The 57671-nt window shown below is 70.5% G+C and carries 50 protein-coding genes and 2 pseudogenes (1 of these 52 running past the window's edge); 25 read left to right on the top strand and 27 right to left on the bottom strand.

What is annotated here, in order from left to right; translation table 11 throughout:
• Both AWX74_RS19475 and AWX74_RS19470 read right to left on the bottom strand, forming a co-directional pair.
• A protein-coding gene (locus AWX74_RS19475) for a P-loop NTPase fold protein (protein ID WP_131799498.1) crosses the window boundary here: on the bottom strand, positions 1-937 show its 5' end (the start). Its footprint begins 1754 nt before the window's first position; the window shows 937 of its 2691 coding nt (coding positions 1-937); its start codon is at positions 935-937; its stop codon lies off the left edge, out of view.
• 190 nt (positions 938-1127) lie between these two features.
• Positions 1128-2732, bottom strand: coding sequence for an MFS transporter (locus tag AWX74_RS19470; protein ID WP_091278753.1), 1605 nt, complete (start codon positions 2730-2732; stop codon positions 1128-1130).
• A 129-nt stretch (positions 2733-2861) separates the two neighbouring features.
• On the opposite strand from AWX74_RS19470, the gene AWX74_RS19465 reads away from it, so the two are divergent.
• Positions 2862-3884 carry a helix-turn-helix domain-containing protein gene (locus AWX74_RS19465; RefSeq protein ID WP_226930934.1) on the top strand — a complete coding sequence of 341 codons (1023 nt, stop codon included), beginning with the start codon at positions 2862-2864 and terminating at the stop codon, positions 3882-3884.
• On the opposite strand, the gene AWX74_RS19460 is transcribed toward AWX74_RS19465, so the two are convergent.
• From AWX74_RS19460 to AWX74_RS19450, 3 genes are all read right to left on the bottom strand, one after another.
• Positions 3869-4519: a hypothetical protein gene (locus AWX74_RS19460; protein ID WP_091278750.1), complete on the bottom strand. Its 651-nt coding sequence runs from the start codon at positions 4517-4519 to the stop codon at positions 3869-3871. The genes AWX74_RS19465 and AWX74_RS19460 overlap by 16 nt on opposite strands.
• A gap of 149 nt (positions 4520-4668) precedes the next feature.
• On the bottom strand, positions 4669-5733 hold the full coding sequence (locus AWX74_RS19455) for a winged helix DNA-binding domain-containing protein (RefSeq protein WP_091278746.1): 1065 nt from the start codon (positions 5731-5733) through the stop codon (positions 4669-4671).
• Positions 5733-6752, bottom strand: a complete 1020-nt coding sequence (locus tag AWX74_RS19450; RefSeq protein ID WP_091278744.1) for an aldo/keto reductase — start codon at positions 6750-6752, stop codon at positions 5733-5735. Before AWX74_RS19450 ends, AWX74_RS19455 begins: the two co-directional genes overlap by 1 nt.
• 152 nt (positions 6753-6904) lie before the next feature.
• Between AWX74_RS19450 and AWX74_RS19445 the strand changes: the two genes are divergently transcribed.
• A complete protein-coding gene (locus tag AWX74_RS19445) occupies positions 6905-7537 on the top strand; it encodes a TetR/AcrR family transcriptional regulator (protein WP_091278742.1) in 633 nt (210 codons plus the stop codon).
• 94 nt (positions 7538-7631) lie between these two features.
• On the opposite strand, the gene AWX74_RS19440 is transcribed toward AWX74_RS19445, so the two are convergent.
• From AWX74_RS19440 to AWX74_RS19420, 5 genes are all read right to left on the bottom strand, one after another.
• Complete coding sequence (locus AWX74_RS19440; RefSeq protein WP_207550373.1) at positions 7632-8951, bottom strand: lipase; 1320 nt, start codon at positions 8949-8951, stop codon at positions 7632-7634.
• A 121-nt stretch (positions 8952-9072) separates the two neighbouring features.
• Positions 9073-9837 (bottom strand): hypothetical protein, encoded by a 765-nt coding sequence (locus AWX74_RS19435; RefSeq protein ID WP_091278739.1) that lies wholly within the window; start codon positions 9835-9837, stop codon positions 9073-9075.
• Positions 9838-10049: 212 nt separating this feature from the next.
• A complete protein-coding gene (locus tag AWX74_RS19430) occupies positions 10050-11582 on the bottom strand; it encodes a TIR domain-containing protein (protein ID WP_091278737.1) in 1533 nt (510 codons plus the stop codon).
• Positions 11583-11800: 218 nt separating this feature from the next.
• Positions 11801-12970, bottom strand: a complete 1170-nt coding sequence (locus tag AWX74_RS19425; RefSeq protein WP_091278735.1) for a thiolase family protein — start codon at positions 12968-12970, stop codon at positions 11801-11803.
• Between the two features lie 55 nt (positions 12971-13025).
• Entirely contained in the window at positions 13026-13793 is a 768-nt protein-coding gene (locus AWX74_RS19420; RefSeq protein WP_091278734.1) for an SDR family NAD(P)-dependent oxidoreductase, read from the bottom strand.
• Positions 13794-13928: 135 nt separating this feature from the next.
• On the opposite strand from AWX74_RS19420, the gene AWX74_RS19415 reads away from it, so the two are divergent.
• From AWX74_RS19415 to AWX74_RS19405, 3 genes are read left to right on the top strand one after another with little or no spacing between them, the layout of a single operon-like run.
• Positions 13929-14939 (top strand): LLM class F420-dependent oxidoreductase, encoded by a 1011-nt coding sequence (locus AWX74_RS19415; protein ID WP_193209693.1) that lies wholly within the window; start codon positions 13929-13931, stop codon positions 14937-14939.
• A gap of 52 nt (positions 14940-14991) precedes the next feature.
• Entirely contained in the window at positions 14992-16695 is a 1704-nt protein-coding gene (locus AWX74_RS19410) for an AMP-binding protein (RefSeq protein ID WP_091278732.1), read from the top strand.
• A gap of 16 nt (positions 16696-16711) precedes the next feature.
• Positions 16712-17581 (top strand): SMP-30/gluconolactonase/LRE family protein, encoded by an 870-nt coding sequence (locus AWX74_RS19405; protein ID WP_091278730.1) that lies wholly within the window; start codon positions 16712-16714, stop codon positions 17579-17581.
• Between the two features lie 208 nt (positions 17582-17789).
• Here AWX74_RS19405 and AWX74_RS19400 read toward each other — a convergent pair.
• Positions 17790-18162 (bottom strand): annotated as a pseudogene (locus AWX74_RS19400) (DDE-type integrase/transposase/recombinase); the annotation flags it as partial.
• Positions 18163-18491: 329 nt separating this feature from the next.
• Between AWX74_RS19400 and AWX74_RS39540 the strand changes: the two are divergent.
• Positions 18492-19052, top strand: coding sequence for a hypothetical protein (locus AWX74_RS39540; RefSeq protein WP_131799497.1), 561 nt, complete (start codon positions 18492-18494; stop codon positions 19050-19052).
• Between the two features lie 79 nt (positions 19053-19131).
• On the opposite strand, the pseudogene AWX74_RS42570 reads toward AWX74_RS39540, so the two are convergent.
• A pseudogene (locus tag AWX74_RS42570) lies at positions 19132-19278 on the bottom strand (IS6 family transposase); the annotation flags it as partial.
• Positions 19279-19309: 31 nt separating this feature from the next.
• Complete coding sequence (locus AWX74_RS19395; RefSeq protein ID WP_091278728.1) at positions 19310-19495, bottom strand: hypothetical protein; 186 nt, start codon at positions 19493-19495, stop codon at positions 19310-19312.
• 504 nt (positions 19496-19999) lie between these two features.
• Between AWX74_RS19395 and AWX74_RS39535 the strand changes: the two genes are divergently transcribed.
• From AWX74_RS39535 to AWX74_RS19360, 7 genes are all read left to right on the top strand, one after another.
• Entirely contained in the window at positions 20000-20356 is a 357-nt protein-coding gene (locus AWX74_RS39535) for a hypothetical protein (protein ID WP_131799496.1), read from the top strand.
• 25 nt (positions 20357-20381) lie between these two features.
• Positions 20382-23489 carry an ATP-binding protein gene (locus tag AWX74_RS19385; protein ID WP_091278724.1) on the top strand — a complete coding sequence of 1036 codons (3108 nt, stop codon included), beginning with the start codon at positions 20382-20384 and terminating at the stop codon, positions 23487-23489.
• Between the two features lie 29 nt (positions 23490-23518).
• A complete protein-coding gene (locus tag AWX74_RS19380) occupies positions 23519-24211 on the top strand; it encodes a hypothetical protein (RefSeq protein WP_131799495.1) in 693 nt (230 codons plus the stop codon).
• Positions 24211-25395 (top strand): hypothetical protein, encoded by a 1185-nt coding sequence (locus AWX74_RS19375; protein ID WP_131799494.1) that lies wholly within the window; start codon positions 24211-24213, stop codon positions 25393-25395. Before AWX74_RS19380 ends, AWX74_RS19375 begins: the two co-directional genes overlap by 1 nt.
• A 377-nt stretch (positions 25396-25772) precedes the next feature.
• On the top strand, positions 25773-26516 hold the full coding sequence (locus AWX74_RS19370) for an ABC transporter ATP-binding protein (RefSeq protein WP_242666319.1): 744 nt from the start codon (positions 25773-25775) through the stop codon (positions 26514-26516).
• Between the two features lie 31 nt (positions 26517-26547).
• Positions 26548-28953, top strand: coding sequence for an ABC transporter permease (locus AWX74_RS19365; protein WP_226930933.1), 2406 nt, complete (start codon positions 26548-26550; stop codon positions 28951-28953).
• Entirely contained in the window at positions 28943-31045 is a 2103-nt protein-coding gene (locus tag AWX74_RS19360; protein WP_091278711.1) for a sensor histidine kinase, read from the top strand. Before AWX74_RS19365 ends, AWX74_RS19360 begins: the two co-directional genes overlap by 11 nt.
• On the opposite strand, the gene AWX74_RS19355 is transcribed toward AWX74_RS19360, so the two are convergent.
• The 6 genes from AWX74_RS19355 to AWX74_RS19330 all read right to left on the bottom strand — a co-directional run bounded on the left by AWX74_RS19355 (position 31008) and on the right by AWX74_RS19330 (position 36258).
• Entirely contained in the window at positions 31008-31388 is a 381-nt protein-coding gene (locus AWX74_RS19355) for a response regulator (RefSeq protein ID WP_091278709.1), read from the bottom strand. The genes AWX74_RS19360 and AWX74_RS19355 overlap by 38 nt on opposite strands.
• 105 nt (positions 31389-31493) lie before the next feature.
• On the bottom strand, positions 31494-32159 hold the full coding sequence (locus AWX74_RS19350; RefSeq protein ID WP_278184641.1) for a response regulator transcription factor: 666 nt from the start codon (positions 32157-32159) through the stop codon (positions 31494-31496).
• Positions 32160-32394: 235 nt separating this feature from the next.
• The gene (locus AWX74_RS19345; protein ID WP_091279017.1) at positions 32395-32598 is read right to left on the bottom strand and encodes a hypothetical protein; all 204 of its coding nucleotides are present in this window, start codon (positions 32596-32598) and stop codon (positions 32395-32397) included.
• A gap of 460 nt (positions 32599-33058) precedes the next feature.
• The gene (locus AWX74_RS19340; protein WP_091278705.1) at positions 33059-33523 is read right to left on the bottom strand and encodes a nuclear transport factor 2 family protein; all 465 of its coding nucleotides are present in this window, start codon (positions 33521-33523) and stop codon (positions 33059-33061) included.
• Positions 33524-33582: 59 nt separating this feature from the next.
• The gene (locus AWX74_RS19335; RefSeq protein WP_091278703.1) at positions 33583-34044 is read right to left on the bottom strand and encodes a nuclear transport factor 2 family protein; all 462 of its coding nucleotides are present in this window, start codon (positions 34042-34044) and stop codon (positions 33583-33585) included.
• Between the two features lie 42 nt (positions 34045-34086).
• Positions 34087-36258 carry a molybdopterin-containing oxidoreductase family protein gene (locus tag AWX74_RS19330; RefSeq protein ID WP_091278701.1) on the bottom strand — a complete coding sequence of 724 codons (2172 nt, stop codon included), beginning with the start codon at positions 36256-36258 and terminating at the stop codon, positions 34087-34089.
• Positions 36259-36384: 126 nt separating this feature from the next.
• On the opposite strand from AWX74_RS19330, the gene AWX74_RS19325 reads away from it, so the two are divergent.
• A complete protein-coding gene (locus AWX74_RS19325) occupies positions 36385-37218 on the top strand; it encodes an IclR family transcriptional regulator (protein ID WP_207550371.1) in 834 nt (277 codons plus the stop codon).
• A gap of 190 nt (positions 37219-37408) precedes the next feature.
• Here AWX74_RS19325 and AWX74_RS19320 read toward each other — a convergent pair whose 3' ends face one another.
• Positions 37409-38041: an LUD domain-containing protein gene (locus tag AWX74_RS19320; RefSeq protein ID WP_091278699.1), complete on the bottom strand. Its 633-nt coding sequence runs from the start codon at positions 38039-38041 to the stop codon at positions 37409-37411.
• Between the two features lie 117 nt (positions 38042-38158).
• Here AWX74_RS19320 and AWX74_RS19315 point away from each other — a divergent pair, with 117 nt between their 5' ends.
• Positions 38159-38560, top strand: a complete 402-nt coding sequence (locus tag AWX74_RS19315) for a winged helix-turn-helix transcriptional regulator (RefSeq protein WP_091278697.1) — start codon at positions 38159-38161, stop codon at positions 38558-38560.
• Between the two features lie 527 nt (positions 38561-39087).
• Here the strand turns inward: AWX74_RS19315 and AWX74_RS19310 are convergent.
• Positions 39088-39738 carry a TetR/AcrR family transcriptional regulator gene (locus tag AWX74_RS19310; RefSeq protein WP_091278694.1) on the bottom strand — a complete coding sequence of 217 codons (651 nt, stop codon included), beginning with the start codon at positions 39736-39738 and terminating at the stop codon, positions 39088-39090.
• A gap of 101 nt (positions 39739-39839) precedes the next feature.
• Here AWX74_RS19310 and AWX74_RS19305 point away from each other — a divergent pair, with 101 nt between their 5' ends.
• A complete protein-coding gene (locus tag AWX74_RS19305; RefSeq protein WP_226930932.1) occupies positions 39840-40862 on the top strand; it encodes a hypothetical protein in 1023 nt (340 codons plus the stop codon).
• 171 nt (positions 40863-41033) lie between these two features.
• Here the strand turns inward: AWX74_RS19305 and AWX74_RS19300 are convergent, their stop codons facing one another.
• Together AWX74_RS19300 and AWX74_RS19295 are read right to left on the bottom strand one after the other, a co-directional pair.
• Entirely contained in the window at positions 41034-42245 is a 1212-nt protein-coding gene (locus AWX74_RS19300; protein WP_165615690.1) for a hypothetical protein, read from the bottom strand.
• Between the two features lie 122 nt (positions 42246-42367).
• On the bottom strand, positions 42368-42787 hold the full coding sequence (locus tag AWX74_RS19295; protein ID WP_091278684.1) for a VOC family protein: 420 nt from the start codon (positions 42785-42787) through the stop codon (positions 42368-42370).
• Positions 42788-42863: 76 nt separating this feature from the next.
• On the opposite strand from AWX74_RS19295, the gene AWX74_RS19290 reads away from it, so the two are divergent.
• From AWX74_RS19290 to AWX74_RS42860, 3 genes are all read left to right on the top strand, one after another.
• The gene (locus AWX74_RS19290) at positions 42864-43505 is read left to right on the top strand and encodes a TetR/AcrR family transcriptional regulator (RefSeq protein ID WP_242666318.1); all 642 of its coding nucleotides are present in this window, start codon (positions 42864-42866) and stop codon (positions 43503-43505) included.
• A 293-nt stretch (positions 43506-43798) separates the two neighbouring features.
• Positions 43799-44266: a hypothetical protein gene (locus tag AWX74_RS42865; RefSeq protein ID WP_193209692.1), complete on the top strand. Its 468-nt coding sequence runs from the start codon at positions 43799-43801 to the stop codon at positions 44264-44266.
• Positions 44263-44760 (top strand): hypothetical protein, encoded by a 498-nt coding sequence (locus AWX74_RS42860; protein ID WP_193209691.1) that lies wholly within the window; start codon positions 44263-44265, stop codon positions 44758-44760. Before AWX74_RS42865 ends, AWX74_RS42860 begins: the two co-directional genes overlap by 4 nt.
• A gap of 87 nt (positions 44761-44847) precedes the next feature.
• Here the strand turns inward: AWX74_RS42860 and AWX74_RS19280 are convergent, their stop codons facing one another.
• From AWX74_RS19280 to AWX74_RS19270, 3 genes are all read right to left on the bottom strand, one after another.
• Positions 44848-46050 carry an acyl-CoA dehydrogenase family protein gene (locus AWX74_RS19280; protein ID WP_091278680.1) on the bottom strand — a complete coding sequence of 401 codons (1203 nt, stop codon included), beginning with the start codon at positions 46048-46050 and terminating at the stop codon, positions 44848-44850.
• 61 nt (positions 46051-46111) lie between these two features.
• Entirely contained in the window at positions 46112-47266 is a 1155-nt protein-coding gene (locus tag AWX74_RS19275; RefSeq protein WP_091278678.1) for an acyl-CoA dehydrogenase family protein, read from the bottom strand.
• Positions 47263-48201 carry an amidohydrolase family protein gene (locus tag AWX74_RS19270; protein WP_091279009.1) on the bottom strand — a complete coding sequence of 313 codons (939 nt, stop codon included), beginning with the start codon at positions 48199-48201 and terminating at the stop codon, positions 47263-47265. The genes AWX74_RS19275 and AWX74_RS19270 overlap by 4 nt, the downstream gene beginning before the upstream one ends.
• 412 nt (positions 48202-48613) lie before the next feature.
• Here AWX74_RS19270 and AWX74_RS19265 point away from each other — a divergent pair, with 412 nt between their 5' ends.
• The 6 genes from AWX74_RS19265 (at position 48614) to AWX74_RS19240 (ending at position 56213) form a co-directional block, all read left to right on the top strand.
• Complete coding sequence (locus AWX74_RS19265; protein ID WP_091278675.1) at positions 48614-50344, top strand: acyl-CoA synthetase; 1731 nt, start codon at positions 48614-48616, stop codon at positions 50342-50344.
• Positions 50331-51791, top strand: a complete 1461-nt coding sequence (locus AWX74_RS19260) for an aldehyde dehydrogenase (protein ID WP_091278672.1) — start codon at positions 50331-50333, stop codon at positions 51789-51791. The genes AWX74_RS19265 and AWX74_RS19260 overlap by 14 nt, the downstream gene beginning before the upstream one ends.
• A complete protein-coding gene (locus AWX74_RS19255; RefSeq protein WP_091278669.1) occupies positions 51788-52891 on the top strand; it encodes a TIGR03857 family LLM class F420-dependent oxidoreductase in 1104 nt (367 codons plus the stop codon). Before AWX74_RS19260 ends, AWX74_RS19255 begins: the two co-directional genes overlap by 4 nt.
• The gene (locus AWX74_RS19250) at positions 52888-54069 is read left to right on the top strand and encodes a phosphotransferase (RefSeq protein WP_091278667.1); all 1182 of its coding nucleotides are present in this window, start codon (positions 52888-52890) and stop codon (positions 54067-54069) included. Before AWX74_RS19255 ends, AWX74_RS19250 begins: the two co-directional genes overlap by 4 nt.
• Positions 54070-54092: 23 nt before the next feature.
• Positions 54093-54890, top strand: coding sequence for a coniferyl-alcohol dehydrogenase (locus AWX74_RS19245; protein WP_091278664.1), 798 nt, complete (start codon positions 54093-54095; stop codon positions 54888-54890).
• Between the two features lie 132 nt (positions 54891-55022).
• Positions 55023-56213 carry an amidohydrolase family protein gene (locus AWX74_RS19240; protein ID WP_091278661.1) on the top strand — a complete coding sequence of 397 codons (1191 nt, stop codon included), beginning with the start codon at positions 55023-55025 and terminating at the stop codon, positions 56211-56213.
• 83 nt (positions 56214-56296) lie between these two features.
• Here AWX74_RS19240 and AWX74_RS19235 read toward each other — a convergent pair whose 3' ends face one another.
• Positions 56297-57241 (bottom strand): alpha/beta fold hydrolase, encoded by a 945-nt coding sequence (locus AWX74_RS19235; protein WP_242666317.1) that lies wholly within the window; start codon positions 57239-57241, stop codon positions 56297-56299.
• Between the last annotated feature and the right edge of the window lie 430 nt (positions 57242-57671).

Genomic DNA, 57671 nt, shown 5'->3' with positions numbered 1-57671 from the left:
GCGCGCTTTCCTGATCGCTGACGTGGCCCGGCAGCGGGCCGGGGGCGGTGCCCGGCGTGATCCGCGCACCCGTCGCCAGGTCCCACAGCCGGATCGTGCCGTCATCGGCGCCGCTGACCAGGCGCTTGTTGTCCGGTGTGACGGCGAAGGCCCGCACCGCCTTGTCGTGGCCCCGCAGCCTCACCGGTGCCTGGCCGGGCTGCTCCGCGTTCCACACCCAGATCCCGCCACGGACGTCGCCCGCGACGATCTGCCTGCCGTCCGGGGTCACCGCCAGGGCGACGGCGTCCTCGCAGCCGGCCAGGTCGAACGCCGTAGCGGAGTTTGCAACGTCCCAGTACTTCACAGCCTCCTCGAACGCGACGGCGATGTGGCTGCCGTCGTGGGAGGCCGCCACGGCGACACTGCTGTGCGCGGCACCGTCCAGTCGGCGCAGCTCGGCCCCGTGCAGATCCGTCACGCGGACGATCGGCTCCGATCCGCCGGTGACGACCTGCCCTCCGTCGCTCACCGCGATGCTGTCGACGCGCCGGTGGCCGCTGGGCCAGCTGCCGGTCCCGGGAGGCTGGATGACGACGTCCTGGCCGGTGTCGATGCTGACCACGGTGTCCCCGCGGGGCGAGACGGCTGTCTCGGCGACGCGCCTCGGATACGGCACCGAGGATGGCGCCGCGGACGAGGCCGCGGCAGGCTCGCTCGCCCAGACGACCGTCTTCCGCTGGTCGCTGGAGATCACCTGGCACTGCTCGTCCACCGCCACCGCGAGGACGGGGCCGGTGTGCGCGGTGTGTTCGGTGAGCAGCCGGCCCGACGGCAGGTCCCAGACCCGGATTCTGCTGTCGGCTCCGCCGGTGACGATTCGGCGGCCGTCCGGGAAGACCGCGATCGCGCGCACGGCGCCCTCATGTCCGGCAAAGAAATCCGCGGGTGTGGTCATGGTGGTCGCCGAGAATAGCCGGCACCGGCCCACCGGCCCGCCGGGCCCGGGCGATCGGCCTATCCGATGGCTGACATCCAGCCAGGTGGGGCCGGAAAAGGCCCCCACCCAGCCGGTGCGGCCGTCGGCGGATCTCGTTGTCGCTTTGCTGCGAACAGGGTGGAGAAACCCTCTGGAAAACGCACCCGCCTCACCCGGTCGTACGCCCGGCGGCGGCGTCGGTCGCGGTGTGTGCTGTTCGTGTCCGCAGGCGGGGGAGGATGGCGGCGACGGCGAACCCGGCCGCGATCGTGACGGCGCCGTCGATGGACAGGGCCATCCTGATGCCGTCCAGGGTCGCCTCGTCGGCGGCGAGGGTGCCGGGGGCTCCGGCGGCGTTCGCGGCGACGACCGCGCTCAGGATCGGGATCCCGACGGTGAGCCCGATCTGCTGGGTCATGGTCGCGAGCCCGGTGGCGAGACCCTGTTCGTCGTCGGGCAGGTCCGCGGTCGCCGTCACCAGGAACCCGACGATGCCGAGGGCATGGCCGAAGAACCCGAGCACCGACGCGACCATCACCAGGGTGAGCGAGGTGCGGTCCAGGTCGACGAACGCCAGCGCCACGGCGGACGCCCCCTGGACGAACAGCGCCGTGACGAGGGTCGTCCGCGGGCTGATCCGGCGCAGGACCCGCGGCGCGACGATGCCGGCGGTGAAGGCCGCCGCGCCCGGGACACCGAAGATCAGCCCGGTGACCATGGCCGAGTAGCCGAGCAGCTCCTGCAGGTAGACGGTGAGCAGGAAGACGATCGCGCTGCCCATCGCGAAGATCACGAATCCGCCGGCGTTGCCGCCACCCACCGCGCGCCGGCGCAGCACGGCCAGTGACGCGAGCGGATGCGAGCTGGTCGACTCGATGCGCCAGAAGGCGACCAGCAACGCCAGGCCCACCCCGGCAGTGATCCACACGACGGGCCGGCCCCAGCCGTCCTCGCCACCGGTGGAGATCCCGTAGATCAGCGCCACCAGCCCGCCGGTGACGGTCAGCGCACCCGGGACGTCCAGTCGCCCGCCCGTCTCACCGCGCCCGTCCGTGACCACCCGCGGTGCGGCGGCCAGGATGGCGAGCGCGATCGGCACGTTCAGCAGGAAGGCCCAGCGCCAGCTCAGGTACTGCGTGAGCAGGCCGCCGATGAGGGCGCCGATGGTGAACCCGGCCGGCAGGAGCGCACCGTTGAGCCCGAGTGCCCGCTGGCGGGCCGGCCCCTCCGGGAACGTGGTCACCAGCAGCGAGAGCGCGGCCGGCGTGGCGATGGCCGCGGCCATCCCCTGGCCCACGCGGGCGGCGAGCAGCACCGCCGGAGTGCTCGCCACCCCGCCGACCAGCGAGGCGACGACGAGCAGCCCCAGCCCGGTCATGAACAGCCGGAGCCGCCCGGTGAGATCGGCGACCCGCGCGAACAGCAGCGTGAAGCCGGCGGACGGGAGCGCGAAGGCCGTCGCGATCCACTGCAGGTGGCCTTCGGAGAACCCCACGCCGGCGCCGATGGAGGGCAGGGCGACGTTCAGGATGGAGAAGTCGACCGCGAGCATGAACTGCGTTCCGAGCAGCAGCAGGAGCGCGACGCGCTGCCGAGCGGTGAGACTGTCGGAGCCCGCCGCCGTCGCCGGCGGGGGCTGCGGAGGCTGCGTTGTGGCAGGCAGGCCGTCCGGTGCCTGCCGGCCGGGTTCCGCGGAACCGCGTCCGGTCTGCGCCTGCGCCTGCGCCTGCGCCGGGACGGCGACGGACGTCGGTGTGGCGGTCGTGTCGGTCATGGGCCTGACGATCCCGGCGGGTGCGCAGAGTAGCCATCGCCTTGCACGGGCTATCCACCGGGTGGGTAGCCCTGGCAGGGTCACCTTCCGGGTACCTGAAACGCCTGCCCGCCGAGTGACAATGCGAAGATGACCGAGCTCGGCGAGTTTCTTCGTTCGCGTCGCAACCGGCTCGCGCCCGCGGAGGCCGGCATCGCCCGCCCGGGTGATCGGCGCCGGGTGCCCGGCCTGCGCCGCGAGGAGCTCGCCCAGCTCGCCGGGGTGAGCGTCACCTACTACACGCGGCTGGAGCAGGGGCAGAGCCGCAACGCCTCGGACGCCGTGCTCGGCTCGCTCGCCCGGGTGCTGAGGCTCACCGACGACGAGCAGGCTCACCTGCTCACCCTCGCCCGCCCGGAGCGATCGGCCCGGCGCAGCCGCCAGCTGGAGCGGGTACGTCCCGGGGTCCGGATCCTGCTCGAGTCGGTCCGTGACAGCCCGGCCCTCGTGATCGGCCGCCGCACCGACGTGCTCGCCTGGAACCGGCTCGGGCACGCACTGGTGGCGCCGCACCTGGACTTCAACGCCCCGGACCGCTGCGCCTCCCGCCCCAACATGGCCCGGCTGATCATGCTGGACGCCCATGTCCGCGACCTCTACGTCAACTGGCGGCGCAAGGTCGAGGACCTCGTCGGCTATCTTCGCCTTGCCTCGGGCCAGTATCCCGACGACGAACAGCTCACCACCCTCATCGGTGAGCTGTGTGTGAAGAGCGAGGAGTTCGCGTCGGGGTGGGCGCGCCATCCGGTCAAGGACTGCGCCAGCCACGTGCGGGTCTACCGCCATCCGCTGGTCGGCGAGCTGACCCTGCACGAGGAGACGCTGCGCCTGCCGGAGGACCACGGCCAGCGCATCGCGATCATGTCGGCCGAGCCGCACTCGCCGACCGCCGAGCGGCTCGCGCTGCTCGCCTGCCTGGGCGCGACCGCGCTCCAGGGACCCTGCGGACCTCCCGGCCATCCCAGGGCTGGCCGCGATGCGGTTGCCGAAACCGTCTTGCCGGACTCCGGCATCGGGCACCTGACGTCCGCGGGTTCCTCGCCACGGACGTCAGGCGTTGCCTGTGGCGAGGAACCCGGTGCCTCCGGTGTTGCGGGTCAGGGCGTGGGGTAGGCGGTGGCCACGGTGCCGGCCTGCCCATGGAACGTGAACGTGACGCCGAGCGGCACGCTGACCACCTCTGGACGGGAGAACCCGAGCGGGTAGGCGCCGGTGGCGTCGGGCAGCCCGACGGAGAACAGGATCTGCTCGGCGAGCGGAACGTCCGCGTTGATGAAGATCCAGTTCCCGATGGCCGTATGGCTGAAGGTGCGCAGGCTCAGCGACACCGTCGCACCGGTGACGACCTTGCGGAAGACGAGCTGACCGTCGATCTGCGCGGTGATCGTCCCGGCACCGTACTGCGGGGGCTCGAGCGGGAAGGTGAGCCGTTCTGAGAGCGGATTCAGGCACACACTGGTCTGGCCGGGTGCGGTGGAGTAGGCGATCACACCCGCCCTGGCGAGCGCCAGCAGGAACTCGCGGTTGAAGGTGAACTGTGCGGTTCCGACCCCTGGCGCCGGTGTCGCCGGCCGAGTCGGGGAGCACAACGGCCCGGTTGAGGCGGCGGCCTGAGCCGCCAGCGTCGCGGCGAGGCCTGGTGCGGCGGCCGGGCTGGCCGCGTTCGCGGTTCCCGCCGTCGCGGTGAGTGCCGCCAGCGCTGATAACAGGCCCGCGACAAGGATTGTGATCTTGTTTCGGATGGTCATGGGCGTCCCCCTCGACAGCTCACGCACACCTTTGGGTGATCAAGCTAACCGGCACCACTCGTTCGCGCTGTGAATGCAGTCGAGTACCTGCCGTAAGGTGCCATTGAGGGTTCTGGTTCGACGCCGGTAGCGGCGCCGGCCGTGGCCGGTCAGGGCAGGAGCGTGGCGACCCGGTCGATCTCCGCGCGCACGGATGCGCTCAGGCTCGTGAACGGCGACGTCTCGATCGTGTCCCCGCGGCCGCGTGGCCGGCGCCGTTGCCAGGTGGCGACGATGCGGCCGTCGTGGACGACGGTCGGCCGGAACACGCCGTTGCCGCCCGGGACGACCCGCTGGAAGTCCTTTCGGCCGAGCATCGCGGACCGGTCGGTGTAGCCGAGCACCAGCTCGTCGAACCCGGGCAGCAGATGGACGGCGCGGGCCTCGTCCCGGCAGGTCGCCAGGCGCTCCGGGGTGAGCGGGTCCATCAGGTGCTCGACGCCGTCCACGTCCAGGCCGGCGAGACTGGGCCGGGCCACCGCGACGGCAGTACGGACGTCCGCTGCCAGCAGCTTCGTCCACTTCGCGAAGTCGTCCCGGCTGGCCGGCCCGTGCCCCCGGAAGTAGGCGAGCGCCAGCGCGCCGAGAGCCTCCTCCCCGTCCAGCTGCCGCGGCTGGCGTACCCACTCGGCGACCAGGACGAAGGCCTGCTGCCCGTCCCGGGCCGGGCCGAGGCAGAGCGTTCCGGTCTCGGCCAGGTGGACGATCAGGTGGTAGCCGCGCTGGCCGCCGGTGGCGATGCCTGCGGCCTCCCAGGCCGCGTAGAGCTCGTCCCGGAGCAGGCGGCGGCCTCCGGACAGCGCCTCGACGGCCCGCGCGCGGGCCCGCTCGAAGACGGCGGTGTCCAGTCCCAGCTCGGCTCGGCGCCGGGCGGCGAGGGTTGCCAGCCGGGGAGCGGTGAGCGCGGTGAGCCAGCCGAGGTCCTCCGCGGGGACGGTGTGCAGCGTGCCCCTGATGGGCCAGCTCGTGACCAGCTCGCCGGCGTCGAAGGCGGCTACCACACCCGCCTGGCTGCGGCCGGTGGTGCGCAGCGCGACGGACATCAGCAGGCTTCCCCGTTCCTGCGCCTGCAGGCCGCCGAGGGTGCGCACCGCCTCGGCCGGTGTCGCCGCGGGCTCACCGGCGAGCCGCTGTGCCACCAGCCTGAGCAGGCCGATCTCTGATGCACCGGGCATTACCGCTCCTCCTGCAGAGTGACGGGCAGGCCGGTGACCGGCCGGTTGGGCGGCGCCGAGAGGTCGTCGAGCCGTGCGGCGAGATCGGTCGGCAGGTCGAGGTCGAGGCTGGCGAGGTTGTCGGTGAGCTGGTCGATGGTGCGTGGGCCGAGGATCACCGAGGTGATGCCGGGACGCCGCAGAGCCCACGTTATGGCGACGGCTGACGGGGTGGTGGCGAGATGGTCGGCGACCTCCGTGACGCCGTCGGCGATGTCGAAGCTTCGGTCGCGCAGAAGTGTGGCCGCCCATCGGGCGGCGGTGGGGTTGAAGGCGAGCCACTGGTGCAGGCGGCTGCCCGGTGCGGGCTGGGTGCCGCGTCGGTACCGGCCGGCGAGCACGCCACCGGCGAGGGGTCCGTAGGCGATGGCGCCCAGGCTGTGGCGCGCGCAGGCCGGCAGGATCTCGGCCTCGATCTCGCGGGCGAGGAGCGAGTAGTGGGGCTGGAGGCTGATGAAGGGCGTCGTTCCCAGCCGCTGACTCGCCCACTGGGATTCGATGATCTGGCTGGCGGTGTAGTTGGAGCAGCCTATGTAGCGGACCTTGCCCTGGCGGACGAACCCGTCCAGGGTTGTCATCGTCTCCTCGACGGGCACGTCCGGATCCCAGTTGTGGCACTGGTAGAGATCGACGTGATCGGTGCCCAGGCGGCGGAGGCTGGCGTCCAGCGCGCGGCTGAGATGGCGTCGGGACAGGCCGCGGTCGTTCGGGCCCGGGCCCAGCGGGCCGGCGCCCTTGGTGGCCAGTACGACCGAGTCCCGGCGAGCGGCGATGGCACGTCCGACGACCTCCTCCGAACGTCCCCCGGTGTAGATGTCGGCAGTGTCGATGATGTTGCCGCCCAGGTCGAGGAAGGCGTCGATGATCCGGCGTGCCTCCGGTTCGTCGCAGGGCGCGCCGGGACCGGCGCCGAAGTTCATGGTCCCAAGTGCCAGCCGCGACACCTTGAGGCCGGATCGCCCCAGCGGTGCGTACTCCACAGGATCTCCTCCATCTATCCGGGGCGTCGCCCCGCTTAGTGGTGACCACACTGTACGGGGCGGCGCCCCGCTTCGTGCTGGGAGCTCATGGCGCAGACTGTGGAACGCGCAGGAACGTAGCCGGCCGCGAATGTGGAAGGGAGTGCGGTGCCATGACGGACCGGACGGGCATCGCAGGCACGGCGGCGGCAGAAACAGACCCGAGCACGTCGGTCTCCGGGCGTCCACTGCGTGCCGACGCGCGGCGAAACCGGGCGCGAGTGCTCCGCGCCGCCCGTGACCTGTTCGCGGCCGACGGCCTGTCCGTTCCGCTGGACGAGATCGCCCGACATGCGGGCGTCGGCGCCGGCACGGTACACCGTCATTTCCCGACCAAGGAGGCGCTGTTCGCGGCGGTCGTCGTCGACCAGGTGGAACAGCTCGTCGCGGATGCCACCACATACGCCACGAATGCCGATTCCCGTGAGGCGCTGCTTGCCATGCTGGCCCGAATGCTGGCGGAGGGAATCGAGAGCAGGCCGCTCAAGGCCGCGCTCGCCGGAACGGACTTCGACATACGAACCGCCGCGCCCGACGTCGCGGCTCGTCTGCGCGAGACTCTGCACGCCCTTCTCCAGCGCGCGCAGCGGGACCGCGCAGTCCGCGGCGACATCGACGTCGACGATCTGTTCGCCCTGCTGGCGGGTGCCTTCGCCACTCTGCGCCACGCGGACGCAGAGGGGGCCCCCGACCGGTTCGCACGTCTCAACGCCGTTCTCTTCGACGGCCTGCGCGCACCGAGGTAGGCAGGCGGTCAGCGCGACATCTCCGTTCCTTTTCAGACACCGGGGTGCCTGAAAAGGAACGGACGAAGCGTGGCCGCGGTGGGGGCTCGTCTGTTCAGAGGGTCAGGAACCAGCGGACGATCGCGGCTGTGCCGAGCAGCTCGGATCCCTCGTGCACGAAACCGCTGTAGTCGCGGTTGACCCCCAGGTCGACAAGTCGAACCCGCCTGCCGCCGGCGGCGAACCGCTCCTGGCAGTGAATGGAGTTGAGGTTCGCCGCCTGTTCGTCACCAGGGCTGTAATACAGCCGGAACGGGGCCGCCGGAGCCCAGCCCGAACAGACGCTGTCGAGTACCGTCAGTGCCTGCGCGAACGCGCCGGTGGGGTGGGCCAGCAGCGCGAAACCCTGGGGTGTCAGCAGGTCCGCCAGTGTGTCGGGAAGTCCGTTGAGAACCTCCAGGCCCTGGTGCGTTCCGTCGAACAGCTCGGCGACGTCCACGTAAGGCGGCTGGAACATCGCGGCGGGCGTGTCGTAGATGTGATGAAGCCGGTTGTACGCCACCAGCAGATACGCCGTGTAGGCCACGGAGAACTTCGGGTGCAACTCGCCGTCGAGCATGGCCGGGATCTGGGCGTTCTGGAAGTCGTAGCCACCGCTGATCGGCGCGAGGGCACCGAGCCGGAACCACGGGTCCGCGCCGTCGTGCAGGGCTCGGCCCAGCCCCAGCGCGGCCGACGCGCCCTGGGAGAACCCGGTGGCCAGCACGTCCCGCCCAAGCTGGGTCCCACGGCCGGCCAGGAACGAGCGGGCGGCCCGCAGCAGGTCGAGCGACGCGGTCGTCTCCGACGGGACGTCCATCCACGGGTGCGGCCCCGGTCCCTCACCGAGGCCGAGATAGTCGGGTGCCACCGCCGCGAAACCGGCGGCGGCGAAGGTGATCGGCGGTCCGGTGAGAAACCCGTCGGAGGACGTCGAGGGAGCGTCGCCCTTGAAGATCTGCGTACCGTGCGCGAAGAGGACCGGCCGCAGGCGCCCGTTGTCGTTCTCCGGTATGGCCAGCAGTCCGCTGGCCGTGGTCGGTGCGCCGTGGGCGTCGACCGTCCGGTACACCAGCCGAAACGTGCTGACGCCATACCGGACGGTGCCGGCGTCGAAGCTCTGTGCACGCAAAAACGCCTCGACGTCGGCCCGATCCGCCAAAGTCGTGAGTGGGGTCGAGGAGACGAGATCTCCGCGCCACGGGGCGCGGTGGCCGGCCGTGCCATCGTGGTCCTGGACAGCCCAGCGCCCGCGGTGGTCGGTGGCGAACGCGGGAACAGCGCCGATCGGTGGTGCGATGAGAGCGGCAGCCGTTGCTCCGGACACGGCCAGGAAGCTGGCACGATGCAGGCGCGACCACCGGAAACGTACCTGGCGGTCGGAGTGGGAAGTCATGATGCGGAACGCTAGGCGCTGCCCGCTTTCCGTGACCGCCGGCCGCCTGGTGTTTTCCTGGTGGGGTTTCCCCCACCTTTCTTCGGGGCGGGTGGCCGGCGGCCACGGGGATACTGGGGTGCTACTGCTTGTTCAGCTTCGCGACCATCTGGGCGGCGATGGCGGTGACGAGGTCGTCGGGCGGGTTAAGTACGCTGCTCACGGAGGCCATGCTCTCCACCTGGCCTTTCCCGAAGAGCAGAATATCCATGAAGAGGGGGACGGTCACGCCGTCGGTCGTCATGTTCACCGTCAAGGCGAAGCGGGCCGCCGCGCCGTCCGGGAGCGGGACGTCCCGCTCCTCGAGCTCACCCATCGTTTCCGTGCTCTGGGTGGGATCATCCGCGCCACCGATGGACTCGCCGAGCACCTTGACGGCGCAGTCGTGGAACTTCTGGGTGCGCACCGCCGTGACGTCTTCCGCAACTTTTTTCGCGGGCTGGATGTAAGCCGTGGAGCCCACGAAGACGAGCCCGCCGTTCTTGGTCAGCGTCGGCCCGTCCGCCCAGCCGGTCGAGTCCGGAGAGGAGTCGAAGACACCTTCGCACCCCAGCTCGTCAGCTTCGTCGGAGCCCAGGCCATCTGCTCCGGGCTCCTGCTCGAAGCCGCTGGTCTCCGGCCCCCCGGTGTAGACGTAGTCGGCGGCCTTCAGGTCGGATGCGGCTCTTGCCGTTGGCGTTGCCGTTGCCGCTGTGCTCGCCGCGCCACCGGGGCTGCTGGCTTCGGCGGCGGCGCCGTCATCCTCCGTCGCGCATCCGCCGAGCGCAAAGGCGAAAACAAGAGCGGCCGCGGTGGTTGCGGCGCCAAGGCGACCGCCGAACCCTGCCCGGCCAGAACGAAAAGCCACTGCTCTCCTCGATGATCTCCCGAAAATGCTCCGCGCACACTACCAGGTGATCTTTCGGTCGCGTCTCCGTGATTGAACACCGCTGCCCGGCGGCGAGCGCGTCAGATCCTTTGCCCAACAGACATGCGGGCGCGAGGGGCTGCCAGCCGGGAAAGCTGACCACCTGCGGGATGGCATGTTCCGGGCCCGGTCCGTTGGAGTGCGTGCCCTGGTCAGCAGCCTGGGAACGGTGGTGCCACGGTGGGACGGTAGCTACCTTTGACCGCTCGATCGATCTCCTGGGCCAGGTAGCTTCGGGCCCTCTCGGCGTCCCTCCTGAACGGAACCAGGTCGATGTAGCGGATTCCGCCGAGCAGGCCCCCGGGTTCGCATTCTTCGATCCTGACGGGGATCAGTCTGCGGTCCAGGCCGCCGCGGTCGCGGTTGAACGCGGTTCCCCAGGAGGCCTGGACCTTGTCCGAAGCCAGATAGGCCTCGGACAGCACGACGATCATGCGTTCCGAGAAGTTCAGGCCTTTGTCGAGTGCCCAGTACTCGTTGGTGCCCACGGGATTCCAGGCGTCGTAGCGGACCAGGTAACCGTTCTCCTGCAGGAACCCCGCGATCCAGGCGCCCCACGCCTCGTCGGCCTCGAGCGCGGAGACGAAGAAGTCCCACTTGGTGCCGTCCGCCCGGACCGGGGCATCCAGGCCATCCGGTTCGTCCAGCCCGGACGAGTGATCCGGGCCCTCCGGACCTTTCTGGCTCACGGGAACGGCCGGGGTCTGGGTACCTGACGGGCGACCGGCCGGTACCGCCGGTACCGCGGGCAGCGGGCGGCCGGGAAGGGTCAGCCACGCGGTGGCCGAGAACGTCTTCACCGACACGTCGACCTCGCGGAAGCTGCTCGGCGAGAGCCCGCGCAGCCGCGGGCGGACGACGGAAACGAAGACCTCGGACGAAAGGATCAGCGCCAGGTCCGCGTCCTTGTCGTGCGCCAGCGCATCCCGGATGGGCGTCGAGTCGACCAGCCGCGCGCCGATCACCACGGTGTCACCGGCCCAGCCGGTGCCGTGCTCGAGGATGTCACCGTCGTGGATCGAGACCCGCAGCCGGATCCGGCCGCGCTCGTTATGGGTCGCGTTGTAGTCGTTCAGCGCGATGCCGAGCTCGCGGACGAAGTCGGCGACGATCCGTGCTTTCGGGATGTCGGCCGAGAACACCATGAGGTAGCCGTCGCCCCGGTCCTGCTGCAGAAGCGCGGAGGGTATCCGCGCCTCGGCCAGAGCGCCCTCGATGATTCCCCGCAGCCCGTCGCGCAGCTGCCTCTGCTCCAGCATGTTGAGCCCGCTGTAGCCGACGGCGTCGAAGGCGATGACGGTGCCGTTCGTGGGCAGCTCACGATCTGCACGCCGCGCCTGGGCGGTGTTCCGGGGCTGGCCGGCGACCCTGGGCTGCCCACCCGCGAGTTCGGCGTCCTGCGCGGCGGCCAGCCCCGTCTGGAACGCCGGGTTGGCGGGGAAGTCGCGAGCAGCGATGGTGAGAATCCGGCAGCGGGCGTCGGGGAGCACGCCCTGGACGAGCGTGGCGTTGACCGCATGCCAGTACTCGATCGCGGTCGACGTCCCCTGCGGCTGCCGTGCGGACTCCAGGCCGGCCTGCCTGAGTAGCTGACCTGCGGAAATCCGCTCGGAATAGACGGCCGCGAGGGCCAGCACCTCCGCCTCGGCCAACGAATGGACCAGCGCCCCGCCGTCGCTCGTCATCGCGACCTCGACCCATCAACCTCGGACACAGCCCGTCCTCCCCGTACGTGCCGGCGCCGCTACGCTGCCTTTCCCTTTCGGAACGTTGGCAGACTATCCGGCACTGGGAGAATCGTTGCCGTCGGTGGCCGGTTTCTGACCAGGTACGGCGGTGTCGATCCGAGCGGGACGCCGGCGGGGAACGCCTATGGGGAATGCCGGCGGTTGCGGCGCGGCGGTCAGACGATCTCGATGATCATGGCGGCGCCCATCCCTCCGCCGGCGCACATGGAGACGCAGCCGAGGGAGGCACCGCGGCGGCGAAGCTCGCCGACCATGGTGACGACCATCCGGGCGCCGGTGGCGGCGATGGGGTGACCGAGGCTCGCCCCGCTGCCGTTCACGTTGACGATCTCCGGGCGGATGCCGAGCTTGCGCACGGCCGCCACCGGCACCGAGCAGAACGCCTCGTTGATCTCGAACAGGTCGATGTCGGCGAGGGTGAGCCCGGCGCGGTCGAGCGCGCGGGGGATCGCGAGGGTGGGTGCGAGGCCGGTCAGCGCGGGCTCGATCCCGGCGGTGGCCCAGGAGCGGACCCGTGCCAGCGGGGTGAGGCCGTGGGTGGCCGCGTAGTCGTCGCTGGTCAGGGTCACCGCGGCCGCGGCGTCGTTGAGGCCGGCGGCGTTCGCGGCGGTGACGGTGGCGTTCGGCAGTTCGGGGTGCAGCAGAGGCAGCGTGGCGAGGCGTTCCAGGGTGGTGCCGCGGCGGGGGTGTTCGTCGGTGTCGAACCGCCTGGTCGTGCCGTCGGGCAGGGTGACGTCCAGCGGGATGATCTCGTCGACGAAGGCGCCGGAGTCGATGGACGCCAGCGCGCGCTCGTGGGTGTAGACCGTCCACTCGTCGACGTCGCGGCGGGTCAGGCCCATCTCCCGGGCGGTGTTCTCCCCGACGGTGATGGACATGTCGAACGCGGGGGCCTCCGGCGTCTCCGGGTGCGACGGGGCCATCCAGGGCTGGTACTCGCCGGTGGCGTCCCGCTTCGAGCTGCGGGCCGCGTTGGTGAGGCTCTCGGTGCCGCCGGCGATGACGACGCGGTCCATGCCGGCGCGGATGCTGCCGGCGGCGAACGTGACGGCGGTCAGGCCGCCGGCGCAGTGCCGGTTCGTCGCGGCACCGGAGGCATTGAACAGGCCGAGCCGGACGGCGATGTTGCGGGCGATCACCCCGCCGCCCTGGTACGACTCGGCGAGGACGACGTCGTCGACGTCCGCCGCGGGCACGCCGCCGCGCTCCAGGGCGGCCGGGACGACGGCCTCGGCCAGCTCGAACGCGTCGAGGCCGACGAGGCTGCCCTTGCGGGTCCGGCCGATCGCGGTGCGGGCGGTGGAGACGATGACTGCTTCGGTCACGGGGGATCTCCTCGATTTCGACCGGACGACTACCTGGGTCTGCCTGGGGCCTGGGTTACTTGGGCGGGAAGCGCAGGGCGCCGTCGAGGCGGATGTTCTCGCCGTTGAGGTAGGGGTTGCGCACGATCGACTCCACCAGCAGGGCGAACTCCTCGGGCTTGCCCATCCGCTTGGGGAACTGGATGGTCTCCACCAGGCGTGCCTTCAGGGCGTCCGGTGCGCCGAGCATGATCGGCGTGCCCATGGTGCCCGGCGCGATCGCGCAGACCCGGATGCCGGCCGGGGCGAGGTCGCGGGCCATCGGCAGCGTCATGCCGAGGATGGCCGCCTTGGCCGCACCGTAGGCGAGCTGGCCGGCCTGCCCTTCGAGGCCCGCGATGGAGGCGGTGTTGACCACCACGCCGCGCTCCCCGTCCTCGGTGGGCTCGTTGCGGCTCATCGCCGACGCCGCGAGCCGGGTCACGTTGAACGTGCCGATCGCGTTCATGTTCATGACCTTCACGAACGCGTCCTTGTCGTGCGGGGTCCCGTCGCGGGCTACGGTGCGCCCGGCGATGCCGCCGCCGGCGACGTTCACGACGACCGACAGGACGCCGAGCTGCTGCGCGGCGGCGATGGCGGCGAGGACCGCGTCGTCGTCGGTGACGTCACCGCTCACCGCGGTGGCGGCCGGGCCGATGCCGTCGGCGAGCTCCTTGGTACGGCCCTCGTGCAGGTCGAAGACCACGGTCTTCAGGCCGAGTCCGGTGAGGTGGCGGACGCAGGCGGCGCCCAGCCCGCCCGCTCCGCCGGTGACGATCGCCGAACGCCCTGCCAGATCCACTGGTTCCTCCCGCGACGAACAACATCAAGATGGGACAATATTGACATCAAGATCGAAAAGCTGTTCAAGATCGAAAATGCTCGAACTTCGAAATTGACATCGAAGTTGCAAAAAAGTTATTGTGCGCGAGTGTCGGTGTCAAAGGTTGCGCTAGGGCTCAGTCTCGCCGGAATCCGCGGTGACGCGGCCACCCTCGCCGCGGTCGCGCGGCGGGCGGAGGAGTCGGGGTACGACTCGGTCTGGACCAACGAGGCGTGGGGCAACGACGCGTTCACGCCACTCGGCGTCATCGCGGCTGTCACCTCCCGGCTCGGGCTCGGCACCGCCATCGCCCAGATCCCGGCCAGGACGCCGGCGACCACGGCGATGACCGCCCTGACGCTGCAGCAGCTGTCCGGCGGCCGCCTCACCCTCGGGCTCGGCGCCTCCGGGCCGCAGGTCGTCGAGGGCTGGCACGGCGTCCCGTTCCGCCAGCCGGTGCGCATGACCAGCGAGTACCTGGCCGTGCTGCGCAAGGCGCTCGCGGCGAAGGAGCGGCTGGAGTTCGCCGGCTCGATCTACACGATTCCCTACGCGGGCGCGGATGCCACCGGCCAGGGCCGGCCGCTGCGTTCCACGATGCCGCCCGCCCCGGGCACGCCGATCCTCGTCGCCGCGATGGGCCCGAAGAACGTGGCGATGACCGTCGCCGAGGCCGACGGCCTGCTCCCATACCTGTGGAGCCCGACCCGGTGGAGCGCGGCCTGGGGTGAGACCCTCGCCAAGGCGCCGGCCGGGTTCCAGGTCGCCCCGACCGTTCTCGCCTGCGTCGGTGACGACCTCGACAAGTGCCGTGACCAGGTCCGTCCGCGCATCGCGCTGCACATCGGCGGAATGGGCTCGAAGAAGACGAACTTCTACGCGGCGCTGGTCTCCCGCTACGGGTACGAGGCCGAGGCCAGCCACATCCAGGATCTCTTCCTCAGCGGCGACCGCGCCGGCGCGTGCGCGGCCGTCCCCGACGAGCTCGTCGACGACCTGGCGCTGGTCGGGCCGCTCGAGCGGATCGCCGACCAGCTCGCCGCCTGGCGCGACGGTCCGGTCACCACCATGATCATCGAACCGGCCGACCTGAGCATGCTGGAGCCCATCGCCAGCCTGTGGTGACGTAACCACGCCCGGGCCAGTGCCAGAGAGCCAGACTTCGAAGGAGACAGCCATGCCAGCAGCGGCGACCGGGGGCGCGGGGGACGCGACAAGCGCGGGCACGGCGATCACGGCAGCTGCGGCTGCGGCCGCCGTTGCGGCCGCGGCCACGGTGGCGGATGTCCTGCTGGCGCGGGCCGGGCAGGACGAGTCCGCGTTACTGGTCGCCGACCGGCAGTGGACCTACCGCGAGCTGGTCGAGGAGGCGTCGCGCCGCGCGGTGCTGTTCGAGAAGTTGCGTGACGCCGACCGCCCCCCGCACATCGGCGTCCTGCTGGAGAACGAGCCCGACTACCTGTTCTGGCTGGCCGCGGCCGCGCTGTCCGGGGCGGTGGTCGTCGGCATCAACTCGACCTACCGCGGGGACGCACTCGGCCAGCTGATCCGGCACAGCGACTGCCAGCTGCTGGTCACCTCGACCGGGCAGCAGCCGCTGCTGGCCGGCGTGGGCACCGGCGTCTCCGCCGACCGGGTGCTGCTGATCGACGACCCCGACCACCTCGCGCTCGTCGCCCGCCAGCCGGCGCAGCCGCCGCGGCGGCAGGCCGCGCCCGAGGACCTGCTCCTGCTGATCTTCACCTCGGGTTCGACAGGCCTGCCGAAGGCGGTGCGCTGCACCCAGGGCCGGTACGCCCGCACCGGCGCGCACGTGGCGAAGATCGCGCAGTTGGGCGCGGGTGACGTCGTCTACTCCCCGCTTCCGTTCTTCCACTCGAGCTCGCTGTTCACCGGGTGGTCGTCCGCGCTGAACGCCGGCATCCCGCTCGCGACCCGGTCGAAGTTCTCCGCCTCCAACACTTTGCCGGACGTCCGCCGCTTCGGCGCGACCATGATCACCTACACCGGCAAGGTGCTCAACTACATCCTTGCCACCCCCGAGCGCCCCGACGACGCCGACAACCCGCTGCGCCTCGCGGTCGGCAACGAGGCCTCGGCGCGGGACATCCGCGACTTCGCCCGCCGCTTCGGCTGCACCGTCCGGGACAGCTACGGCTCGACCGAGGGCATCATCATCATCCGCCGCGACCCGGCGATGCCCGAGGGCGCACTGGGCGTCGCCGACCCGACGGTGAAGGTGCTCGATCCCGACACCGGGCTCGAATGCCCGCCGGTCACGTTCGGCGCGGACGGACGTCCCACCAACCTGGACGTCGCCGTCGGCGAGATCGTGGAGACCGCCCCGACCGGCGGGTTCGAGGGCTACTACCGCAACGAGGCTGCCACCCACGCCCGCTTCCGCGACGGCTGGTACTGGTCCGGGGACCTCGCCTACCGCGACGCCGACGGCTGGCTGTACTTCGCCGGCCGCTCCAACGAATGGCTGCGCGTCGACGGCGAGAACTTCGCCGCCGCCCCCGTCGAAGCCATCGTGGGCCGCTACCCGGACGCGCGCTCGGTCGCCGTCTACGCCGTCCCCGACGACCCGGTGGGCGACCGGGTCATGGTTGCCCTCGAGCTGCGCGGCGGCGCCGAGTTCGACCCGGCGGCCTTCGACGCCTTCCTCGCCGACCAGCCCGACCTCGGCCCCAAGTGGGTCCCGGCGTTCGTCCGCGTGACGCAGGAGCTGCCGAAGCTCGCCAGCATGAAGATCGACAAGATGCGGCTGCGGCGCGAGGCCTGGCAGGCCGACCAGGTGGTCTGGCGCCCGGGCAAGGGCGAGCCACTGCGCCGGCTCGACGCGGCCGACCGCTCCCGGCTCGCCACCCTCCTCGGCTGAGCGGGGGAGCACACCCATGACGACGCTCGAGCCGGCGGGCACCCGCCCGTCGCCGCTCACCGACGGCCTCGTCTTCGCGGAGGGCCCCCGCTGGCACGCCGGCAGGCTCTGGTTCTCCGACATGCACGGCGAGGCCGTCCACACCGCAACCCTGGACGGAAAGACCACCCAGGTTCTCGCCCTTCCCGGCGAGAAACCGTCGGGCCTCGGCTTCCTGCCGGACGGATCCGTGCTGGTCGTGGCCATGAAGCGCCGGGCGCTGCTGCGCTTCACCACCGACGGCTCGTCCGCGGGCGCTGCGTACCAGGTGCACGCGGATCTCGCGCACTTGGTGCCGGACGAACTGAACGACATGGTGGTCGACGCGGCGGGCACCGCCTACGTCGGCAGCTACAACACCGAGCCGGGCACCGGTGTGATCGTGCGGGTCGCCCTCAACGGCTCGGCCACGATCGCCGCCACCGGCCTGGAGTTCCCCAACGGCTCGGTCATCACCCCCGACGGCCGGACGCTGATCGTCGCCGAGTCCAAAGGCCGCCGCCTCACCGCGTTCGACCTCGACGACCAGGGCAACCTCACGCACCCCCGGACGGTCGCGACCACCCCGGACGCCGCCCCGGACGGCATCGCCCTCGACGCGGCCGGCGCGATCTGGGCCGCGTTCCCCCTCGCCCACGAGTTCCGCCGCATCCTGCCCGGCGGCGAGGTGACGGACCGGATCAGCACCGGCGAACGCATGGCCATCGCCTGCACCCTCGGCGGCGACGACCGCCGGACCCTGTTCCTGCTCAGCGCGAAGAACTGGAGCGCCGACGCCCTGGCCGGCGCCAGAACCTCCGTGGTGGAAACCCTCCGCGTCCCGGTACCCGGCGCCGGCCTGCCCTGACAGTGAGGATGGGGTGGGCCCCCGCGATCAGGCATGTCCGGCGGCCGATTGGTCTCACGTTCGACGAGATAGTTGCGGCCCGCGAGTCAGTTGGGAGGACAGCTGGCAATGCGAACATCGTGGAACAGAGACAACCCGAGCAGACGGCCGACGTGCTCGTCGGCGGCGGAGTAGTGAACGACCGCGACCTTACGGCGATCCTTCAGCATGGGCATTGCCGTGCTTTCAATCGGCCATGGTCGGATTCAATAGGGTTGTTGTCCCGGGTGGTGTCGACGTGCCAAGCCTCGGGCAGCAGTTCGTCGAGGACCCGCGGGTAGACCGCGGCCTTGTTGGTCGTGACCTCGACCGGGCGGCGTCCATGCGTCAACGCTCGGACGAAGAATCGCCGGGCGGCGGCCTGGCCGCGCCGTGTGCTGGCGAGAACGTCGATGACCTGCGCGTACTGGTCGTGGTCGACCGCCCGGTACAGGTATGTCCACCGGCCGGAGACCTTGACGTTAGGTCTCGTCGACGAACCACCTCCTGCCAGGCCGGTGCCGACACGGTCGGGCCGCCTTTACCAGCAGGCGTGTGAAGCGCCAGTAGCCCGGACTCCTCACCCACTGTGTACGGGCCGCAGCGTCCCGGCGGACGGAATGGCAGGAGTCCGGTAACGAGAGATCGTCACGCCGGGATCTGTAGGAGCCCGGGGGTAAGATCCCCCAGGCCACCCGGCCGATCCTGAAGCAGGCCCCTGGCCGGGTGGTAGAAACCGGAATTCGCGTGCTACCACCCCCGGCAGATTGACCGGCGAGCACCCTGGGCGGGGTGTCCCGAGATACGTAGTGTCGACGACACGACAGGCGCCGGAGCCCGGCGCCGAGGAAGATGCGACGGCTCCGGCGCGGTACAGAAAAGGATTTAGGTCATGACGGAAATCTCGCCGTATCGGCTCACGGGATCCCCTGCAGGCGTGGTCGAGATCGACTTCGAGGAGAGTCGGTTTCAGATACACCGGGATGGGGATTCAATTTCGCTTCATGCCCGTCAGGGCGGGACCGTTGTCGAAGTCCTGAACTCCGTTGTTGCTGGTGATGGTTTGACGGTGACACTCGAGGACGAATGCGGTACTCGAGCCACATACTCGGGGGGCTCCGATGGGGAGGCTGTGACCGTACGTGTTGAGGCTGGGAGTTGTGTGCGCGAGGCTCGGGGCACCGCGGAAACGGTGGCGTACGAGCTGGAGCGGATACTTGCGGATGTTGATCTGCCGAACGCCACCCGAATATTTTCCTTCGCCCGCTCCTTGAAAGCCGAGCCGGCGTTTCGCGAGAAGCTCTTCGAGGGGGCAGTTCCGTCTGCGGCAGCAGAATGCCCCCCGCTGTGCGGGATCGCGTGCGGGATTTCCGCTGACACTCTTGGGACTGGCATCGGCCTGTTCTCGGCTGGCTACTGTGCCGCGTGCGTTGTGCATGTGCCGGGATGCTGACCGGCGACTTGCTTCGCTGGTCTGGCACCGTTGCGTTCAGCGAAGGCCGGGCAAGCGTGCAGCGGCGGCCGGCTGCCGGTCAGACGGCTACTGCGAGTTCGGTGAACGCGGCTGCCAGCCGAAGCTGAGGGTCGGTGTCGACGGTGAGCTCGTAGTGGCCGCGGCGGATGTTCTGCACCAAGGCGGGTCCGGCGCCGACGGTCTGGACGGAACGCAGGCGTTTCAGACATGACCGATCAGGAGCCTCGCGGACTCGCTCAGGGGATGTAGCAGTGTCGGCCGGTGCGGGCCCTGAGGTTTTTCAGCGGGTTCTGGACGGTGTTGACATCGATGGCTTCGTGCCGGAGACCGAATTTGCGTTGAAGCAGGTGCGGTAGCAGCGGTCCGGTGACTCGCTCGGCGCCGTCGTAGCGGGCGACGCGGGCGGTGGTGCGACGCGCCATCCGGGATCCCGTGTTGCAGCCTGCCGTCGCGCATCGCGACTGCACGGGGTGCTGGCATCCCCTTGATTCACCGGCCTGCACGGTCGTCGCGACACCGGATTCCGTGGAGGATGACGATCCGGGAAAGAACATTTCGCTTGCTGGCTGCTATCTAATTTTTCCTCCGTTCTTGTTTGGTTCCTTCTGGGCGATTTGGAGTGAACCTGCTGCCGGGAATACAGTCGGATGAGGGAGGGCTATATGAGCGTCGACGACGAGTCGACCATGGGGACGGGTTGGGGCAGTTCGAACCTGGACTGGATGCGGCGAGGCTCGGACACCGCGGGGCCGTTCCCGCCGCCCGCAGGGCATGGACAGGTGTTTTCTCCGGGCCATCGTGCCCCGGAGGGGCCGGCGCCTGCCGGTGGCCGCCGCGGTCCGGTTCCGCGGAGCGGGGCGGCGTGCGTCGAAGGGCAGGCACGCGGGATTCAGACCCGTTCGGAGGCCTCGGACAACGGCGACGCGGTGACGGTGTGGGCGTTTCGGATCGAGCGCTACGACAGTGCCGGAAACCGGTTGCCTCCCGTCGCCGTGGAGATGCGCGCGCGGGGTTTTGAGGGATCGCTGAGCGAGGGCGACGAGGTCCGGGTGGCCGGCTCGTGGAAGGACGGCACTATCCGGGCCGAGCGCATCGAGAACCTGACAACCAACTCCCTGGTGCGGAAGAGGAGGTTCCCCTGGAAGGGGCTGGTCATCTTTCTGGTTCTGGCGTTTGTCCTGGTGGCCGCGTTCATGGTCCTGGGAACCGTCATGAGTGCGAGCGACCATCAGAACTGGTGTGATTCGGCACGCGACGCGGGCATCAGGCCAGCGAGCTGCTGACAGCGCGGAACGGGACGGTGGAGCGATGTCCACGGCATCTGTCACGACCGCCAAAGTCGACTATCTGCAGCGCTGCGGTCCCGGGCCGAGAATCTTGGCCGAGGCCTGGACGGAGGGCGTGCTCGCCTCCCGCCGGCTGCTGCAGGTGCGTGGCGTCGGTCGTCCGGAAAAGGCGCAACACCACAAGCCCGCGGTGCAGGCCGAACGATGGCGGTCGCCGACAACTGAGCTGGTCACAGGGCTCTACGGATATCTGATCCCGCTGGCGTTGCAGATCATCGGCTCACCCGACGGCGTGCGCGTCCAGCTCGGGACATGGTCGGCCAGGCCCGGTTCGGAGGCGGCTCAGGTACGCCGGATCGGGGTGATCGAATCCGTGCTTCGCGGGCTCCACCCTGTTGTCGACGTGGAGGCCGTCACCGCCCAGTCGCCGCGATGGCCGCTCGGCGGCATGGCTCTCGGGGTGCCCGCACCAGCGGGAATCGACCACCGTGACGGTGCCGCCCCGATGGATCGGATCATCCGGTCGATGACCGGCACGGCGTGGAGTGTTCTGGTGCTGGCCTATCCGCTCAGGGAGGACACCATCAGTCACGTCCGGGACTCGGTCCTCAACGAGATGCGGGCCGTCACCTCGGCCGCCAGGAACGAACTCGCGCCGAGCCCGCTCACGGACCAGTACGTGGAGTTCCTGAAGGCGTCGCTGCTGTCGACCGGTGAGGGCCTGGCCATCGGGGCATGGCGTACCGCGGTGTATCTCGGGGGGGACCGCGACAGCTATCCCCGGCTCGCAAGCGCGTGGCGCAGCGTCATGTCCGGCGAGCGTTCGTTGCCGGAGCCGGTCCGGGTCTTCGAGCGGGCCGAGGTCGCCGGCCTGGCCGCGGCCTGGGCCATGCCCAACCAGCCCGGGGATTCGCCGCCAGGCCTCTACCGGCGTCCTTTCGAATGCCAGACGTTCCTGTCGACGGCACAGCTGGCTGCCTGTGCGCACCTGCCCGAGATCGAGACTCCGGGCTTCGCGGTCGACGTGGCGCCGCGGTTCGACGTCGTCGCGCGGCCCGCCGACCACGACAGCCAGGGCTTCGTCATCGGTCGCGTGCTGCAGCACCGCCGGCCGACGGCCGGGACGTACGAGATCACGAGGCGCTCGCTGACGCGCCACGTCTTCGTCGCCGGCCTGACCGGGTCCGGCAAGACCAACACCATCATGTCGATGCTGGTGGAGGCCGCCGCCCACAACGTCCCCTTCATGGTCATCGAGCCGGCGAAGACCGAGTACCGGGCGCTGATCGACCATCCGGCTCTCGGTTCGCGGATGCGGGTGTTCACCGCCGGCAAGGCGACGATCGGGCCGTTCGTCCTCAACCCGTTCGAGGTGCCGGAAGGCACCACGGTCGGCGAACACCTGAACCTGCTGCGGGCGGTCTTCACAGCGGCGTTCGGGATGTGGACGCCGCTGCCGCAGATCCTGGAGCGCTGCCTCCACGACATCTACGTCGACCGGGGATGGGACCTGCGGACGAACACCAACGCGCGGCTTACGGCACCTGACGGCGGTCACGGGACTGGTCTCGACGTGGCCGCCGCCTTCCCCACGCTGTCCGACCTGATCGCGAAAACCGAGCATGTGATCAAGGCGCTGGGGTACGACGAGAAGGTCACGGGCGACCTGACGGCCGCCCTCGTCACCCGGCTCGACTCGCTTCGCCAGGGCGCCAAGGGCGCGATGCTCGACGTGGTCCGGTCGCTGCCAGCGCGGGAACTGTTCGGCATGCCCACCGTGGTCGAGCTCGAGGCGCTCGGCGACGAGGGAGACCGCGCCTTCTTCAGCGGCCTGCTGCTCATCAGGCTCGCCGAGTACCGGCGGGCGCAGGGGCAGTCGCCCGACCTCGTGCACCTGCTCGTCGTGGAAGAAGCACACCGGCTGCTGGCCAACGTGGCCACCTCGGTCTCCGAGGAGACGGCGAATCCACGGGGCGAGGCCGTCCAGACCTTCTCGAACCTCCTGTCGGAAATCCGCGCCTACGGCCAGGGGGTCGTCATCGCCGACCAGGTGCCGGTCCGGCTCGCGCCCGACGTCATGAAGAACACCAACCTCAAGATTGCCCACCGGATCGTCGCGGCGGACGACCGGCAGGCGCTGGCCGGCACGATGGCCATGGACGAACGGCAGTCGACGGCCCTGACGGCACTCGGCGTCGGCGAGGCTGCCGTCTTCAGCGGCGGCGACGACGCACCGCTTCTGGTCCAGGTTCCCCTCGTCAAGGACGCGATCTCACCGGTTCCGCCACCCGATGCCCGGGTGGCCGAACACATGCGGCGCTGGCGCGTGGCGGGCAGGTTCGACGAGCTGTTCCTCTCCCAGCCGTTCTGCGCGCGGACCTGCGCGACTCCGGCGGCATGCGAGGCCGCCCGCCGGCTGGCGGACGACGAGTACGTCCAGCGGACGCTCGGCCGGGTCACACTGTCGGTCGTCAATCAACCCGATGCGCTCGAACGGCTCTGGGACGACCTCGTCCTCGTGCTGCGTGCCCGGCGGCCGGTGACGGTACGCGACGATGACCTGCTGCGGGCGTACCTCGGGCACGGCTCGGATCTGCTGGCCACCCGCCGCGGCGTCCAGGGGGGCTGGTCCTACGCCGACACGGCCGGGTTCCGCGACCGCCTCCGCGAGCTGCTCCTCGCCAAGCTGGCCGGCAGCCCGCAGGTCGCCGCGTTGACGGCGTCGCTTCGCGCGACGGTGCACCGGCTGCACCCTCGAGAATTTCGCCCCTATCCAGCCTGCGAACTCGTCTGCGCCCAGGACCCGCCGCTGTGCCTCTACCGCTCGGCCGTCGCGGACCTGGTGGCCAGCGGCCGATACCAGTCGGCGTGGCGCACAGCTGACGAGGGCGACCTGGCCACGGGTGGCAACCGGGCGCAGCAGACGTGGGAGGTCTGCCAGGACGCGGCGTACGAACTGGTGGAGTTCCCCGATCCCGAGATGCCCGCCGAGGTGAGCCGCGAGGTGGAGGTCGCGGCCAGGCGGGTGTGTGTCTGCTTCGAGCAGCAGATGCTCGCCGACGACCGCCGGAAGCTGCCGAGAACCACCCGCCGGATTCTCGCCCGCGTGGTGGCGGAAGCCGGTCTGTGATGATGGATTTCGGCCCGGTGCTCCACCTCATGGACCAGTCCCGCCGAGAATCGATCAAACTGGAAAAGCAGGCGCTGTCCGCCGGTTCCGGTAGGGACAGCGACCGCGCCAGGCTGGGGTTCCTCACGATGGAAGAGGGATCCCTCGAGTCCCGCGCGAAGCTCATGGAGCGCGCCACCACGCTGCAGGCCCAGGCAGGCTCGGGCGCTGACGCGGGCGAACGTGCGGTCGGCCAGGTGCTGAAGACGCCCGGCGCGGGCGTTCCCGGTCTCGGGTCGGAGAGCGCGGATCTCCGTGCGGCCGCCGGGCTCCTGCCAGCCGTGGGAGTTGGACCCAGCCTTGGGATCGGCCTCGACGGCGGCGGTGGCAGGAAGGGCTCGCCCCGCGGCAACGAACCCAGCGGTCCGAACGGCGACCAACCGGGAGATCCAGACGGCACCTCGGAGGACGACGGGCTGAACGCCGTCTTTGGACCGACCGGGTACAGCCAGGTCCGCGACCCACTGGGTTCGCAGGAGCAGGCAGACGACAAAGGATTTGACGCGGCGACCAACGCTGTCGGGCGGCAAACATCGCTGCCCGCGCTCCCTGACGAGGTGGTGGCTTCCTTGGTGGGCATCGTGGGCCGGACGCTCGGGAACGCAGGCCTGGACCTTCCCGCGCCGGGCCGCCTGCCGGCCGTGGACCCGTTCAATCCTGCAGGAACAGGAAGGAGAGTCTGATGCCACAGTCGCACGAGCATCCAACCACCAGCGACCGTCCCGCGGACGGTCAGCCAACCAGGCCGGACACGACACAACGGGACGGCAGCCTTTCGCGCTCCGGGGTCGGCGACGGCGGGGCTGACCGCTCGGGACCCGCCGGCGGCGGGGCCGGCTTCGGGCAATCGCATCAACGGGAAGGTGGCCTTGCCGCGAAGGGCGGCGGAGACGCCTCACCGAATGTCACGACTGTCGATCAACGGCTGGGTGGGGCGGTGAGCGGCGGGATGAGTGGTCGCGAGGCCGCGGCCACCGCGGGCGATCGTCCGGTGCTCACGCAGCTTTCGGACAACGCCTCCGCCGGCGGAATGAGCGGACCGAACGCGACATCATCAGCGGGGAAGGACGGCACCCAGCAGGAGGGCGGACTCTCGAAGGATCCGCAGGCTACGGCGGCCGCGGACAACGCCTCCGCCGGCGGAATGAGCGGACCGAACGCGACATCATCGGCCGGGAAGGACGGCACCCAGCCCGAGGGCGACCTCTCGAAGGATCCACGGCCCACGCCGGCCGCGGACAACGCCTCCGCCGGCGGAATGAGCGGACCGAACGCGACATCATCGACTGGGAAGGACGGCACCCAGCAGGAGGGTTACCGTACCGACGATTCCCGGTTTTGGGGACGCGCCGTGATTGACAGTCTGAAGCGGGGTCTGGAGAACAACGATCCGGTGGCGGTCGAAACCGCGCGACAGATTGCCAACGTCGTCTACGCGCGCACCGAAGGAAGGGGCGGCACCGTCCAGTATGTCGGCAGCGTTGATCGTGAGCGGGAGGTGGCGAAAACGTTCGGGATGACGAAGGAAGAGGGTCGTGAACTGTCGAACCTCGTCCGTGGCCTCCTGCCACAGGACAGGCCGCTACAAGCGGACTACGCAGGCCGGGTTGGGTCGGCTGCAAACCTGGCCGACCGCGAAACCGCCGACAAGATCAATATCATCACGAAGCCGGGAAGCGGGATCGGTGGCATCCTCGCCGGTGTGGTCGGTATGAGAGGCGGAACCGCCGCCGACATGCGGGCCGCCGCCAATGCGGGCAACCTCGTAGAAGCCGGGGGAAACGTCAAGACCGGTGGGGACTCGCTGAAAGGTGCCAATAATCCCCACATCCCAACCCGGGAGGCCGTGACAGGCGCCCCCCGCTGACTGCACCACGCCACAGGCCGTATTGCGGTTGCGTGCCCCTCACTCGCCGCCGCCCAGCTGTGGGGTGCTGGCACCCGGAGTGCCGGGGTCCTGACACCCTTGCCGGAAAGATCGCGCTGCAGCTTAATGGTCGCCATGGGTGGTCGACGGTGTTCCGCACGGGGAACCGGATCGTCCGGGAGAGCGTGCTGGTGCGGCGGACGGGTCGATGCTCGGCCAGGAGATCGTCGTCGGGATGCTGTCGCCGGTGAAGCTGGCCGGTCCGCTGACTGCGGGCCACGAGGAACCGCGACAGGATGTTGCGCGGGGCAAGCCGGCGGCCTGGCGTCCCCTGGCCGTGTTGCGTGAGGTTCACACCGGTTACCGGAGCCGAGGACGTGTCCGCGGTCGCGCCCACCGCCCCTGTGGTGCTGAGGCTGCGTGGGGTGCGGCGGACCTTCGACGCCGAACTGGCGCCGGTCCGTGCGCTGCGTGGGGTCAACCTGGAGATCCGTGCCGGCGAGTTCGTCGCGATCATCGGTCCGTCAGGCTGCGGTAAGTCCACGCTGCTCAACGTCGTCGCGGGGCTGGAGACGGCCGACGAGGGAACCGTTGAGGTTGCCGGCGAGACGATCAGCGGGCGGGATCCGGACTGGACGGCCCGGTTCCGCCGGCACCATATCGGCGTGGTGTTCCAGTTCTTCAACCTGATCGACGGGGTGTCGGCGATGCAGAACATCGCGTTGCCGGCGGCCATCGCAGGGATGCGTCGCCGCGACGCGGAAGCTCGCGCACGCGATCTGTTGGACCTGCTCGGTCTGGGTGACCGAGCAGACCAGCTGCCGTCAGTACTGTCCGGGGGGCAGCGCCAGCGGCTGGCGATCGCGCGTGCGTTGGTGAACGAACCCGCCCTGCTGCTAGCCGACGAGCCCACGGGCGCGCTCGACAGTGACGGCGGGCTGGAGATCCTCGAGCTGTTCCGCCGGTTACACATGGACGGCCACACCATCGTGATGGTCACGCATTCGGCCGAGGTTGCGGCTGGCGCCGGGCGGCTGGTCCATATGCGCGACGGTGTGATCATCGATGGGCGGGCGGAAGATGCGGGTGCGAGCGAAGCACATGGCGACGACCGCGAGTAGGAGGATGGTCCCGTCGGCAGCGGTGATGTTGATGCCAGTGTGGGCGTTCCTGCGGCTCGATCTGCGACGGCGCTGGCGGTCGCTGGCCGTGCTCACGCTGCTGGTGGCGCTGTCCTGCGGTGTGGTGATGGCGGCCACCGCCGGGGCACGGCGCGGCGGATCGGCGGTGGACCGGCTGCGCGACTCCAATCTCGCCGCCACCGTGCTGGTCGCGCCCAGAACGCCTGGGTTCGACTGGGACCGGGTGCGCCGGATGCCAGGGGTGGAGGCAGTCGGCACCATGCTGCTTACCGTCGACGTCCGTCTCAATATCGAGGGGGTCGAGACGCTTGACGGCGAGGACTACTGGTACCCGATCGGTGACGCCGAGCTGACCCGGACCGTCGAGAGGGCGGTGGTACTCGCGGGCCGACTCGCCGACCCAACGCGGGTGGGCGAGGCGATGGTCACCGAGTCGTTCGCCGAGCGCCATCACCTGAGGGTGGGCGACGCGGTCACCGCCCGGCTGTTCACACCCGGGGAGACCGACCTGTTCCTCTCGGGCAAGGCACTCCACGCCGCAAGCGGTCCGCGCCAGCCGCTGCGGATCGTCGGCGTGGTGCGCTCACCGGCGGTGAACAACTTCACGCACCACAGCGTGATCATGACGACGGTGTCGTTCACCGACGCCTACCGCGCGAACCTGTTCGGTGCGGGCGGGCACCGGGTCGACTTCGCCGCGGTTCGCCTCGCCCAGGGCGAGGCCGGTCTCCCCGACTTCCAGCGTCGGCTCGCCCAACTGAGCCAGCAGGACGACATCCAGTTCCAGAACCTGGTCGAGGAGGCACGCGACGCGAAGGGGATCACCGGTTTCGAGCGGAACGCCCTGCTGATGTTCACGCTCGCCGCCTTGGTCGCCTCCGCTGTTGTGCTGGGTCAGGCCGCCGCCCGGTATGCGACGGCGGCCACCGCCCAGCTACGGGTCCTGCTGATGCTGGGAATGACCCGGGTGCAGGCGACAGCGGCCGCGGCGGCCGGCCCCGCCCTCGCCGCGGCGGCGGGAGCCGTCGCGGCGTCCGCGGCCGCGGTGGCCGCTTCGGCCGCGTTCCCGATCGGCACCGCGGCCGACTACGAGCCCGCCCCGGGACGGCATGCTGATCTGGCTGTGCTCGCCGGGACCGCGGTCATGGCGGTGGCCCTCGTCACGGTCGCGGCGGCACTCACCGCCTGGTCGGACTTCGCCAGGAAACCGGTCGCCGCCACACCCCCCCGGTCGATGGTCGCCGACGCCGTGTACCGGCTGGGTCTTCCGGTACCGGTCCTCATCGGTGCCCGGTTCGCCCTCGAGCCCGGTCGGGGACGCGCCGCGGCGCCGGCCCGGTCGGCCCTGATCGGCGCCGTGCTCGGCGTGCTCGGGGTGCTCGCCGCGCTCACGTTCCACACCGGCGTCGCAGATGCCGCGGGCAACCCCCAGCGGTTCGGTCGTACGTACCAGATCGAGGGCTGGGTCGGCTTCAACGGAACGGACTTCGCGCCAGCGCGGGAGGTCATGGACGCGTTCACAGCTGATCCGGACGTTGTCGCGGTGAACGACACCCGGGTCGGTGTGGCCACGGTGAACGGGCTACCAGTCCACGTCTTCGCCCACCAACCGGCGGTGGCGGGCCGGCTGTTACCGGTCGTGACGCTCTCCGGCCGGATGCCGGTGGCGCCGGATGAGATCGCGCTGGCCCCGCAGACCGTCCGGGAGACCGGCGCGCAGGTGGGTGACACGCTCACCTTCGCCGGAACGGAACGGGCGCCGATGCGGCTCACCGGCGTCGCGCTCGTGCCCGACGGGGGGGTCAGTTACGCGAAGGGCGCGTGGACCACGGGGGACGGTTACCAGGCGCTGTTCCCCGGCGGTTCCTTCACCTACCACCAGCTCCACGTATCGCTGCGATCCGGCGCGAACGCCCAGGTGGTCTCCCAGCGGATCTCGGCGGTGCTCGGCGGGCAGAACACCGCAAAACTCGGTCCGGCCGACATTCCCCGGGAGGCCCAACAGCTTCGTAACGTCCGCGGGCTGCCGCTGGCGTTCGGTGTTTTCCTCGCCCTGCTCGCCGTCGCCACCACCGGCCACACGCTGACGGCCGCGGTACGGCGGCGCCGACACGAGATTGCCGTGCTGAGCGCGCTCGGGCTCACCCGGCGGCAGAGCCGACTGATCCCTCTCGCCCAGGCGACCACGCTCACCCTCACCGGGCTGCTGTTCGGCGTGCCGCTGGGACTCGCGCTGGGCTGGACGATGTGGCGGGCGGTGGCGTCGACCATCCCGGTCCTCTACGTCCGGCCGGTCGCACAGCTCACCCTCGCTCTCGTCGTCCCGGCTACGCTGCTGATCGGCGGCCTGCTGGCCGCCCTGCCGGCCCGCCGCGCCGCCCGGATCGGCGTCGGAGAGGCCCTGCGTGCCGAGTGAGGGCGGGGCGGCCGTGGCCGTCGTCGCGGCCGTCGTCCTCGCCGCCGTCCGAGGGCCCGAACCGCCGGGCGTGATCGCCGCGCTGCTGAGTACCGGCTGGCTGGCGGTGACCGTGGCCGCGGCGCGCGCGGGTCGCCCCGGCCTCGCCCGGGTCGCCGCCGTGGTCACCGCTCTCCAGGCGGCGGTCGTCGCGATGCCTGCGTTGGGCCCACTGGTCGTCGTCGCCTGGGCCTGGGTCCTGCTGGCCCTCCCACACGGAAGGCTGGCGAGCACCGGCCGGCGGGCGATCGGCACTCTTCTCGTCGCCGGCGCGCTCGGTTGGTCGGCCGCGCTGGCCACCGCCGGCCTCGACACAGCCGCTCCCGCTGGTGCCCTTGCCGGGGCGATGGCTGGCTGCGCGGCGCTGACCGGCTTTGTCGGCGCGGCCCGCGCGGATCAGCAGGCGCGCTGGACGCTGTTGTGGGCAGCCGCCGGAGGGCTGATCGCGGTCGCCTGTGCCGGTGTCGCCGGTGCCCTTCTCCTCCTGGTCGGCACCCCGGCACGGCCGATGTTGCCGGCCCTGGCCGGCACGCTGGCGCTTCCGCTCGGTCTCGCCGCAGGCGTCTGGCCGCGAACGGCAGGGCTGGCCCCCCGGGCGTTGTCCGGGGCATTGGTCGTCGCCGGGCTGACCGTTCTTGCCGACATCGTCTACCTGGTCATCGTGATCGGTCTGGGCCACCGGCCGGTCGGCGGCGAGCGGACCGTTCTCGGGCTGTCCCTGGTGGCAGCCCTGGTGACGGCGGCACTCGCCTGGCCGGCCCGGGCGCGCCTGGCCGACGCCGCCGAACGGGCCCTGCGCAGCGTGAGACCGTCCCCGCAGGAACTGCTCACCACCTTCAGCGCCCGGATGACCAGAGCGGTCCCCATGGACGAGCTGCTGCTCCAGCTCGCCGAGCTGTTACGGGCCACGATGGGGCTGGCCGGAGCCGAGGTGTGGACCGGAACGGAGGCGATCCTGGCCAGGACGGTCTCGGTGCCAGAACGGCCGCCGGCAACCATCGAGCTCAGCGAACGGCAGCGGACCGTGGTGGCCCAGGCCCGGGCCGCAGGCACCAGGTGGCTCGCGATCTGGATTCCCGACCTGCTCACAGGTCCAGCCGGCACCGGCGCTGCCACCAGCGCAGGTGCGGCCGAACGTGCCCCGGGGCACTCCGGCGTCGCTGTGCCCGCCGACAGTGCGGGCGCCGGCGTCGAGCTGGTGCGAGCGGTGCCCGTCACACACTTCGGGGAGCTGCTGGGACTGCTGGTGGTCCGGCGGCCGCCGACCGGGCCCCCGTTCACCGCCCAGGACGACCGCATCCTCGCCGAACTCGCCCGTCCGGTGGGCCTGGCCCTGCACAACATCAGCCTGGACACGGCCCTGCAGGCGTCCCTGGCGCAGTTGCAGGAGCGTAACGCCGAGCTGCAGGCATCCCGAGCGCGAATCATCGGCGCCGCCGACGCCTCCCGCCGGCGGATCGAGCGGGACCTGCACGATGGTGCCCAGCAGCATCTCTTCGGCGTCTCGGTGAAGCTCGGCATGGCCGAGCAGATCATCGCCGCCGACCCGACCGTGACCGGGCAGCTGCTGGCGGAGCTGCGCCGTGACGTGCAGACGGCCACCGCGGCGCTGCGTGAACTGGCCCACGGCATCTACCCACCGCTGTTGCGCGACCACGGCCTCGCCCCCGCGTTGCGCGCGGCCGCGGCCCGCTGCCCCCTGGAATGCTCGGTGGAGGTGACCACTGCCCGGTATCCGTCCGCCGTGGAGGCCGCCCTCTACTTCTGCTGTGTCGAAGCGTTGCAGAATGCCGCCAAGCATGCCGGGCCGGGCGCGCGGGTCCAGGTGCGGGTGGATGCCGACGGCGAGGATTTCCGGTTCTCGGTATCCGACGACGGCGCCGGCTTCGACCAGGCAGCCGTCGGCGGCCACGGCTTCGTCAACATGCAGGACCGGCTGGGGGCGATGGGTGGCACGCTGAAGGTGGTCTCCGCACCCGGCGCCGGGACCATCGTGCGCGGCCTCATCCCCCGGGCTACCTCCGAAGGAGCTCCAGCAGGATCGCAGGCGTGAGCTCATCCTTGCGGATGTAGCCGGCGGCGCCACAGTCGTCAGTCCCCGGTGGCAGGTCGTCGGCCGCATAGCTCGACATGAGCAGGACATTCACCGTCGGATTGCCTGCGACGATCCGCCTGGTCGCCTCGATCCCGTTGATACCGGGCAGGTAGACGTCCATCAGCACGACAGCCGGCCGGATCCGCTGGACGAGGATGACACCTTCCTCGCCGGACGCCGCCTCGGCCACCACCCGCCAGCCGGGCACCATCCCGACCAGGGCACACGTAATTCCCCGGAACAGATCCTGGTCGTCGACGACGAGCACCGCGACCGCACCGCCCTCGCCGTTCACTGCCATGCGTCCGATGGTGCCGGCCGGGTCCGGCCCGGTACAGGGTGCTGGCACGACTCGGCGCAGCGGTAGGACAGAGCCACCGCTGCGGTGCCGTTTCAGGACGCCGCTTCAGGGCCCGGCGGCCTGTTCCTCCGCAAGGTAGATGAGGACAGCCTTCACACGCCGGTTGACATCCGGCTCGTTGGTCAGCCCGAGCTTCGCGAAGAGGGTGTTGATGTGTTTCTCCACAGCCCTCTCAGTAAGAAAGATCGAGGCGCCGACCGCGGCGTTGCTCTTTCCCTGCGCGATCTGGGACAGGACCTCCCGTTCCCGCGGGCTGAGCGAGGCCAGCACTGATGTCCGGGTGGACGTCCGGGCCGTGACCAGCGCCTCCACCACCACCGGGTCCACCACCGAACGACCGGCGGCGACCGCGCGCACCGCATCGGCCAGGTGCTGCGGCTCGCCGACCCTGTCCTTCAGCAGGTACGCCCGGCCCGCGCTGCCTCCTTCGAACAGGCTCAACGCATACTCCGGGCTCGCGTACTGGGAGAGCACCACCACCCCGATCCCGGGATGGCTGGACCTCAGGTGGGAGGCGGCACGGATGCCCTCGTCCGTGCCGGTCGGCGGCATGCGCACATCTGTCACCACAGCGTCCGGCCGCTCGGCCTCCACCATGGCGAAAAGCCCCTCCAGATCGCCACACGATCCGACGACGGTAATGCCGGGCTGAAGCTCCAGGAGCCGGCCCACACCCTCACGCATCAGCAGAGAGTCGTCGGCCAAGACCACGCGTAACACCACCCCACCAGCTTAGTGAGGCGGCCACCCACACCACCTGGTCGACCGGCCGACACCCTCGGCGGCTTTTGAACATGTGGTGTGCCAGGCACCGTCGGCGCGAGGGAGATGTACACCTGCGCCAGTCGCCACACGGCCAGGCCGAGAGGAGCAATCCCCGGGACTCCCGATCAGCACCCGCGTACCGAGGCCCTCTCAGAGGGGAACCTCCAGCCAGACCCGTCGGCTACAGTCCTCGCGCTAGCACCCCGGCCACGGCGAGCGTCAAGAACATCGCGGCGGCGAATGCCCCACCGCCGGCCATAACCGCGCTGGGCAGGCTCGCCCCGTCCAGCCGAACCAGCATGCCGGCCACCAAGGCGACGATCAGAGAGACGGTGGCGCACAGCGCCACCACAAGAACCCGGACCACAACCGAGTCGGCAGGCATGGACACCGCAGCTCCTTCGGACGCACCACCCCATTTGGGTGGCGGTCAGTACCTGCGGGACCCGCTTCACTCATACCGACCTGCTCACGCATCTGACAAATCGCGAGCAGGCTGCAGCTCACCTCCGTGACCAGGAACGTAGACGAGCGTAGCCACCGAACGTCGATCGTCTGGGGGACATCTCCTCGGCGCAGTGTTGACGAGTACGAGCTCCCGCCGCCTGCGGTTCGTCCTCCCAACCAGACCGCCGCGAGCCGCAGGTCTCGAAAGTGCCTGCGCAACAGGTAAAACGGCAGTAGGGGGTGGCGGCTGGCCGGCTGCTGCATTGCGCGCTTCGCGGTGCCCGATGCCCTCGACACGGCCTCGCACCTGCAGGGGCGAAGTCCACCGAAAACGCGGCTCCGGCTGTCAGGAAGGACTTGGTGCCCCTGAACGATGCACGTGATCGGCTGGACACGGCTTAGCGGCTGCCGGTGGCGTCGACGATCCAGGAGAAGTCCCCGTTGGCGAGGCCCTCGCGCCATTCCGCGGGCGCGCGGCCCATCAGGGTCTGCATATCCCAGTAGTCCTTCCAGAGGGCGATCACACCGTCCTGGACGACCTGCACCGACAGGCAGGGCAGCACGATTTCCTCGCCCGAGGCGAAGCGCCAGATCTCGTGATGCTCCGTCATCACCGTGTCGCCTTCGCTGACCATCCTGATCTGATCGTTCTCAAAGGCGGTGAGGCTGTCCAGGACGGACTTCGCGCGAGCGACGATGCCTTTCGGCCCTTTGGCCGCCAGGGCGGGCCCTGCGGGCACGTCCCAGTACACGGAGTCGTCGCCGAAGAAGACGTGGAGGTGCTCCCAGCCACGGGCGAAAAGTGTCTTCCAGAACTCCGCTACAAGCGCCTCGGCGCTCGTCGCGGACGGGGCGTCGGTCATGGTCGGCTCCTTGTACGGTGCAACGGTACGGAAAGGGCTGCGGGCGTCGCCGTGTTCCGTCACCGGACCCCGGTGGCGTCATAAAGCCAGGACCGGTCACGTCCGAGGTTCGCGATCCAGGACGGGGGCGCCTTCGTGAGGAGGGCCTGGAGGTCCCAGTAGTCTTTCCAGATGGCGATCACACCGTCGCGTACGACCTGCACCGAGACGCAGGGGAGCACGATCTTCTCCCCACCGGCGAACTGCCAGATCTCCGCGTGCTCGGTCATGACCGTGTCCCCGGCGGCCACCGTCCGAAGATGATCGTTGCCGTAGAAGACGAGGGCGTCGAGGACCGACGTGGCCCGGGCGATGATGTCCTCCGGGCCTCTGGCCGCCACGGTCGGGCCGGTGGGCACGTCCCAGTAGACGGAATCCGGGCCGAAGAACGTGCGCGCGCGCTCCCAGTCGCGGGTGTACATCGCTTCCGTGAACGCGGCGACGATCTCCTTGGGGGTCGCGAGCGCCGTGGTGTCGGGCATGGTCAGCTCCTTGGTGCCGGCCGGCGGAAGGATGGTGGACGGCTAGCGGGCGGGGGATGGGGCGACGTCCGGCTCGGCGCACACGTCGACGGGAATCGCGGTGATGTGGGACATGCAGCTCACGGGATCGAAGGCCCCCGGTCCGCGCGGTGTCAGGACGTTCACGTTCGCACCGCCACGCCGCTGGGCCACCGGCATACCGGTCGTGCCCGCATTGCCGAAACCGTGGGTCATCGCCACCACGCCGGGGCGCAGCCGCGGATCGAACTGCACCTCGGCGGCCAGCGCGCCCCACTCGTTGCTGACCGAGACCCGTGACCCAGGGGTGAGACCGAGGCCGGCGGCATCCCGCGGGTTCATCCAGAGCGGGTTCGGCCAGTCGCCGGGGCGTTTCGTCGGCAGGTTTCCCATGGCCGAGTTCATCGCGTCCCGGGTTCGTCTCGTGACCAGTTTGAAGCGCCCGGGATCCTCTGCCTGGAGCTCCTCGAACAGGGCGTGCCCCCGGGTGAGAGTCGAGCCGAGTGCCTCAGGCACGCATTCGAGCGGGCCGTCGACCCCCAGCCGTTCCCGGGAGCGTTCGGCGCCGTCCTCATGCAACGGCACGACTCCACCCGCCGTGCGCAGCGCGGGCACGTCGAGGCCCTTCGGGGCGAGCGCCCGGTCGAACAGCAGGGGCAGGGCATCGGTCGCGGCCGGGTCGAGCAGGGGGGTGCGGCCCATCGCCTGCAGCAGCTGGCCGAGGATGCGCCACTCCTCGCGCTGCTGCGCGTCCGCCTCGACCACGGCCGGCGTCCACTGCAGGTAGGGCTCCACCTGAATGCCCTGGACGAAGGTGTTGAGATCCGGTCGCTCGAACTGGTCGGTGGCCGGGAGCACGAAATCGGCGAGCTCACCGGTGGCGTTGCGGTAGAGGTCGATCGTGACGAGCAGGTCCAGCGACCTCAGTGACTCCGTGAGCTGGGGGCCGCCGCCGACGCTGAGCGCCGGGTTTCCCGCCACGACGACCAGCGCCCGCAACGGCTCCTCGTCCGCGCCGATGAACTCGGGGAGCAGGGCGGCGGGAAGCAGACCCATCGCGCGCCGGAAGTCACCCCATTCGGTCGTGCGGAACGAGGCCGCGGTCCGGTCGACGGGTCCGAAGCGTGCCCCGATCCCACGGGCGGGGAAGTAGTTCCCGCCGGGCCGGTCGAGGTTTCCCGTCAGCAGGAGAAGCATCTGGACGAGCCAGTAGGCGAGAGCACCTTGGCGGCCCATGTTCAGGCCGGTGGACACATGGATCGCCGCGGACCCGGCGGCCGCGAAGTCCCGGGCGAGCTGTGCGATGACCTCGGCGGGAAGGCCCACGACGTCGGCCACCGCGTCGGGTGAGTACGGGGCGACGAACGCGGCGACCTGCTCGGCACCGGTGACCGCCCCCTGCGCGGCACCCGTCCGGAAACCCACCGTGCGGTGGATCTCATGCAGGATCGCGGCGAGCAGGTACGGGTCGCTGTCCGGCCGGATCTGCAACGTCGGGCCGATGTCCGGTTCGACGTCGACGGGGTTCACGAACACGACCCGGCCGCCGCGGTCGCGAATTCGCCGCAGCTCCACGACCGGGTTGGCGACGCTGATGAAAGACGACTTGCTGACCCGCGGGTTCGAGCCGATCACGAGAAGCAGCTCGGTGCGCCTGAGATCGGGGATCGGGTTCGCGCTGGGCGAGCCGTAGAGCAGCTCGGCGACCGCGTACTTGTTGGAACAGTCCTGAGTGGCGGCGGAGAAGACCCGGTCCGTCCCCAGCGCGCCCGCGAAGTGCCCCGAGGCCGCGCTGCCCAGGGCGTTGAACGCGACCGGGTTCCCGATGTAGATGCCCGCCGCCCTCGGGCCGTGCTCGGACATGGCGTCCCGCATCCGCGCGGCGATCTCCGCCAGGGCTTCGTCCCACGAGACGGGGACGAAGCGGTCGCCTTCCCTGCGTAGTGGTACCCGCAGCCGGTCCGGGTCGCGGTGCAGGTCGATGGCGCGAAGTCCCTTGTTGCACGCGGCGCCGCGGGTGACAACGTGATCGTGGTCCGGACGGAGACGGACGAGGTGGCCGCGCTCGACCGTGGCGACCGTTCCGCAGCCGGCCTCGCAGAGCCGGCAGTAGGTGCGGACGGTGCCGGCCGGCCCGTCGAGCAGCCCGGCCGCGGTGCCTGTGCGCCCATGGAGGTGAGAGGACTCAGGATTCATGGATCACCAGATCGTGCATGGCGGCAGACTCGCATGGTTGAGACATGCACCACAAGGGTTGCACTATGCAACCATGCACGCAAAAGTACCGCCATGGCCCGTCCCTCGCCGCAGACAGACAGAGTCGTGGCGCTCATCGAGCTGATCGCGCTGCGTCCGACCGAGGGCGTGACCCTGGCGGACGTCACCCGCGGCCTCGGCGTGAACAAGTCCACCTGCCACTCGATGCTCAGCGCCCTCACCTCGGCAGGCTGGCTGCTGCGTGACCCGGTCCGCAAGCGCTACTGCCTCGGCCCGGGTCTGGTCGCGGTCGGCCGGGCGGCCGACGACGGGTTTCCCGCGCTCGCCTTCGCCCGGCCCGCCATGGCAGAGCTCAGCGCCGCCGCCGGTGCGAACTGCCTGGTGCTGACCATCGGCCGAGATCAGATGACCGTCGTCGACGAGGTTCGCCATCCGCGGGCCGCGGCCGGGGGCCTGCGGGTCGGCTCCACGGTCCCGCTCCGTCCACCGTTCGGGACCGCCGTCCTCGCCGGCGACGACACCGACCGCTGGCTGGCGCAGGCGCCGGCCGCGCACCGCGAGTACTACGCCGCGGCGTTGGCCTCGGTCCGGGCGCGGGGCTACGCCGTCGAGCTGGCACCCGCGCCCACCGAACAACTGCGTCGCCTCGCCAGCCGCCTCGGCCTGCCCGGGCTGTTGGAGCGGCTCACGGAGGAACTGACTGGCGATGACCACTACCTGGTCCAGGATCTCGAGCTCAGCCGTGAGTACGACACGACCTCGATCAACATCGCGGTACCCGGCCCGGGGGCCCAGCCCGTCCTGTTGCTCGGCCTGACCTGCCTGCCGGCGCCGTTGTCGGGTGCCCGCATCGCCGAGCTCGGCAGCCGGCTCATCGAGGTGGCCGGCCTGCTGAGCACCGCCCTGGCGGGGACATCCCAAACCGCGCGAGCCTCGTAGCACAGTCACCGGCGTACGCAGGCAGCTGCCCGGTCAGCGGTTCTGCCAGGCTCGGCGCCGTCGCCGACGAGGTTACGGAGTTCCTGTCGGGTACGACGTCCGGTGTGGTCGGTATTCGACTCTGGAAAAGGGTTCCCTGGCCGACGAAATGATTTCGGGGAACGGGGCCCGTAGGTGGCGGGAGTGGCTGTCAGTAGCCGATGACCTCGCGGACCAGGACCACCGTGCCGCGCTCCGGGAACGCCTCGCGCTCGAGGATCAGGATGCGGCCGATGAACGAGCCCTGGTTGTATTGTTCCCGCAGCCGCTGGTCTTCGCGGGGCAGGCTGTAGGTGCGCAACCGGCGCAGTCCGGTCTCGAGGTCCGCGACGATTTTCTGCGCGCCGACGACCCAGTAGGCGAGCTTGGCTCCGGAGGCGTAGGGAGCGAACTGGCTGCCGCTGGCGGAGGCGACGAGCAGGCGTCCGTCCTCGGTCACCGCGTGGACGCTGCCGACGACGACGTCCGGGGTGGCTCCGAGCCGGATCGTCTTCCATACGTCGTCCGTGGAGGGTGGGCCGGCCTGGGCGCGAACGGAGACGTAGTCACCCGAGGTGTCGATGTCCGCGGTGATCCCTGAGAGCTCCAGTGTCTGGCTGGACGCGGTGAAGATCTCGCGGTCGCGGGGGAGGAGCTGGCCGAGCAGGGTCCGGGCGTCGGCGGCGGTGTCGACGATGTGGACGACGAAGCCGTTGTCCCGCAGCGCGGTGGCCGCGCGGTTCAGGGCCGCCTCGTCGGCGGGTACGGAAAAGGCCTCGTCGAGGGCCGGTGCTTCGACAGTCATGTCTGATCTTTCTGTGGGTGGGTCGGCGTTCCGGGTGGGGCTCGTCATATTCTTGATAGCGACCAGGCTGCTCCGGAAGACGGCACTTTTTTCTGCCTTGGTTACCTGGAGGGAACTGTGACGACTGGCGCCGCCGACGAGACCGACCACCAGCGGATCGCGGCCGTCCTGGCCGCTCGTGGCGAGGATGCCTGCCATGTGCGGGAGGTACTGGACCGCATCGGTGACAAGTGGTCGATAGCGGTCGTGCACAAGCTTGCCGACAGCCCGCGGCGATTCTCCGAGCTGCGCCGGGACATTCCGGGTATCAGTCAGCGAATGCTGACCGCGGCGCTGCGTGGCCTGGAACGGGACGGATTCGTCGACCGGACCGTGCACGCGGCGGTGCCGCCTCGGGTGGACTATGCCCTCACTCCGCTGGGACGTGACCTGTTGGACAGCACCTGGCCGCTGATGAACTGGGTCCTGGGGCACACCGACGACATCAGGGCCGCCCGCCGGGAGTACGACGCCCGGTGAACCCCGGCGAGGTCGGCCCGTCGCGGACGCGGCGATCGGTCTCGCGTCGTTTCTGGCCGAGCACGTCACGGCGGTCCGACCCTCAGCTGACGTGGCCTCCGTGGAGCAGGCCGCCGTTGTCCCGCCAGACGCTGTTCGAACAGGTACCCGCGGTCAGGTGGTCAGTCCGACCGTGGCGGTGACGATCGTCCACCGGTGCGGATGCGTCCGAGGGACTGGCTGCCCCGGCCCTCGAGCCAACCTGTCGCCGTCATAAATGCCGCACACTTTCTCCTTGTTCTTGATCGCTAGTAGGCCGTACACGGATTATATATGGTCCGGCTCTTCGTGATGTCGAGCTGAATGCGCATCCGGCGAATAGACATGTAATGGATGGGTGTCGGGACGAAGAAAAGCAGGAAGCGGCCCGCTGGCCGTCCTGGCTCCGGGCAGAGATCGGGGGCTGGCGGCCCGCGCGCCGACCCGGACTGGCCGACCGTTCTCGCGCACCTGCGGGCCCGGGCGCGGCGTGGCGAGCGCGCCGGACGTCAGGGCGATGACGACCGGGTGGCGCTCTCGGCGGCGTCGAAAGCGGGCGCGAGTGGGGCCAGCGCACTGCGGAGCAGGTCGGGCAGCGAGCCGGAGGGTATGAGCAGTCCTGTGGCGCCGGCGCCTGCCGTGCCTGAGCCCTGAAGCCACTCGTCGAGCGCGATGCGTACGGCCGTGGCCACGCTCGCCGCAAGAACGCGGGCGGTGCGTGCCTCGGCGTCGCCGAGGCGCTCAGTGATCACAGTCGTAAGAGGGGCCTCGATGCCGGTGGTGGTGTCGAGGAACGCCTCACGCAGCGCGGTCCGGGTGGTGATCAGCAGCAGTGCCGCATGTTCGTCCTCGCGGGTGTTCGTGTACTGCTCGACCACCGCCTCGGTGACCGCGGCGGCCAGGTGCACCTCGGCGGGCCGGGCCGCCACCGCCGCAGCGATCCGTGCCTCCCGGTCCGCCGTGACGGCGGCGACGATCGCCTGCTCGCGGCTGGCGAAGTAGTTGTTGTACGTGCGGGGCGAGACCCCGGCCGCTTCGGCGATGTCCTCAACGCGCACTCCGTCCGGTCCGCGCTCCACGGCCAGGCGCAGGGCCGCCTCGCGCAGCGCCTCGCGCGTGGCCTGCTTCTTCCGCTCTCGCAGTCCCGGTGGTGTTGTCACGATGCCAGCCTTCCACAGATGACTGCGCGTACGCAAATTTGCGTGCGCGCATTTTTTCTGCGAGTCTCGGCTCCACCGCGACCGATGGAAGGGATGACGCCATGCGAGCCAGAGGAATGACCTACGACACCGGACTCGTCACACACGGCCGGATCTCCCGCGAGCACCTCGACCCCGTGGTCGTGCGACGCGAACTCACCGTGATCCGCGACGACCTGCACTGCAACGCGGTCCAGATCATCGGCGGCGACCCGGGCCGCCTGGAGCTGGCCGCCGGCTGCGCCGCCGAGCTCGGCCTGGAGGTCTGGTTCTCGCCCTATCCCCTGGAGCTGGACCCACAGCAGATCCTCGCGCTCTTCCGCGACTGCGCCGAACGCGCCGAGCGGCTACGGAAGCAGGGCGCCACAGTCGTGTTCGTCGCCGGTGTGGAGCTGAGTGTGATGAACCGCGGCTTCCTGCCGGGCGACAGCCCGGAGGAGCGGGTCACGCAGCTCATAAGCGATCCCGAGCGGCGAGCGCACGCGATGTGCGAGCTCGGCGTGCGCATCAACGCCTTCCTGCGCGACGCCGCGGCAGCGATCCGCGAGCGCTTCCAGGGAAAGCTGACCTACGCGTCCATCCAGTTCGAGCAGGTCGACTGGGCCCCCTTCGACTTCAGGACATTCGAGCTGATCCGCTCCGCGGAGGTCGCCGACCGATTCCGGGAGGGGGTGCGTGCCCTGGCGCGGGGCCCGAAGCCGCTGGCCCTGACCGGCTTTGGCACCGCGGCCTACCGCGGCGCGGGGGACCGGGGCGGGCGGGTACTGGAAGTGGTCGAACACGACCCGCACACCGGGGCCCCGGTGCGGCTGAACGGGATGTACGAACGCGACGAGGCCGGCCAGGCCGCGTACCTCGACGAACTACTGGAAATCTTCGACACCGAGGGTGTGGACAGCGCATTCGTCTATCTCTTCGCCCTGGCTGGCTTCCCCTACCGCCCCGATGGCGACCCCCGCGACGACCTGGACCGCGCCAGCCTTGGCATCGTCAAACTCCTCGAAGGGCGCCAAGGGCGTACCTACCCCGACATGGAGTGGGAGCCCAAGGAGGCCTTCACCGCAGTGGCGCGGCGGTACCGGTAGTCGCGTGCCACCTTCACCGTGATCGCAACGCTGAACCACGCGAAAGCCTCGGAGAGCGCGGCAACACGGACGTGCACACACTCGTGACGACTCCGTTGCCAGTCTGTTCGAGCCCGGGCTGGCGCCCTGACCTTCACGCCCTCCGCGTGACCGAATTTGGCAAGGGAGTCGTCACGCGGAGAGGACGTCAGGCGATCGCGGTTCCGGGGCCGGAGGAGCGCTCACGTCGGCGTCGTCCGCTGCGGGGCCGGGCGTCGTCTCCCGCAGCTTCAGATAGACCGCACGAACGGCCAGAACCCGGCTGATCTCCTTGAGGACGGAGTTGAAATACCGCTGCCGGTACTCGCCGTCGGTCATCGACGAGACCGCGAAGTACATGACACTGAAGCCGGCGAGCAGGGCGGACACTTTGACGGTCTCCACCGATATGCCGGGCAGGAGGTCCCGGGGCGCCGCACCGATCCAGCTCCTGGCGGTGGGGCTGGTGATCGTGATCAGGCCGAGAAGCCCGAAGAACAGAAACACGCCCACGCCGACCACGGTGGCCCGGATCAGCTGGCGGGAGGCCAGAACCAGCAGAATGTTTCGCACTTCGGCCCGCTGGAGGCGGGTCACCTGCGCCAACGGCGCCAGCTCTGCCGCGACCGGTTCAAGAGGTGTGCCGTGGCACGCCCGCTCCAGCTCCGGGGTTGACATGGAAGTCTGCAGATTGTCCAGCTCCTCGCGCAACCGGGCACGGATGGCAAGCACGATCACCGCCGCGAACAGGACGAACAGGAAGCCGAGGCGCCAGCGAGACAGATGCTGGGTCAGCCCCCATATATCGGAGGTGAAGAAGAGGAAGGCCGTCAGGAACAGCACGGCCGGCAGGGCGTGTCCCAGCAGGCCGAAGCTGTTGCGAAGATCGCCGGCCACGTGCCGGAGCGCATGCATGAACAGCGCCACCAGCCCGTACCGGGTGGAGATGTTCGCCACCCCGAACGCCACAGCCAGGATGACGAGCTCAACGATCACGATCCCAGTGAGGTCGCCGGACTGGAACTCCTCGGGCCGGGCGGCGGCGTAAACCGTGGCCGCCAGTGGGGCTGCCAGGAAGTATGCACTCACCAGAATGACTGCCAGCCAGGTCGGTACAGGGGGCGGCGGGCGACGCCCGATACGGGTCACGAACAGCCACAGCGCGGTCGACAGGAGTACGGAGAAAGCCAGCGTGACGCGCCAGTCGGCTCCGAGGAAGTCCTCGAGCGGTTCTTCCGCGGTCACCACGTCGACAAAGAACAGGAAGGGGAACATCCGGGCCAGCGTGTGGCTGCGGAACCCCTGCTTCGCAATGAATTTTGGTAACGCCTGACGAAACAGCCACCATTCGGTGCGTCGCAGCATTATCGCCCGTTCCTGGTCCACCATGGCAGCACCCTCTGAAATGGATTGAAGTGTCGTCCCGCGATCCGGATCCCGGTGATTCGGCGGTCTTGCCTGCCGCTAGTGGCTGTGCGGGGCGGAACTCATCGCGGGTTCCCTGCTTCGTGGTTGTGCTCTGTGTAGAGGCGGATCTCGATGCCGTCCGGGTCGTGCAGGCCGATGAGAACCGATCCGCTGCGGCCGGTGACCACCCCGCCGTGCGGCTCACCGAGGTCGTCAAGGCGTTGCTCCCAGGTCCGCAGGCAGGCCCCGTCGGGCACGCCGAGGGCGATCGGGTCGAACCCGGCGAGCGCGGCGGCCCGTGTCGCGTCGGCCCGGATGGCCAGCTCCACCGTGCCGGACGGGTCGCGCAGCGCGAGGCCCATCAGTACGCCGTCCTCGACGAACTCCAGCGCGACCTCGAAGCCGAGCACCCGCTGATACCAGGCGCGGCTGCGCGCAATGTCCGCGACCGGGAGTTTCACGTGATGAAACCCGCGTAGTTGGCCCACGTCGGTACCCATGCAGATCCCCTCCAAGATGTCTGCGACCGAACTCTAGAGTCAGCTCTAATGTTTCGTCCAGCGTAGAGTGCAGCGCGTGGCGGACGATGTCAAGAGCGTGGCGAAGCGCGGCGCGCGCCGCGGGGAGCAGGCCCGCGCCACCCGGCGACGGATCGTCGAAGCGGGCCTGGACCTGTTCCTGCGGCAGGGATACGCGGCCACCCGGTTGGACGAGATCGCCGCCCAGGCCGGTGTGGCGGTCCAGACCGTCTACTTCCACTTCGGCAACAAACGCACCGTGCTCAAAGAGGGCGTGGACATCCTCGCGGCCGGCGACGACGAGCCCGCCGCGGTGCTGGAGCGGCCCTGGCTGGAACGGATGCGCGAGGAGCCCGACGCCCGCAGGGCCCTGGCCATCTGGATCGCCAACAGCCGGGCGATCTTCATTCGTATCGCACCGATCATGCGGATCGTCCGCGACGCCGCCGGTACCGATCCGGACATGGCCGATCAGTGGGAGGCCAACCAGCGGCAACGCCTCACCGCCATGCGCGTCCTCGCCGAACAGCTCGCCGCCAAGCAGGGCCTACGCGAAGGACTGACCGTGGACGAGGCCACCGACATCTTCTTCGCCCTGAACAGCGTCGAGGTGTTCCACCTGCTCGCCGACTGTGGCTGGACGCCGGACCGGTGGGAACACTGGATCGTCGACACCCTCACCGCGACCGTCCTGCGGTAGGACTCTGTCAGGCGTCGTCGGACGAACGGGGCAAGACGACGACGCTGGAAGCGCTCGCCCGTGAGCTGACCGCGACCGGCCGGTAGGCCGCGCTGCTGTTCTCCTGCGAGGCCGGGCGGGCGTGGGAGGACGACATCAGCGCGGCGACCCGTGCGGTCCTGGAACGAATCCGGGCGGAGGCCGATCGAGCACTGCCGCTCCCGCTGCGGCCTCCGGCCTGGCCCGAGGCCGCGGAAGGAGCCCTGCTCGTAGCGGCCCTGACAGCGTGGGCGCAGGCCTGCCCGCGGCCGCTGGTGCTGTTCTTCGACGAGATCGACTCTCTGCGCGGGCTGACTCTGATCAGCGTGCTCAGCCAGCTCCGAGATGGTTTCCGTGGACGTCCTGACAGCTTTCCCGCCTCGGTCGCCCTGCGCGGGCTGCGCGACGTCCGCGACTACAAAGCCGCGTCTGGTGGGGATCCGTCGCGGCTGGGGACGTCCAGCCCGTTCAACATCAAGCTGGAGTCGCTGCGGCTGGGGGACTTCACCGCGAACGAGGTGCGGGATCTCTACGCGCAGCACACTTCCGAGACCGGCCGGGAGTTCACGTCGGCCGCCGTCGATCGGGCAGTCGAGCTCACCGCCGGCCAGCCGTGGCTGGTCAACGCGCTCGCCCGTGAGATCGTCGAGGAGATCGGAGTCCCACCCGTCGAGCCGATCACCACAGACCATGTGGAGCAGGCCAAGGAGCGGCTCATCCTTGCTCGCGCCAGGAAAGCGTGACCGCGGACCCGCGGTCGTTCGTGCGCCCCGACGGCACCTTCGACCTGCCGAAAATGATCAGCGAGTTCACCGAATTCTGGATGGAGCACGGCGAGTTCCTCACCTCTCGTGACTACTACCACGAGGCGGCGCCCCAGCTGGTGCTCATGGGTTTTCTGCAGCGGGTCGTGAACGGCGGTGGCTACGTCGACCGGGAGTACGGCGTCGGCACCGGGCGTACGGACCTGCTGATCCGCTGGCCACACACCGCCGAGGACGGCACCCGCCGCCTCCAGCGGGAGGCTCTTGAGCTCAAGGTGTGGCGCGAGGGCCGGGCCGACCCGCTGCGCGCGGGTCTGGGTCAACTCGACCGCTACCTCGACCGCCTGGGCCTGGCCACCGGCGTTCTCGTCATCTTCGATCAGCGTCCGAACGCCGAGGACATCGTCGAGCGCACGGTCATCACCACCGCGACGAGCCCCGCTGGACGCACCGTCACCCTGGTCCGGGCGTAACCAGCGGGGCGGGCTCTCTGCGACGGCGCGGACGATCCGGCGGCACCGCGCCAGTCTCCGTCGATCGAACGAGGTGCCTGCGGCCGCTCAGCGGGGGAGGCCGAGGCCTCGTTCGGCGATGGCGTTGCGCTGGATCTCGTCGGTGCCGCCGCCCAGGCGCAGGCCGGGGGCGAACAGCAGCCGTTCGATCCACGGGGCGGAGACCTCGTCGTCGACGACGGTCGCGGCCATCCCGAGGATGGTGGTCGCGGCGTCGGCGCTGAGGCGGGCGTGCTCGGAGTACAGCAGTTTCGTGGTCGGGCCGGCGGCGGCGACGGCGTGGCCGGCGGCGATGCGGGCGCGCAGCAGGTCGAGGGTGCGCTCCCGGATGGCGGCCTGGGCCAGCAGGTCCCGCACGACCGGGTCGCCGTCGCAGCCGAGGGTGCGGGCCAGGCCGACGAGCTGGGTGGCGGAGCGGGCGCTGGTGCCGCCGCCGATCGCGGCGCGTTCGCTCGCGAGCATCGTGCGCAGCACGGCCCAGCCCTCGCCGGGGGCGCCGATGAGACCGTTCTCCGGCACGTGGGCGTCGTCGAGGAACACCTCGTTGAAGTGGTAGGCCCCGGACATCTGCCGCAGCGGCCGGATGTCGACACCGGGCTGCGCCATGTCCAGCAGGAAGCAGGACAGGCCCGCACGGCCCTCCTCCCGGCTGCCGGTGCGCGCGATGAGCAGCGCGTACTCGCTGCACCCGGCGTTGGACGTCCACACCTTCTGGCCGGTGACGGACCAGCCGCCGCCGTCGACCGGGGTCGCCCGGGTCTGCACGTTGGCGAGGTCGGAGCCGGCGCCCGGCTCGGACAGCAGCTGGCACCAGCTGTGCTCGCCGCGCAGAATCGGCGGCAGGAAGGTGGCGCGCTGCTCGTGCGTGCCGTGCCCGAACAGCACCGCGGGCACCATCTCCAGGCCGACGGCGAACATCTTCGTCGACACGCCCCAGCGGGCCTGCTCCTCGATGACGACCTCGTCCTGCCAGTCGGGTGCGCCGTGCCCGCCGTACTCGGGCCGCCACGAGCGGCCGGCGAGGCCGGCGTCGAAGAGCCTGCGCTGCCACGCGCGGGTCACGGAGATCGCGTGCTGTTCCTGCGCGCGGTACTCCTCGGCGGTGGCGGCGCTGACGATGTGCACCGCGGAGAAGTCCTCCGGTGAGCCCTTGCGTGGCGCGTTGGCGGCGAACCACTCGTGGACACGGGCCTGGAACTCCGACCGCCCCTCGGCGGGCCGGTCGGACACCGGGGCGGCTGGGTTCGGCATCGGGTCTGCGCCTCCGCTGGGATTCATGAGGGTTCGGCTACGAGAAGGATGGTGGGGTGCGTCAGGCGGGGAGTTCGGCGAGCAGCACCTGGGCGAGGCGCTGGCGGTGCTGCGCCGCGTTGCCGAACAGCTGACGGGAGCTGTGGGCCCGCTTCAGGTAGAGGTGGGCCGGGTGCTCCCAGGTGAAGCCGATGCCGCCGTGCACCTGGATGTTCTCGGTGGCGGCGGTGACGAACGCGTCGCCGCAGCAGGCCTTGGCGAGGCTGGCCGCCGCCGGCAGCTCGAGCGGGCTCTCGGCCGCGGCCCACAGGCCGTGGTAGGCGGCCGAACGCGCCGACTCGACGGCCAGGTGCAGGTCGGCGAGCTTGTGTTTGATGGCCTGGAACGCGCCGATCGGCCGGCCGAACTGGACTCGGGTCTTCGCGTAGTCGACGGCCATGTCCAGCACCCGCGACGCGGCGCCGACCTGTTCGGTGGCGACGGCGATCGCGGCGAGGTCGAGCACGCGCTCCAGGGCCGGCCAGGCCGCGCCGTCGGTGCCGATCAGGCGGGCGGGGGCTGCGGTGAAGGTGAGGTCGGCCTGCCGGCGGGTCTGGTCGAGCGTCGCGCGGGGTTCGCGCCGCACCCCCGGGGCGTCGGCGGCGACCGCGAACACGCTCAGGCCGGCGTCGGTGCGGGCCACGACGAGCAGCAGCGCGGCGGTCTGCCCGTCGGGCACGAACGACTTGCGGCCCGAGACGGTCCAGCCGCCCGAGCCCGAGCCCGAGCCCGCGCTCGGGGACGGGGACGCGGCGCAGGTGATGGCGTGGGGGTCGTCCCAGCGGCCGGTGGACTCGGTGAGCGCGAGGGTGGCCAGCGTCGTCCCGTCGGCGATGCCGGGCAGGTAGTCGGCGCAGGCGCCCGCGTCACCCAGCTCGAGCAGGGTGGAGGCGGCGAGGACCACGGTCGACAGCAGCGGCGCGCACAGCAGCGCACGCCCCGCCTCCTCCAGGACGATGCCCAGCTCGACGAATCCGCAGCCCGCGCCGCCGTACTCCTCGGGCAGTGCCAGCCCCGCGATGCCCAGCTCGGCGGCGAGCTGGTGCCAGACGTCCGGGTCGTAGCCCTCGGACGTCTCCATGAGGCGCCGGACCTCGGTCTCCGGCGAGTTCTTGTCGAGGAAGTCGCGGACCGTCCGGCGCAGCTCGTTCTGCTCGTCGGAGAAGGCGAGGTTCACGGGGTCTTCCTGTCGGTGTCGCCGAGGCCGAGAACGCGGGCGGCGTTCTCGCGCAGGAACTTCGGCCACACCTCCGCCTTGAGGGGGACCTGGGCCAGCTCCGTCATGATCCGGTCGAGGCTCAGCCCCATCGGGAAGTAGCCGCCGTAGATGATTTTGTCTGCGCCGCGGGTGTTGGCGTAGTCGATGATGTTCGCCGGGTAGTAGCGCGGCGAGAAGGCGCTGGTCGAGTAGTAGAGGTTCGGCCATTTGAGCATCAGCTTCACCGCGAGGTCCGTCCACGGCTCGGCGCCGTGGCGCATCACGAAGACGAGCTCGGGGAAGTCGTACATCACCTGGTCGATGAGCTCGACCCGCTGCACCATGGACGGGACCCGGGGGCCGGCGATCCCGACCGAGACGAAGACGGGGATCTCCAGCTCGACGCACTTGGCGTAGATCGGGTACATCTGCGGCGCGTCGATGGCGACCTGCGGGGAGACCCCGTGCGGGAACAGCGAGACGGCGCGGACACCCCATTCCTCGTGCATGCGGACGAGGGTGCGCAGCCCCGCCATGCCCTGGTTCGGGTCGCAGGTCCACGAGGCGACGAACCGGCCCGGGTGTTCGGTGAGCGCGCGCTGGGCGACCTCGGTGTTCGCGCTCAGGCTGATCAGCGCGACGTCGAGGCCGTGGCGGTCCATCTCGCCGAGCACGAGGGCCACCGGGTCCGCGTCCTGCGCCTCGTGGGTGGTCGGCACGTCGTGGAACATGTACGACGCGGGCATCACGAAGTCCTCGCGCGACTCCTTGTCGCGCAGCACCGAGCGGATCTGCCGGTACAGCGCGGCCGGGTCCTGGGGGAGCCCTACCAGGGTGTCGATCACGCCGAGGTCGAGCGGCCAGGGCCGGTCGTGAGCGACCGGAGCGGCGGGGGACGGGTGCGCGGAAGCCACCTTGGACACCTTCCGTGACGTGATGCCGTGACGTGATGCCGGGACGTGCGGCGGCGACGTGATGCCGGGACTTGCGGCGATCGGGTCGTGCGGCTCGTGTGGCGATCGGGTCGTGCGGCGGTCGGGTCGTGCGGCGATGTGGTGCGGGCTGGATATGTGGTGCGGGCTGGAAATGTGGTGCGGGCCGGCTGTGGTGCGGGCCGGACCGGGCTCACGATAGCCGCCAACCGGTCTCGATGTCGACATCGATATCAAGGTGCGTTACGCTCGCTCCCGCGGCGGCGGACCGATCTTTCGTGGCGCTGCCCCGACGCACCGACCAGAGACCGAACATCCCATTCCCACGCCGTCCACGTCCATCACGGTCGGGGGACCAGCACCTCGCCGGTGAGGCTGGAGGACACGAGGACATATGCAGCCCAGCGGCTACGTGGCAGATCCCAGCGGCTACGCGACCTACGATCCGGACCGGCCCGCGCTGGTCATGGCTCGCGGTCGGCAGGTCATCACCTATGGCGCCCTCAACGAGCGGTCCGCCCGACTGGCCCGGCTCCTGAGTGACCGAGGGCTGGTCGCCGGCGACGTCGTCGCGCTGCTGGCGGAGAACCATCCGCGGTTCATGGAGGTGCTGTGGGCGGCGGTGCGCTCGGGCCTGTACCTGACGGCTATCAACCGCTATGGGACCGCCGAGGAGATCGCCTACATCCTGCGCGACTCGGGAGCCTGCGCGCTGGTGACGACGGCGACGCTCGCCGCGACCGCGGTTCCCGCGGCACGTGAGGTGCCGGGCTGCGCCACCCGTCTGATGATTGACGGCGTCCGGGAGGGCGCCGACGGCGGCGGCGCCGACGGGTTCGAGGCCTACGAGGCCGCGATCGCCGCGGTGCCCGCCGAGAGCCCCGCGCGGCCGGTGCTGGGCGAGCTGATGCTCTACTCCTCGGGCACGACGGGGCGGCCGAAGGGGATCAAGCGGCCGCTGCAGGAGCTGGACGGCAGCGTGCCCATCGTGGCGAAGGGCGCGCGGATGTGCCGCAGCCTCGCCGGCATGAACGAGCGCTCGGTGTATCTGTGCCCGGCGCCGCTCTACCACGCGGCCCCGCTGGGCTGGGTGCGCGGAGCACACGAGCTGGGCGCCACCGTGGTGATCATGGAGAAGTTCGACGCCCGGGAGATGCTCGAGGTGATCGAGCGGGAGCGGGTCACCCACCTGCAGGCGGTGCCGACGATGTTCGTCCGGCTGCTGAAGCTCCCGGAGGAGATCCGCCGGCGCTACGACCTTTCCAGCCTGCAGCGGGTCCTGCACGCCGGAGCGCCGTGCCCGGTGCCGGTGAAGCGGCAGATCATCGACTGGTTCGGCCCGATCGTGACCGAGTACTACTCCGGCACCGAGGGCGCCGGCATGACGGTGATCTCGTCGGCGGAGTGGCTCGAACGCCCCGGGTCGGTCGGCCGGGCGTCACTGGGCAGGATCCGTGTCTGCGGCCCGGACGGCGCCGAGCTGCCCGTCGGTGAGACGGGCTCGATCTACTTCGAACGCGAGGACACCGTGTTCGAGTACCACAACGACGCGGAGAAGACGCTGTCGGCCCGCCACCCCGAGCACGCCAACTGGCTGTCGCTGGGGGACATGGGCTACGTCGACGAGGACGGATACCTCTACCTCACCGACCGCAGCGCGTTCACCATCATCTCGGGTGGGGTGAACATCTACCCGGCGGAGATCGAGGCCTGCCTCACGATCCACCCGGACGTCGAGGACGTGGCCGTCTTCGGGTTGCCCGACCCGGAGATGGGCGAGTACGTGCAGGCGGTCGTCCAGCCCGTCGCGGGGGCGGAGCCGACACCGGAGCTGGCCGAACAGCTGCGCGCCCATGTCCGGGCGCACCTCGCCGGGCCGAAGGTGCCGCGGGTCGTCGACTTCGCGGCGGAGCTGCCGCGGCTGCCGACGGGAAAGCTCTACAAGGTCCCGCTCCGCCAGCAGTACCTCGACCGCCTGGCCGCGGAGCCACCGGCCGCGGAGCTACCGGGCGCGGAGCCACCGGCCGCTCAGGCCGGGTCGCCGGCCGCTCAGGCCGGGTCGCCGGCGCCGACCGAAGACGTCAAAGAAGACCACGAAGTGGAGGAGAGCGGTGAGCGCGCGTAACGAGCTCTACATCGACGGGCGCTGGACCGCCCCGGCCGGCACCGAGGTGTTCGAGGTGATCTCCGCCGGCAGCGAGGAGGTCGTCGGCTCGGTGCCGGTGGGGCAGCGCGCGGACATCGACCGGGCCGTCGCCGCCGCCCGCGCCGCCTTCGACTCCGGGCCGTGGCCCCGGCTGGACCCGGCCGAGCGCGGCGCGGCACTGGGCCGGCTGTCGAAGGCGCTGCAGGCGCGCTCCGAGGAACTCGCCGTCACGATCAGCCAGGAGAACGGCACCCCCGTCGCCGCCGCCCGGCTGGCGCAGGTGCTGATGGCGACGATGACGCTGGACTACTACGCCGGGCTCGCCCCCGAGATCGCCTTCACCGAGACCAGGGCGGGAATGCTCGGGCCGACCGTCGTGCGGCGGCGCCCGGTGGGGGTCGTGGGCGCGATCGTGGCCTGGAACGTGCCGCTCTACCTGAGCGCGCTCAAGCTGGGCCCGGCGCTGCTCGCCGGCTGCACCGTCGTGCTCAAGCCGGCGCCGGACGCCCCGCTGTCCCTGCAGATCCTCGCCGACGCCGCCGCGGACGCCGACCTGCCACCCGGTGTGCTCAATGTCGTCCCGGCCGACCGGGACGTCAGCGAGTACCTGGTGACCCACCCGGGCGTCGACAAGATCTCGTTCACCGGCAGCACCGCGGCCGGCCGGCGCATCGCCTCGCTGTGCGGGGAGCTGCTGCGCCCGGTGAGCCTGGAGCTCGGCGGCAAGGGCGCGGCACTCGTGCTCCCGGACGCGGACCTCGGCCGTGCGCTGCCCGGGATCCTGCAGTACGGCTTCATGCTCAACGGGCAGGCCTGCGTCGCGCAGACCCGCATCCTGACACCCCGTGACCGCCACGCCGAGCTGGTCGAGGGCCTGCTCGCGGCGGTCGGCGCGCTGAAGGTCGGTGATCCGCTGGACGAGGCCACCGGACTCGGGCCGCTGGCCAGCGCCCGGCAGCGGGACCGGGTCGAGGAGTACATCGGGATCGGGCGGGACGAGGGCGCCACGCTGGCTCTCGGAGGCGGCCGGCCCGCCGGGCAGGCACGCGGCTTCTTCGTCGAACCGACCGTCTTCACCGACGTCGACCCGGCGATGCGGATCGCCCAGGAGGAGATCTTCGGCCCGGTGCTGACCGTCATCCCCTACGACACGGTGGATGACGCGGTCGCGATCGCCAACGGCACCCGCTACGGGCTGGGTGGCACGATCTGGACGTCCGACGTCGAGGCGGGCTACGCCCTGGCCGACCGGATCGACGTCGGCGTGCTCGGCGTCAACATGTTCATGCTCGACAACGTCGCGCCGTTCGGTGGGGTCAAGGATTCCGGGATCGGCCGCGAGCTGGGCCCGGAGGCACTCGCGGCCTACCTGACCTACCAGACGGTCAACCTGCCGGCCGGTTCCACCCCGGGGAGCCTGAGATGACAACACAGACCACGCAGGCCACAGACCAGCTCAGCGAGCTCGGCTTCTACACCCTGGCCGGGCACAGCGGGAGCCCGCGCGACCTGGTCGACGAGGTGCGCAAGGCCGAGGAGCTGGGCCTGGGCGCCGCGTTCATCTCGGAGCGGTTCTCCACCAAGGACGCGGCCACCCTCTCCGGCGCCGCCGGCGCGGTCAGCGACAAGATCGGCATCGCGACCGCCGCGACGAACCACAACACCCGCCACCCGATCGTCACCGCGACGATGGCGACCACGATGCACCGCCTTACCGGCGGCCGGTTCGCGCTCGGACTCGGCCGCGGCTTCGACGGCCTGTTCAAGGCGCTCGGCCTGGCGCCGATCACCGGCGCGCAGATCGAGGACGTCGTCGGCCTGCTGCGCCGGCTGTGGAAGGGCGAGATGGTGCTCGGCCACGACGGCCCGGCCGGCAAGTTCCCCTATCTGCACCAGGACCGGGACTTCGACGAGGACATCCCGATCCTCATCGCCGCGCTCGGCACCCGAACCCTGGAGCTCGCCGGCCGCTGCCTCGACGCGGTCGTGCTGCACACCTTCTACTCGGACGCCGCTGTCACCGAGGCGCTCGCCGCTGTCGCGCGGGGAGCGAAGTCGGTGGGGCGAGACCCGGCCGAGGTGCGGGTGTGGTCGGTGCTCGCCACCGTCTCCGACGAGATCCCCGAGGACCGGCGGCTGCTCAAGACCATCGGTCGGCTCGCCTCCTACCTGCAGGGCTACGGCGACCTGATGGTGCGGGTCAACGACTGGGACCCTGCGGTGCTGGAGCGTTTCCGGGCCGACACGTTCGTCCGCGGCTTCAAGGGCGCCTTCGACGCCAAGGCGACCACCGCCGAGCTCGAGCATCTCGCCACGCTGATTCCGGCGGAGTGGATCGCGACCAGCGCGACCGGCAGCCCGCGGCAGTGCGCCGACGCCGTCGCCCGCCAGTTCGACCTGGGTGTGACGGGTGTGATCATGCACGGCGCGACACCGACGGAGCTCACCTCGGTGGTGGACGCGTACCGCGATATCCGTCCGGCGGCCGTCCGTGACCTGCCGGCGAACCCCGGGCGGGTCGCATGACCGGTGACGTTCGCGCACCAGCCGCACCAGCCGCGTCAGGGCAGGCGGCGGTCCTGGGTGGCGGCCCCGGGATCGTCGACGACCCCGCCGAGATCACGCCGGCCTGGATGACCGACGTCCTGCGGGCGGGCGGTCTCGACGCCGAGGTGACCGGGGTGCGGTTCGAGCCGGTCGGCACCGGCCAGACGGCCGTCAGCTACCGCTTCCACCTCGACGGACGTGGGGCGGACGGACGTGGGGCGCCGGCCAGCCTGGTGGTCAAGATGGCCGCCGGTGCGCCGGACGTCCGCCGGCGGCTGCGGTCCGCCTACCGCAACGAGGTCGGTTTCTACGCCTACTTCGCGCACCGGGCGGCGATTCGGACGCCCCGCTGCTGGTACGCCGCGGTCAGCGACGACCTGCTCCGGTTCACCCTGGTGCTCGACGACGCGTATCCGGCCGAAGCCGGCAGCCAGCTCGACGGCTGCTCGCAGGCGCGGGCGACGATCGCCGTGCGCAACCTCGCGGGCCTGCACGCCCCGTTCTGGAACGCCGAGAACCTGAGCGGGGAGGAGGGCTTCGGGAAGGACGCCCCGCTCGGGAGGGACACGGCCTGGCCGGTCCGCGCGGACGAACGCGGCATGGCCTACCTCGGCAAGGTCGTGACGGCGGCGGCCGCCGAGTTCACCGAGAGGTACCGGGAGCAGCTCGAGCCGGAGGACGCCGAGACGCTGCTGCGCGCGGCGGCACTCGTCAGCGGCTGGGGCCGGCACACGGCCACCCGCCATTCCCTGATCCACGGGGACTATCGGCTCGACAACCTTCTGTTCACCGGCGACTCGGACGTCCAGGCCGTCGACTGGCAGACGCTGGAGATCGGTTTTCCGGGGCGGGACCTCGCCTACTTCCTGTCCACCGCGCTCGCGCCGGCGGCGCGGCGGGCCCAGGAGGTGGAGCTGGTCGCCGCGTATCACGACCAGCTCGTCGAGTACGGCGTGACCGGCTACTCGGGCGCGGACTGTTTCGAGGACTACCGCCGCGGAATGCTGCAGGGTCCGCTGATCACGATGATCGGCTGCGTGTACGCGAGTGCTCCGCGCACAGACAGCTCCGATCGGATGTTCCTGTCGATGGCCACCAACGCGGCCCGCGCGATTCGCGACCTGGGTGTCCTCGACCTGCTCTCGGCCTCGGCATAAGGCATTCCGCACCGGAGGTTCACGTGGAAAATCCGTTCGGCTACCGCGGGCGGCGGGTGGTCGTCACCGGCGGGGCCTCTGGCATCGGCGCGGCCCTGCTCGACCTGCTCCAGGATCTCGGTGCGGCCGACATCACCGTGATCGACCGTAATCCTCCGGATGCCAAGGTCGACCACTTCATCGAGGCCGACCTGTCGTCCCAGGCCGGTGTCGACGCGGCCGTGGCCGCGATCGAGGGCCCCGTCCACGTGCTGTTCAACAACGCAGGTGTCGCGGGCACGCAGCCGGCACCGGTTGTGTTCAGCGTGAACTACCTGGCGGTCCGGCGGCTGACGCAGGAGCTGACGGCGCAGATGCCGGCTGGCGCGGCCGTCGTCATCACCTCGTCCATGGCCGGCATCGGCTGGCAGGCGCACAAGGACGAGCTGCTCAAGCTGCTGGCGATCGACGACTGGGACGAGGCCCTGGCCTGGCTCGACGCCCATCCCGACCTGGCCGCCGACCCGTACGCGCTGTCCAAGGAGTGCACCCAGCTCTACACGCACTACGCGGCGCGCGGGGCCAGCTGGGCGCGGACACGGATCAACAGCGCCTGCCCCGGCCCGGTCAGCACGCCGCTGCTGAGCGACTTCCGGGTGACGATGACCGACGAGCTCATCGACTGGTCGGTTCGGCAGGGTAACGGGCGGGCGGCCACGCCGGCCGAGGTCGCGCGGATCCTGGCCTTCCTCGGCTCGGACGCCGCGGGCTACCTCAACGGCGTGAACATCCCGGTGGACGCGGGCCTGCAGGCAGCGCTCATCACCGGCCAGACCGACTGAGGTCACCGGCCAGACCGACCGAGAGCGCCAGCGCCGAAGCGGCCGGTAGCCTATTATTGACATCGACGTCGACTTTGAAGGGTTGGCGTCGAAGTATCGACCTGAGACAGTGATCGGGAAGCGAGGTGGATCGTGACCAGCCCGGCGACCAAGCCATGGATCTTCGACTTCGACAACCACTACTACGAGGCCGAGGATGCCTTCACGAGATACCAGGACCCCTCGCTGCGCAACCGGGGGGTCCGCTGGGCCGAGGTGAACGGCCGGCGGCGCCTGCTCGTGGGCGGCACCCTCAACTCCTACATCGCCAACCCGACGTTCGATCCCGTCGCGAAGCCGGGCGCGCTGTACGACTGGTACCGGGGCAACCCGCGCCAGCAGCAGATCAAGGACGCGTTCGGTGAGCTGGAGCCGCTGCCCGCCGAGTACCACGACCGCGCGGCCCGGCTGCGGGTGATGGACGAGCAGGGCCTCGCCGCCATGCTGGTGTTCCCGACCCTCGGTGTCGGCCTCGAGGACGCGCTCAAGCGCGACACCGACGCCGCCGGAAAGGTGTTCCAGGCGTTCAACCGGTGGCTGGACGACGACTGGGGCTTCCGCTACGAGAACCGCCTGTTCGCGGTGCCCTACATCCCGCTGCTCGACCCGGCGTTCGCCGCCGAGGAACTGCGCCGCCTCATCGACGCCGGTGCCCTCGTCGTGAACGTGCGCAACGCGCCGGTGCCGGTGGCCGGCGGCTACCGCTCGCCGTTCGACCCGGCCTACGACCCGTTCTGGGGCCTGGCCGCCGAAGCCGGCGTCGCGGTGGCCACGCACGCCGGCCTGGACGGCTACGACGCCCTCGTGCAGATGTGGGAGCCGGGCGGCGAGGAGACCTCCCTGTTCCGCTCGCCGCTGCGCGGCATCGTCACGAAAGGCCGCGCGGTCAGCGACTTCTACGCCGCCGCGGTCTGCCACCGGATCTTCGACCGGTTCCCGGCACTGCGCTTCGCCAGCGTGGAGAACGGCGCCTCCTGGGTGCCCGAGCTGCTGCACCGCCTCGACGACGCCGCCAACCGCAACCCCGGCTACTTCCGCGACTCCCCGCGGGAGGTGTTCGGCGAGCATGTCTGGATCACCCCCTTCTGGGAGGACGACATCGACAAGCTCGTCGCGGACGTCCGGGTCGACCGCCTGCTGCTCGGCTCGGACTGGCCGCACGCCGAGGGTGTGCGTCAGCCCGTGGACTTCCTGGACGAGTCCCTCTCCGGCCTCAGCGAGGCGGACGTCCGGCTGGTCGCCCGTGACAACGCGCTGGCGGTCACCGGAATCAAGCTCGACTGATCTCCGCCTGATCCTCCACGGTCCGCCCGGCCTGCCACTGGCAGGTCGGGCGGTGCTGTGCCGGGCCGCCCGGGAGCCCGTGGTCAGCCGGTTGACCACGGACGAACCGTGGCGGCCAGGTCAGCGTGCAGATCCGCCAGCAGGCGCAGGCATTCGTCCGTGGCGTCGAGGACGAGGTGATGATGTGCCTCAGGCACCGTCACGAACGTCGTTCCGGCCGGCAAGGCCGCGCGGGCGTACGCGGCGACCTCGTCGCTGACGATGAGGCTGCGCCCGGCGCGGACGAACCACACCGGATTCCGCAGCCGCGCCAGGCTCTCCGTCACCCGGTCGTTGTCGATCAGCGGCAGCCCGCGCTGATCGAACTTCCAGGTCCAGCCCTGGGCGGCCGTGCTCGGGCGCACCGCGTACTCGGCGACCGGGCGGACCACCTCGGCGGAGGGCTCCGGCTGCGGCGGGCGCAGCCGGAACCGCGCCGCGGCGACGTCCCGGGTGGGATAGCGGATCTCGCGGCCGGGCGGAAGCGACGCCATCCGAGGCGGCGGCGAGCCGGCCGGCCGGAGCATCGAGTCGAACATGACGATCCCGCCGAACCGGTCCGGATGATCGGCCCCGGCGACCGCGGCGATCCGGCCGCCCATGCTGTGCCCGACCAACAACGCCTGCCGGGACCCGACCGCGTCGAGCACCGTGATCAGGTCGGACGTCCACACGTCCACGCCGTAGCGGTCGCGGTGCCCGCTGTCGCCGTGCCCGCTGAGGTCGAACCGGATCACCCGCCAGCGTTCCTCCAACGCCGGCAGCATCCGGTACCACCACCCGTGGTGTGCCCGGTAGCCATGCACAAGCACCAGATCGCGGCTTCCCGACCCGGACACCGCGTAGCGGATCGGCGTGCCATCGACCAGCACTGTGTCCGGCAACGCGAAGTCGGACATCCGCGGTCCCTGCGCGGATGTCTCCAACTCGGCCAGCGCCGCCGGCCTGGCGGCAGCCTCGGTCTCGACCCGGCCCACTGCGCTCCCCACCGTGCGTCTCTCGTACCAGCCAGAACCGATCAATTCTCGATCGGCCCGGTCCGCCGGTGCGCTTGGATGTGGCCGGCGTAGCAGGGATGGTCGTCCTGTGCGGCGCGAAGGCCGCCGCGATGTCACGCTCAGCGCGTCGGCGCGGCCAAACCCAGGGTCGTGGTGAGCCGGGTGCGCATCCGCTGTCCGCGCTGCTTGGCAGCCGGTTGTGCGCACCGGCGCGCGGGTGTCTGCCGGGTGCGGCGGTTCCGCTGAACCGCCGCACACCCGTCGTGGGCCGTCACGGTCGGGCCCGCCGCCGCCACGGTCGAGGCCTGGGTTGGGTCGGGGTTGTGAGAACTGTCGGTGGTCGGTGTGACGATGCGCGGGTCCGATAGAGCGACGACACCCCTGGCCCGGTGATCCTCATGATCGACACTTCTGCTGCTGC

The organism is Parafrankia irregularis (assembly GCF_001536285.1).
In the GTDB taxonomy this organism is placed as follows: Bacteria; Actinomycetota; Actinomycetes; order Frankiales; family Frankiaceae; genus Parafrankia; species Parafrankia irregularis.
The sequence above is the reverse complement of the archived record's forward strand: the minus strand, read 5'-3'. Positions and strand labels throughout refer to the sequence as shown.

Excerpts from the sequence above, each read along its gene's own strand:
- AWX74_RS19305 (WP_226930932.1), top strand. The coding sequence starts at position 39,840 with ATGCGAGCCAGAGGAATGACCTACGACACCGGACTCGTCACACACGGC.
- AWX74_RS19365 (WP_226930933.1), top strand. The coding sequence starts at position 26,548 with ATGCCAGTGTGGGCGTTCCTGCGGCTCGATCTGCGACGGCGCTGGCGG.
- AWX74_RS19335 (WP_091278703.1), bottom strand. The coding sequence starts at position 34,044 with ATGCCCGACACCACGGCGCTCGCGACCCCCAAGGAGATCGTCGCCGCG.
- AWX74_RS19300 (WP_165615690.1), bottom strand. The coding sequence starts at position 42,245 with ATGCTGCGACGCACCGAATGGTGGCTGTTTCGTCAGGCGTTACCAAAA.
- AWX74_RS19395 (WP_091278728.1), bottom strand. The coding sequence starts at position 19,495 with ATGGCGCGTCGCACCACCGCCCGCGTCGCCCGCTACGACGGCGCCGAG.
- AWX74_RS19320 (WP_091278699.1), bottom strand. The coding sequence starts at position 38,041 with ATGACTGTCGAAGCACCGGCCCTCGACGAGGCCTTTTCCGTACCCGCC.
- AWX74_RS19250 (WP_091278667.1), top strand. The coding sequence starts at position 52,888 with ATGACCGGTGACGTTCGCGCACCAGCCGCACCAGCCGCGTCAGGGCAG.
- AWX74_RS19340 (WP_091278705.1), bottom strand. The coding sequence starts at position 33,523 with ATGACCGACGCCCCGTCCGCGACGAGCGCCGAGGCGCTTGTAGCGGAG.
- AWX74_RS19385 (WP_091278724.1), top strand. The coding sequence starts at position 20,382 with ATGTCCACGGCATCTGTCACGACCGCCAAAGTCGACTATCTGCAGCGC.
- AWX74_RS19470 (WP_091278753.1), bottom strand. The coding sequence starts at position 2,732 with ATGACCGACACGACCGCCACACCGACGTCCGTCGCCGTCCCGGCGCAG.
- AWX74_RS19280 (WP_091278680.1), bottom strand. The coding sequence starts at position 46,050 with ATGCCGAACCCAGCCGCCCCGGTGTCCGACCGGCCCGCCGAGGGGCGG.
- AWX74_RS19355 (WP_091278709.1), bottom strand. The coding sequence starts at position 31,388 with ATGGCAGTGAACGGCGAGGGCGGTGCGGTCGCGGTGCTCGTCGTCGAC.
- AWX74_RS19330 (WP_091278701.1), bottom strand. The coding sequence starts at position 36,258 with ATGAATCCTGAGTCCTCTCACCTCCATGGGCGCACAGGCACCGCGGCC.
- AWX74_RS19460 (WP_091278750.1), bottom strand. The coding sequence starts at position 4,519 with ATGACCATCCGAAACAAGATCACAATCCTTGTCGCGGGCCTGTTATCA.
- AWX74_RS19445 (WP_091278742.1), top strand. The coding sequence starts at position 6,905 with ATGACGGACCGGACGGGCATCGCAGGCACGGCGGCGGCAGAAACAGAC.
- AWX74_RS19345 (WP_091279017.1), bottom strand. The coding sequence starts at position 32,598 with ATGCCTGCCGACTCGGTTGTGGTCCGGGTTCTTGTGGTGGCGCTGTGC.
- AWX74_RS19295 (WP_091278684.1), bottom strand. The coding sequence starts at position 42,787 with ATGGGTACCGACGTGGGCCAACTACGCGGGTTTCATCACGTGAAACTC.
- AWX74_RS19430 (WP_091278737.1), bottom strand. The coding sequence starts at position 11,582 with ATGACGAGCGACGGCGGGGCGCTGGTCCATTCGTTGGCCGAGGCGGAG.
- AWX74_RS39540 (WP_131799497.1), top strand. The coding sequence starts at position 18,492 with ATGACGGAAATCTCGCCGTATCGGCTCACGGGATCCCCTGCAGGCGTG.
- AWX74_RS19455 (WP_091278746.1), bottom strand. The coding sequence starts at position 5,733 with ATGCCCGGTGCATCAGAGATCGGCCTGCTCAGGCTGGTGGCACAGCGG.
- AWX74_RS19255 (WP_091278669.1), top strand. The coding sequence starts at position 51,788 with ATGACAACACAGACCACGCAGGCCACAGACCAGCTCAGCGAGCTCGGC.
- AWX74_RS19405 (WP_091278730.1), top strand. The coding sequence starts at position 16,712 with ATGACGACGCTCGAGCCGGCGGGCACCCGCCCGTCGCCGCTCACCGAC.
- AWX74_RS19410 (WP_091278732.1), top strand. The coding sequence starts at position 14,992 with ATGCCAGCAGCGGCGACCGGGGGCGCGGGGGACGCGACAAGCGCGGGC.
- AWX74_RS19465 (WP_226930934.1), top strand. The coding sequence starts at position 2,862 with ATGACCGAGCTCGGCGAGTTTCTTCGTTCGCGTCGCAACCGGCTCGCG.
- AWX74_RS19375 (WP_131799494.1), top strand. The coding sequence starts at position 24,211 with ATGCCACAGTCGCACGAGCATCCAACCACCAGCGACCGTCCCGCGGAC.
- AWX74_RS19440 (WP_207550373.1), bottom strand. The coding sequence starts at position 8,951 with ATGACTTCCCACTCCGACCGCCAGGTACGTTTCCGGTGGTCGCGCCTG.
- AWX74_RS19265 (WP_091278675.1), top strand. The coding sequence starts at position 48,614 with ATGCAGCCCAGCGGCTACGTGGCAGATCCCAGCGGCTACGCGACCTAC.
- AWX74_RS19380 (WP_131799495.1), top strand. The coding sequence starts at position 23,519 with ATGGACCAGTCCCGCCGAGAATCGATCAAACTGGAAAAGCAGGCGCTG.